The organism is Streptomyces sp. NPDC098789 (assembly GCF_044759975.1).
Taxonomy (GTDB): Bacteria; Actinomycetota; Actinomycetes; order Streptomycetales; family Streptomycetaceae; genus Streptomyces.
In genome coordinates this window covers 168,347-222,970 of record NZ_JBIWAJ010000007.1, presented here as the reverse complement: position 1 = coordinate 222,970, position 54,624 = coordinate 168,347, and the positions used below count along the sequence as shown (strand labels likewise).

Below are 54,624 nucleotides of genomic sequence, written 5' to 3'. Positions count from 1 at the left end.
TTGGCGAGGAAGACCGCCATCAGCGTGCCGGTGCCGATCGCGCCGGCCAGGTACGAACCGAGCGCGCCGACGCCGAGGCTGAAGCCGACCGCGATGGGGGCCATCACGGCGAGCAGGCCGGGCGTGGCGAGCTCGCGCAGCGCGTCCTTGGTGCAGATGTCCACGACGCGCCCGTACTCGGGCTTCTCGGTGTAGTCCATGATCCCGGGGTGCTCGCGGAACTGGCGGCGCACCTCGTAGACCACGGCGCCGGCCGAGCGGGACACCGCGTTGATGGCCAGGCCCGAGAAGAGGAACACGACGGCCGCGCCGAGGATCAGCCCGACGAGGTTGTTGGGCTGCGAGATGTCCAGGCTCAGGCCCATGTCCCCGGCCTTGGCACCGACGTCCTTGACGGCCGTGGCGATCGCGTCGCGGTACGAGCCGAAGAGCGCGGCGGCGGCCAGTACGGCCGTGGCGATCGCGATGCCCTTGGTGATCGCCTTCGTGGTGTTGCCCACCGCGTCCAGGTCGGTCAGGACCCGGGCGCCCGCGCCCTCGACGTCGCCGGACATCTCCGCGATGCCCTGGGCGTTGTCGGAGACCGGGCCGAAGGTGTCCATGGCGACGATGACGCCGACGGTGGTCAGCAGGCCGGTGCCGGCCAGGGCCACCGCGAAGAGCGCCAGCATGATCGAGGTGCCGCCGAGCAGGAAGGCGCCGTAGACACCGAGGCCGATGAGCAGCGCGGTGTAGACGGCGGATTCCAGGCCGATGGAGATGCCGGCGAGGACGACGGTGGCAGCTCCCGTGAGCGAGGACTTGCCGATGTCCTGGACCGGACGGCGGTTGGTCTCGGTGAAGTAGCCCGTGAGCTGCTGGATCAGGGCCGCGAGCACGATGCCGATGGCCACGGAGACGAGCGCGAAGACGCGCGGGTCCCCGGAGTGGCCGGTGATGCCCGCGTCCTCGACGCCGACCAGGTCCTTGAAGCTGGACGGCAGGTAGACGAGGGCCGCGACGCCGACGAGCACCAGCGAGATGACCGCCGAGATGAAGAATCCGCGGTTGATGGCGCTCATGCCGCTGCGGTCGGTGCGACGCGGGGAGACCGCGAAGATGCCGATCATGGCGGTGACGACGCCGATCGCCGGGACGATCAGCGGGAAGGCCAGGCCCAGGTCGCCGAAGGCGGCCTTGCCCAGGATGAGCGCCGCGACGAGCGTGACGGCGTAGGACTCGAAGAGGTCGGCGGCCATGCCGGCGCAGTCCCCGACGTTGTCGCCCACGTTGTCGGCGATGGTCGCGGCATTGCGCGGATCGTCCTCCGGAATGCCCTGTTCGACCTTGCCGACCAGGTCGGCGCCGACGTCGGCGGCCTTGGTGAAGATGCCGCCGCCGACACGCATGAACATCGCGATGAGCGCGGCGCCGAGGCCGAAGCCCTCCAGGACCTTGGGGGCGTCGGCGGCGTAGACGAGCACCACGCAGGAGGCGCCGAGCAGGCCGAGGCCGACGGTGAACATGCCCACCACGCCGCCGGTGCGGAAGGCGATCCGCATGGCCTTGTGGGAGACCTCGGTGAGGTCCTTGGCGGCCTCGCCCTCGGCCGGGGTGGCCTCGCGGGCGGCCGCGGCGACGCGGACGTTGGCGCGGACGGCCAGGCGCATGCCGATGTAGCCGGTGGCGGCCGAGAAGAGCGCGCCGACGAGGAAGAAGGCGGAACGTCCCGCCCGCTGCGTCCAGTTCTCGGCGGGGAGCATGAAGAGCAGGAAGAACACGACGACGGCGAAGATGCCGAGGGTGCGCATCTGCCGCCCCAGGTAGGCGTTGGCGCCTTCCTGGACGGCCGCCGCGATCTCCTTCATCCGGTCGGTTCCCTCGTCGGCGGCGAGGACCTGGCGGACCAGGATCTGCGCGACCACGAGTGCCGCGAGTGCCACCGCGGCGATGACGATCACGATAAGCCGATTGTCATCGGTAAGCACCGCCGCTGCCAGCGGAGCGGTGCCTTCTTGCGCGAGAGGGGTGAAGAGCCCCGTCATTCGTCCTCCTTGACGTGATGAGCCCAAGATGTGGACGGATTGTAGGGAGCGCAACCTGATCAAAACAGTGGGCGGGAATCAGAATTGGCCTGCTCTTGCTCCTCACCAATAGATCGCGTCACGCCAATACCCTCGAAAGTGGTAATGGGGCAAACCCATTGACCGGTCGCGCGGCGTTGCCGGATCACCGGGATTCGATCTAGAAAAACAAAAAAGGCCCTGCTCAGCAGGGCCTTGAAAAAATATCGGAAGATGGGATTAAAGATCTATGGGAGGTCCATGCGGGAAACACGGGCGGACTAGGGGAGTTCGGAGGCTCCGGTCGTCGGCCAGCTCATCCTGATGACACCGCCCGATTCCCCACTGGTCACTTCGACGTCGTCGACGAGCCCACTGATCACCGCGAGGCTCATCTCGTCCTCGCTGTCGGTGGTGTCGGCGTCGTCCACCGCCGCGGCGGAGTCCGGGTCGGCGTCCGCGTCGGCCGAAGAAGGCGTGGCGGTGCCACCGGGCGGCCCGGGGACCTCGTCACCGACCTCGATGGAGAAGACCTTCTCCTCGTCGGTCAGCACGACGCGGACGGGAGCGGTCAGCCCGTTGCCGCGGTGCAGCCCGACGGCGCGCGAACAGGCCTCGCCCACGGCGAGTCTGACCTCGTCGAGGACGGCCTCTTCCACGCCGGCCCGGCGGGCCACGGCGGCCGCGACCAGACGGGCAGTCCGGACGTGTTCGGGTTGAGCGCTGAAGCGGAGTTCAACGGTGGCCATGCGCGTCCCCCTCGGACTACGGGCGTGCCTTGCAGGGGCCCGGGCCGTATGGCCCGGAACCCCCCGCTCCTACTGGCGGGATCCGTCAGTCGGTGGCGTTGACGGCGTCTTCCACCGTGGTGTGGATCGGGAACACCTTGGTGAGACCGGTGATGCGGAAAATCTTGAGGATGCGCTCCTGGTTGCACACCAGGCGCAGCGAGCCCTCGTGCGCGCGGACGCGCTTGAGGCCTCCCACGAGCACACCGAGGCCGGTGGAGTCGAGGAAGTCCACTCGCTCCATATCGACAACCAAGTGGTAGCTGCCGTCGTTCACCAACTCGACCAACTGCTCGCGCAGCTTGGGCGCGGTATACACATCAATCTCGCCACCGACCTCGACGACTGTGCGGTCGCCAACTGTGCGAGTCGACAGGGACAGGTCCACGGATCCTCCAGCACCTTGCTATCGAGCGGCGCCCCCCAGGGGCCTCCTCACCCGAAGGTAGAGGAGGGATTGGCTGCCGCGATGGCATTCAATCACTTACCGGCAGGCGCGCACGACGCCTTGGGACCATTGTCCCGCACACCGGTGACACACTCACTTCGGATGTCCCATACTCCCCGTCCCGGTCGGCCCACGGCAGCCGCGGACTCACGACCCGGCCCCGACACGGTCCTGGACCGCCTGTCACGGGGGCCTTCGCGAGCTGCGCGCATCACCCATACGGAGCACTTGCCCCCTCGGGAGGGCCGTCATGCGGTCTGGCCCGATCGCATCCGAACTGATGTCGTAGCCGCGATCCAGGCAGCGGGCATCGAACACCCGTGGGCACACCAGGCCGCCGCGGCCGAGCTCGCCCTCGACGGCGAATCCGTGATCGTCGCCACCGGTACCGCCTCCGGCAAGTCCCTGGCCTACCTCGCCCCGGTGCTCAGCGCCCTCGCCGACGGCGCCGAGGCGCCCAACGGTCGGGGCGCCACCGCCCTGTACCTCGCCCCCACCAAGGCCCTGGCCGCCGACCAGCGGCGCGCCGTGCGGGAGCTGGCCCGGCCCCTGGGAAACGCGGTCAGGCCCGCCGTCTACGACGGGGACACCCCCGTCGAGGAGCGCGAATGGGTCCGCCAGTACGCCAACTACGTGCTCACCAATCCCGACATGCTGCACCGCGGGATACTCCCGGCCCACCCCCGCTGGTCCTCCTTCCTGCGGGCCCTGCGCTACGTGGTCATCGACGAGAGCCACACCTACCGCGGGGTCTTCGGCTCCCACGTCGCCCAGGTGCTGCGCCGCCTGCGACGGCTGTGCGCCCGTTACGGCTCCGATCCGGTCTTCCTCCTCGCCTCGGCCACCGCCACCGATCCGGCCGCCTCGGCGAGCCGACTGACCGGCACGAACGTGACCGAGATCACGGACGACGCCTCTCCGCGCGGCGAGGTCGTCTTCGCCCTGTGGGAGCCGCCGCTCACCGAGCTGCGGGGCGAGAAGGGCGCCCCGGTGCGCCGCACGGCCACCGCGGAGACCGCCGACCTGCTGACCGACCTGGTCGTCCAGGGGGTCCGTACGGTCGCCTTCGTGCGCTCCCGGCGCGGCGCCGAGCTGATCGCCCTGATCGCCCAGGAGCGCCTCGCCTCCGTCGACCGCTCGCTACCGCCCCGGGTGGCCGCCTACCGGGGCGGCTACCTGCCCGAGGAGCGCCGGGCCCTGGAGCGGGCCCTGCACTCCGGCGAGCTGCTCGGGCTCGCCGCCACGACCGCCCTGGAGCTGGGCGTGGACGTCTCCGGCCTGGACGCCGTCCTGATCACCGGCTACCCGGGCACCCGGGCCTCCCTGTGGCAGCAGGCGGGCCGGGCCGGACGCTCCGGCCACGGCGCCCTGGCGGTCCTGGTCGCCCGGGACGACCCGCTGGACACCTACCTGGTCCACCACCCCGAGGCCCTGTTCCAGCAGCCGGTGGAGGCCACCGTCCTGGACCCCGACAACCCGTACGTCCTCGCCCCCCACCTGTGCGCGGCGGCGGCCGAGCTGCCCCTGACCGAGCCCGACCTGGCCCTCTTCGGCCCGGCCGCCCGCGACCTGCTGCCCCAGCTCGAAGCGGCGAAGCTGCTGCGCCGCCGGGCCACGGCCTGGCACTGGACCCGCCGGGAGCGCGCCTCGGACCTGACCGACATCCGGGGCGGCGGCGGGCGCCCGGTGCAGATCGTCGAGGCCGCCACCGGCCGGCTGCTCGGCACCGTGGACGAGGCGGCCGCCCACACCGCCGTCCACGACGGCGCCGTCCACCTCCACCAGGGCCGCACCTACCTGGTGAAGAACCTGGACCTGGAGGACTCGGTCGCCCTCGTCGAGGAGGCCTCCCCGCCCTTCTCCACCACCGCCCGCGACATCACCTCCATCTCCGTCCTGGACACCGACACCTCGATCCCCTGGGGCCCGGCCACGCTCTGCTTCGGGTCGGTCGAGGTCACCAACCAGGTGGTCTCCTACCTACGGCGCAAACTGATCACCGGCGAGGTGCTCGGCGAGGCCAAGCTCGACCTGCCTCCGCGCACCCTGCGCACCCGGGCCGTGTGGTGGACGGTCACCGAGGACCAGCTCGACGAGGCCCGGATCAATCCGGAGATCCTCGGCGGCGCCCTGCACGCCGCCGAGCACGCCTCCATCGGGCTGCTCCCGCTGTTCGCCACCTGCGACCGCTGGGACATCGGCGGCGTCTCCGTGCCGCTCCACCCGGACACCCTCCTTCCGACGGTCTTCGTCTACGACGGCCACCCCGGCGGTGCCGGGTTCGCGGAGCGGGCCTTCCACACGGCCCGCGCCTGGCTGACCGCGACCCGCGACGCGATCGCCGCCTGCGAGTGCGAGGCCGGCTGCCCGTCCTGCATCCAGTCCCCCAAGTGCGGCAACGGCAACGACCCCCTCCACAAGCGCGGCGCCATCCGCCTCCTCACCCACCTCCTCTCAGCGGCCCCACCGCCGCCCTAGCCAGCCCCAGGCCGAGGTCTGGGCCGAGGTCTGGGCCGAGGTCTGGGCCGAGGTCTGGCCCGGGGCCCGGCCCGGGGGTCCGGCCCGGGGGTCCGGGCGGGGGTCCGCGCGCGAGGTGGACCGCGGGGCGTAAGGGCCGGCCGGGGCGAAGGCCACCCCGAGGCCCATCCGTGGGTCCGACCCCGGGCCCGCGCGTGCGGTGGACCGCGGGGCGTAAGGGCCGGCCGGGGCGAGGGCCGTCACCTGCGCGACCTCGCCCGAGACCGTGCAGGCGGCCATCCGGGCGCCCTGTGCCACCGCCACCCGCAGCGCCGCCGCGCACGCGGCCGCGGGGCCGTGGGTCCAGCTGGCGGCGGCGGCCAGGGCCGCCAGGTCGGCGGCGGCCGCGGCCCGGTGCCGGGCCACCACCGCCTGGCCCAGCAACAGCACGCCCCCGAAGACCGCCACGAGCGCCGTGGCCACCACGGCCGCCCACACCGTGGCCGAACCCCGCTCCCGGCTCACGGCGGCGGCCCCACGCTGTCCTCGGCCAACGCCACCGCCTGGGCCCCCAGCCGCACCGACAGGGCCCGCGGGCCCGGCGCGGGCGCACTCACCCTGACCCGCCACAGGTCACCCGCCCGCTCCAGCTCCACCCGCGCCCCCGCCGGGGCGGCCTCCCGGGCCGCCGCGAGCGCCACCTCGACCGGCTCGGTGCGGGCCGCCACCCGAGCCCCGGCCCGCGCCGCGTCCACGCACCGGATCTGCGCGGCCGCCGCCATCAGCGCCCACACCAGCAGCGCCGCGAAGAGGACCAGGGCCGGGATCACCAAGGACGCCTCCGCCGTCACATATCCCCGGTCACCCATTTCACCGGACCGCCCGCACTCCCCGGACGCACCGTCAGAAAGGCCGCCCCGAAACCGATCAGAAGCTCCGTCAGAAGCCTCGTCAGAAGCACCGCCGGAAGGGACGCCAGAAGGGCCATCGGAACGGTGATCAGAAAGGCGCATCGAGTGCCTTCCCGATGGTCGACTGGAGCGCCGCCGCGACGACGTCACTCGTGACCACCTTGTACAGAACGGCGGCGAACGCACACGCCGCGATCGTGCCCATGGCGTATTCCGAAGTCGACATTCCCGCGTCCCGGCAGCGGCCCCGCAGAGCCGACCGAACACGCACCCACATGATCCTCACGACAACCTCCTGTGAATTTTAGTAACTGATGTGATTTCAGTTGCCCGAGAGCAGACCGGAAGCCATTCCGATCACCACCGGAGCCACCCCTACGGCGAGAAAGGCGGGGAGGAAACACAGCCCGACCGGAGCGGTGATGAGTACCGAGACCCGCTGCGCCCTGGCCCCCGCCCGCCGGGCCCGGTCCTCGCGGACCCGCGCCGCCAGCCGCGACACCTGCTCCGCCGCGGGCGCCCCGGTCCGCGCGGCCCGGTCCAGGTACTCGGCGAGCTCCCGGGCGTCCGGCAGCCGGGCCAACCTCCCCCACGTCCCGCCCGGTTCACCGCCAAGCCGCAGCTCCGCCCCGGCCAGGGCCAAGCACTCGCCCACCGGCCCGCCCAGCGACTCCCCGACCACCTCGGCGGCCTCCACCGGCCCGGCGCCGGCCGCCAGGCACGCGGCCAGCAGGTCCGCGGCGAGGGGCAGCTGACGCGCCGCTTCCCTCAGCTCCTCCCCCTCTCCCGGCGACGCCCGCGCCCGGAGCTGCCACCTGCCCACCCCGAAGGCCGCCGCGCACCCGACCACCCCACCCACCGCCCCGCCGACCAGGACCCAGCCGGCCAGCAGCGCGCCGAGCGGCCCCGCCCACACCCCCGCCACGCCCCTGACCCGGCTCCCGAACCCGGGCCCTCGGCGCACCCGCTCCACCCCGAGGAGCACCGCGATCCTGCGCCGGGCCGCCCGACCGCGGACCCGTGCGCCCAGCACCGCCCCCAGGCACATCACCGCTCCCGCGATACCGAGCGCCGTCCCCAGCCTGTGGACGAAGAGCGGGGAGTGGACGGAGAGCTGGACCGCGACGCCGCCCATCACCGCTCCCCCGCCCGCATCAGCCGCCGGCACCACAGCAACCCGAGCGCCTCCAGGACCCCGCCCACCGCCAGACATCCCAGACCCAGCGGGGTGTGGAGCAGCACCCGCACGGGATCGGCGCCCATCACGGTCCCCATCAGCAGACCGACCAACGGCAACAGCGCGAGCACGACCGCGGTGGACCGCGCCCCCGCCAGCTGGGCCCGCAGCGACTCCTCCTGGTCCCGCTCCGCCCGCAAGGCCCCCTCCAGCCGCTCCAACCCGGCCGCCAGCCCCGCTCCGCCGTCCAGCGACACCCGCCAACAGGCAGCCATCCCGGCGAGCCCCTCCGCGCCCGGCTCCCGGGCCGCCGACCGCAGCGCACCGGCCACGTCCCCGCCGAAGGCCGCCGCGGCCAACAACCCCGCCTCCGCCGCGCCCGGACCTCCCGGTCCGGCCACCGTGCGGCGCATGGCCGCCGTCAGCGCCTGCCCCGGCTGCGCCCCGGAGCGCAGCTCCGCCACGACCGCCCCGCACAGCGCCGCCACCTCCGCGGCCCGCGCGTCCCGGGCCCGGGCCCGCCGACGCGCCCTCAGGAGCCCGCGCACCAGCGGCACCGCCACCGCGCCCGCGACGAGCGGGATCACCGATCGGCCCAGCAGCGCGAGGACCAGCCCGACCAGCAGCGCGCCCCACTCCGGCCGGCGTGCCGCCCGTACCCGCGCCGCGGCGAGCACCCGCTCCCACGGCACCGGCCCACCGGGCACCACCGGTACCGCCCCGGCCAGCAACAGCCGGGCCCGCCGGGGCCCCCGGTCGCCCCCGGCCAACGCCCAGGCCGCCGCCCCGCCGCACAGCGCCGCGGCGAACACCGGAGCCGACACCAGCGACGTCCCCGCGCTCACCGGACCCCTCCCAGCAGCGGGCGCAGCCGCTCCCAGCCGGCCTCCCGGACGAAGCCGCGCGGTCCCCAACGCAGCGCCGGTACCGTCATCACCAGTCCGGCGGGGTCCCGCTCCAGCACGTGCACCTCGGCCACCCGCCGCCGCCCGCCACGGTCCCGGACGAGATGGATCACCAAGGACAGCGCCGACGCCAACTGACTGTGCAGGGCCGCCCGGTCCAGCCCTGCGGCGCTCCCGAGCGCCTCCATCCGGGCCGGGACGTGCGCGGCGGCATTCGCATGGACGGTCCCGCAGCCACCCTCGTGCCCGGTGTTCAACGCGGCCAGCAGGTACGCCACTTCGGGCCCCCGCACCTCACCCACGACCAATCGGTCCGGGCGCATCCGCAGCGCCTGGCGGACCAGGTCCGCCAAGGTGACCAGGCCGGCGCCCTCCTGGTTGGCGGGTCTGGCCTCCAACCGCACCACATGCGGATGGTCGGGACGCAGCTCGGCCGAGTCCTCGGCCAGGACGATCCGCTCACCCGGCCCGACCAGCCCCAGCAAGGCGGAGAGCAGGGTGGTCTTCCCGGTCCCGGTGCCCCCGGAGACCAGGAACGAGAGCCGGGCCTCGACCAGGGCCCGGAGCAGCCGCTGCCCACCCGGCGGCAGCGTCCCCGCGGCCACCAGCTCGTCCAGGGTGAAGGCCCGCGGCCGCACCACCCGAAGCGACAGACAGGCCGACCCCACCGAGACCGGCGGCAGCACCGCATGCAGCCGGGTCCCGTCCGGCAGTCGCGCGTCCACCCAGGGCCGCGCATCGTCGAGCCGGCGCCCCGCTACGGCGGCCAGCCGCTGCGCGAGCCTGCGCACCGCCTCGGCGTCCGTGAAGGTCACGGAGGTCAACTCCAGCCCTCCGCCCCGATCCACCCACACCCGGTCGGGCGCCGCCACCAGGACGTCCGTCACGCCGGGATCGGCCAGCAGCGCCTCCAGCGGTCCCGCGCCGACCAGCTCGCACCGTAGCTCCTCGGCCGCCCCCAGCACTTCCGCGTCCCCCAACAGGCGCCCCTGGGCCCGCAGCGCCGCCGCCACCCGGGCCGGGGTCGGCTCCGCACCGCTCTCCGCGAGCCGCTGGCGCACCGCGTCCAGCAACCCCGCGGTCATCCCGTCACCCCCTGACCGCTGGAGACGGACGCCCGCTCCCAGAAGCCGTCGCAGAACCGCGCCAGCGCGCCCCGGGAGCGCGCCCCGGGCGTCTCCCCCTCGGCCACCCGCCCCGGCAGCCCCACCTCCAGCGGCACCTCCCCGGCCAGCGGCACCCGCAGCAGCTCGGCCACCTCCTCGGCGTCCAGCCCGCCCGGGAGCCTCCCCCGGACCACCACCCGCACGTCCCGGGCCACCATCCGCACCCCGGCCGCCACCCGCCCGGCGGCGGCCACCGCCCGCAGCTCACCCGGCACCACGAGCAGCACCAGGTCCAGCTGGGCCAGCACCTCGGCCACCCCCTCGTCCACCCGGCGCGGCAGGTCGACCACCACCACCCCGCCCCGGCGGCGCGCGGCGGCCACCACGGACCGCATCGCGGCGGGCGGCACCACCACCCGGTCCCCCCGGTCCCAGCTGAGCACCCGCAACGCGTGCAGTTCCGGCAGCGATTCGGCCAGCGCATCACCGCCGACCCGGCCGCGCGAGCCGGCGAAGTCCGGCCAGCGCAGCCCTTCCGCGCCCTCACCCCCGAGCAGCACGTCCATCCCGCCGCCCAGTGGGTCACCGTCGATCAGGAGGGTCCGCTCCCCGGAGGCGGCGGCCCGCACCGCCAGGGCGCAGGCGAGCGTGGACGCCCCGGCGCCGCCGCTCCCGCCGATCACCCCGACCGTGAGCGCGGGCCGTCCGGCGCCCTCCACCACATCGGCGATGCGGTCGACGAGCCGGCCCTCGGCGTCCGGCAGCCACAGGACCTCCTCGGCCCCGATCTCCACGGCCCGCTGCCACACCAGCGGATCGTCCAGGTCCCGGCCGACGAGGAACACCCCGTCCCTGCGGGGCGCCCCGCGCACCCGCCGGGCGGCGTCGTCTCCCACCAGGACGAGCGGCGCGGCCTCCCAGCCGACCCCTGCGGCGCCACCGGGACCCGCTCCACGATCGGCGCGGCCCGCGCCACCACGATCACCCCCGAAGGATCCGGCGCCTCCGACAGCTCCGACGACTTCATCGGCTCCATCGCGCCCCGCGACCCACGCCGTTCCGCTTTGCTCGGGCACCGAGTGCGCCACATGGGGCTCGGCCCCCGCGGCGGCGCACAGCCGCAGCAGGTCGTCGAGCAGCAGCGGGTCCTCCGTGATGATCAGTGGTCGGCCACCGCCACCGAGCGTCCCGGACCGCGGACCACCTCCCCGCCACCCCGGCCGACCACCGGCGGAAGCCGTCCGCGCCGGCCCCGGCCGCGCCCTCGCACCGATCCCGACCCCGCCCCGCCGCCCCCGGCTCCTCGCCCCGGCGACCGGGTCCACCACCTGTGCCACCGACGCACCGGGCGAAGAACCAAACGAAGAGCCGACCGACGTACCGGTCGTCGATCCGGCGAACGATCCAGCCATGATCTCCACCCATTTCTCACCGCAAATCCCGGGTCGTGGACTTCACGCCCGGAATCACCGTGCAGCGGAGAGGGGAAATCAAGTGGATCTTGCTCGAAAACTGTGGACAAGAACTCGCCTGTGAATAACTCCGACACCCACACGGGTGAGTTCAGAGCGCCGCGGAACGACTACGCACCGTCACATGTCTGGGGAGGTATGGGCCTTCGCCACGCAGGCCCACCGAGCGAAGGGGGCCAGAGGAATGATCACTTGGGGCCGAAGGCAGGGACGCGAACCGCGTCCGGACATGCGACGACCCCCGCCGGGGGGGAGAGCGGGGGTCGTCCCCACGGTCCGACTCGGGGGGGGAGGAGCCAGACCGGGTTAGCACGGTCGCGAACGATCCGTGACTTCCATGGTGTACCCGAGAGCCTTCTTAGGCAAACCCACGCGCCACACCTTACGCCGAATGGTGGGCGCATATGCTCGGGGCGTGGAAAACCAGCCCTTGCCGCACTCCTTGCCTCGCACCGCTGCCTTCTTCGACCTGGACAAGACCGTCATTGCGAAGTCCAGCGCCCTGACGTTCGGGAAGTCCTTCTACCAAGGCGGCCTGATCAACAGGCGAGCGGTGCTGCGCACCGCGTACACCCAGTTCATCTTCCTGGCCGGCGGCGCCGACCACGATCAGATGGAGCGGATGCGGGAGTACCTCTCCGCGCTCTGCAAGGGGTGGAACGTGCAGCAGGTCCGGGAGATCGTCGCCGAAGCCCTGCACGACCTCATCGACCCGATCATCTACGACGAGGCCGCCTCGCTCATCGAGGCCCATCACACCGCGGGCCGCGACGTGGTGATCGTGTCCACCTCCGGCGCGGAGGTGGTCGAGCCGATCGGCGCGATGCTCGGCGCCGACCGGGTGGTCGCCACGCGCATGGTGGTCGGCGAGGACGGCTGCTTCACCGGCGAGATCGAGTACTACGCCTACGGACCCACCAAGGCGGAAGCGGTGCGGGAGTTGGCCGAGTCCGAGGGCTACGACCTCGCGCGCTGCTACGCCTACAGCGACTCGGTGACGGACATCCCGATGCTGGAGGCGGTGGGCCACCCGCACGTGGTCAATCCCGATCGGACGTTGCGGCGCGAGGCGATCGCCCGCGAGTGGCCGGTCCTGGTCTTCAACCGCCCGGTCCGGCTCAAGCAGCGACTGCCCGGACTCTCCATGCCCGCCCGGCCCGCGCTGATCGCCGCCGCGGCCGTCGGCGCCGCCGCGGCCACGGCGGGCCTCGTCTGGTACGCCAGCCGCCGCCGGGCGAACGCCCTCGCCGCGGTGACCGGTTCGGCCTGACCCCGCCCCGCACCCGCCCCCACCCCGAACCCGGCCCGCCTCCGAACCCGGCTCCGCCCGGAAACCCGGCCCGCCCGAACCCGCCGAGGTAGGCCCTGACCAGCACGGACACGGCATGTCCGATTCACACCGGTACGCCCAGGAAAGTAAAGAAGTGAGGCTAGGGGTTCCGCTTACCTCGGAAGCGGGGTACAAATGAGTCAACGGCCCGCGAGACCAAAGAACATCCGAGAGGATCATCTTTAACCGCAGTAAGGCCCACGGACCGAGCAGAACGCATGAACGCCGAGCACCCACGCGACGTCGACCCGTCGATTACGGGCCAGCCGCACCAGGTGACGGGCAGAGTTCCCGACCTGATGGGCAATCTTCGAGGACGCTTGGTAACTGGGCGTAAATGCCAGCGGCGACACCAGAGCAAGACGGTGTCGCCGCATCCCTTTGTCGGCCTTCGGGGCGTGCACCCCGAGGACCGCGCGACCTCTTGGACCGTGCGCCCTCAGGCCGCCCCGCGCTGGAGCGCCTCGCACACCGCCGTCGACTCGCGGACACCCAGCTCGACCGCCCGCCCGCAGTGTGCGATCCAGGCGGCCATCCCCTCCGCGGTCCCGGACACGTAGCCCTCGAAGGCCGCCAGGTACGCCGCCGACCCCTGCTCGGCGTGGCCGACCTCCGCGGGGCAGATCGCCTTCGGGTCGAGGCCGCTGTTGATGAGCACGATCCGCTCGGCCGCCCGCGCGACCAGGCCGTTGTGCGAGCCGAACGGCCGCAGGGCCAGCAGCTCTCCGTGCACCACCGCCGCCGTGACCAGGGCCGGCGCCGAACCCCCGCCGATGATCAGGCCGGACAGCCCTTCGAGCCGCCCCGCGACCTCCTGCGCGTCCGGCAACGCAAGCGTCACCAGCGGCTCGTCCACCGGCTCACCGGCCAACCTCGGCCGCCCCACGATGTCACCCGCGTGCGGGAGGGCATCGGAGCCCCGCTCCGACCCCGCCGCCGCGCCCGCCTTGACCTGCCCCACCGCCACCAGGTGCAGCCGCGCGAGCACCCGCATCGGTGACTGCCGCCAGATGCTCAGCAACTGCCCGGCCTCGGCGGTGAGCCGCAGCGCCGCGCCCACGGTCCGCGCCTGCTCCTCCGAGCCGAAGTCACTGCGCCGCCGGACCTCTTCCAGCGCCCAGTCCGCCCCGGACAGCGCGGCGCTGCCGCGCGCGGCGCGCAGTGCGGCCTCCGAGGTGATCTCCCCGGCCCGTCGGCGCATCACCCGGTGCCCGTAGACCCGGTCCACGGCCTTGCGTACGGAGTCCACCGCGTCCGGGACGCCGGGGAGCGACGTCAGGGCGGCCAGCGGGTCAGAAGCGCTACTCATAAGTAGGGAGCCTACGCACTGCCCACCCATAGCACCGACCCCTCCTTGGAGTGGTCTTCTTCACTCACATCGACCACGACGTGCGATCAACTGACTACGCTTGGTGAACATGAAGATCGCTTTCGTGGGAAAGGGCGGCAGCGGCAAGAGCACGCTGTCCTCCCTCTTCATCCGCCACCTCGCAGCCAATGAGGCCCCCGTCGTCGCGGTGGACGCCGACATCAACCAGCACCTGGGCGCCGCGCTCGGCCTCACCGAGGACCAGGCCGCCGCGATGCCCGCCATGGGCGCGCACCTGCCGCTGATCAAGGAGTACCTGCGCGGCTCCAACCCCCGCATCGCCTCCGCCGAGGCAATGATCAAGACCACCCCGCCCGGCACCGGCTCGCGCCTGCTGCGCGTCGCCGAGGACAACCCCGTCTACGACGCGTGCGCCCGTACCGTCACGCTCGACGGCCACGAGGAGGGCGACGTCGAGTACGTCCGACTCATGGCGACCGGGCCGTTCACCGAGTCCGATCTGGGCGTGGCCTGCTACCACTCGAAGGTCGGGGCGGTCGAACTCTGCCTGAACCACCTCGTGGACGGACCCGACGAGTACGTCGTCGTCGACATGACGGCCGGTTCGGACTCCTTCGCCTCCGGCATGTTCACCCGCTTCGACATGACCTTCCTGGTCGCTGAACCGACCCTCAAGGGCGTCTCCGTCTACCGCCAGTACAAGGAGTACGCGCGGGACTTCGGGATCACCCTCAAGGTGGTCGGGAACAAGGTCCAGGGCCAGGACGACGTGGACTTCCTGCGCGCCGAGGTGGGGGACGACCTGCTCGTCACCGTCGGGCACTCCGACTGGGTGCGGTCGATGGAGAAGGGCCGTCCGGCCCCCTTCGACCTGTTGGAAGCGACCAACCGGGTGGCCCTGCAGGTCCTGCAGGACGCGGCCGACGACTCCTACGCCGGACGCGACTGGGCCCGGTACACCGAGCAGATGGTGCACTTCCACCGGAAGAACGCCGAGAGCTGGGGTAACGCGAAGACCGGGGTCGACCTGGCGGACCAGATCGACCCCGACTTCGTGCTGCACGAGCGGCTGGGTCAGCAGCGGACCGGGGTGCCCGGTGGGCCGCTCAGCTCTCCTCTGCCGACTCCGCAGCCGGCTTGACGCCCGCGGGCGCCGCGGGAGCGGAGGGCGGGGTGGCCGGCGGACCCGCCGTCAGGAACTTCGTCCAGCCCTCCTTCGGCGCCTGGCCGACGTCGAGCGTGCGCATCCACTCCAGGGCCTTGGGGTCCTGCGCGTCCAGCCAGTCGGCCAGCTCGCGGAAGGTGACGCAGCGGACGTCCTTCTGCGTGCACATGCCCTTGATGGAGTCCTCCACGGCGCGCATGTAGGTGCCGCCGTTCCAGGACTCGAAGTGGTTGCCGATGATCAACGGCGCCCGGTTGCCGTCGTGGACGCGACCGAAGGCCTTCATCAGTCCGTCGCGCATCTGCTCACCCCAGTAGGCGTGCTGCGAGGGGTCGCCCTGGGTGGTCGTACCGGACTGGTTGACCAGGTAGTTGTAGTCCATGCTGAGCGTCTCGAACGCACGGCCCGGCATCGGCACCAGTTGGAGCGGCAGGTCCCACAGTCCGTCCGTCTTCTTCGGCCAGATCTGCTTGCTGATGCCGCTGGAGTCGTAGCGGAAGCCCATGTCCTTGGCCGCCAGCATGAAGTTCTTCTGGCCTTCGAGGCAGGGCGTCCGGGCGCCGATCAGTTCCTTGTCGTAGTCGAAGGGGAGCGCCTTCTCCTGCTTGAGGGCCGGGGTGTTCGTCTTCCAGGACTTGACGAAGGACTTGGCCTGGTTGATCTCGCTCTTCCACTCCTCCACCGACCAGGTGCCGACGCCGCCCTCGGGACCGCAGAAGTGGCCGTTGAAGTGGGTGCCGATCTCGTTGCCCTCCAGCCAGGCGCCGCGGACCTGCTCGGCGGTGTCCTTGATGCCCTGGAGATCACCGAAACCGATGTCCGAGCGGCCGGACGAGTGCTGGGGAGCGGTGTAGAGGGAACGCTTCTCCTCGGGGAGCATGTACACGCCGCTGAGGAAGTACGTCATCCGGGCGTTGTACTGCTTGCCGACCCCGCGGAAGTGCGAGAAGAGCTTCTGGCTGTCCTCGCCGGCCCCGTCCCAGGAGAAGACCACGAACTGCGGCGGCTTCTCGCCGGGCTTGAGCTTTTCGGCCTTGGCCACATGCGGCTGCGGGCCCGTGTACGAGGTCGAGCCGTCGCCGATCATCCGGAGCACGCTGCCCGGCGCCTCCGGCGCCGCCGCACCCTTCCTGACCTGCCCACCAGCGGAGCCGGTGGGCTTGACGGGCTCCGAGGCACCGCACCCGGTCACCCCCAGGGCCAGTGCCGTGGCGACCAGGCCGCCGGCGATCTTCTTCGTGGCGGCCATCATCCGCCCACCTCATCCCTTGCCCGTTTCGGTGTTCCGCACGTTCCGACCGAAACCTCGCACGCACCCCACCCCGGGATAGGTATGACAAGCCCGACAAAATACTTAATCACCCTTGAGGGTTAATTCGTAGACCATTCAACCCCTATGTCTGGGCATGGCCTTTACTCTCCATTACCATTCATTTACCGAGTGTTGAGACTCCAGCCTTGAGGCACCGGTGTCGAAACACCGGCATTGAGACTCCCGCCGCTTCTCCCCCCGCTCTTCCGCCGCTTCTCCCGCCGCTTCACCCCTGCCCCCAGAGGAGACGGGACATGACCGCCAGCGCCCCCACGCGCTCCCACCAGCACGGTGCCCCGCCGCCGGCGCCGCCCGGGGTTCCGCCCCGGTTCCCGCCCGGCCTCACCGCCGACCTGTCCGCCTCCGCCGCCGTCTTCCTGATCGCCCTGCCCCTCTCCCTGGGCATCGCCCTCGCCACCGGCGCCCCGCTCCAGGCCGGACTCGTGGCCGCGGTGGCGGGCGGGATCGTCGCCGGACGGTTCGGCGGAGCCCCGCTCCAAGTGAGCGGAGCCGCCACCGGACTCACCGTCGTCACGGCCGAGTTGATCCAGCGCTACGGCTGGCGCACCACCTGCGCCATCACCGTGCTCGCGGGACTGTGTCAGGTGGGCCTCGCGCTGCTGCGCACCGCCCGCTCGGCCCTCATGGTCAGCCCGGCCGTCGTCCACGGCATGCTCGCGGGCGTCGGCGTGACGATCGCGATCGCCCAACTCCACATCGTGCTCGGCGGCACCCCGCAGAGCTCCGCCGTGGCCAACGTCCGGGGACTTCCGGCCCAGTTGGCCGACCTCCATCCGGGGGCCCTCGCCGTCAGCGCGCTCACCCTGACCGTGCTGCTCGCCTGGCCGCGGCTGCCCGGCCGGGCCGGACGGGCGCTGCGCAAGGTCCCGGCAGCGCTGGCGGCCGTCGCCTCGGCCACCGCCTTCGCGGCCCTCGGCGGGCTGAGCCTGCCCCGGGTGGATCTGCCCTCCTGGAGCAGCCACGCCCTGCCGGAGCTGCCGGAGGGGCCCGTCCTCGGCATCCTCGCGGCGGTCCTGACCGTCACCCTGGTCGGCAGTGTGGAGTCGCTGCTGTCCGCGGTGGCCACCGACAAGCTGATCGCCTCCGACCGCGCCACGAAGGACCGCCCCGCGCGCGCCGACCTGAACCGCGAGCTGCGCGGCCAGGGCCTGGCGAACATCGTCTCCGGCGCACTGGGCGGCCTGCCCGTCGCCGGCGGGGCCGCCCGCAGCGTGGCCAACGTCAAGTCCGGCGCGGTCAGCCGGAGGTCGTCGATGCTGCACGGCCTCTGGGTGCTGCTCGCGGCCGGGTTGCTCGTGCCCGTACTGGACCTGATCCCGCTCGCCGCGCTGGCCGCGCTCGTGATGGCCGTGGGCGTACAGATGGCGAGCATCGCGCGGCTGCGCAACGTCACCCGGCACCGCGAGTTCGTCGTCTACCTCACGACCATCACGGCCGTGGTGCTCGGGGGCGTGCTCGAAGGCGTGGCCATCGGCATCGCGGTGGCCGTCGCCATCGCCCTGCACCGGCTGGCGCGCACCCGGATCACCCTGGAGGCGCAGCAGGACGGCACGGTCCACCGGGTGTGGGCGCGGGGCCAGTTGACCTTCCTCGCCGTGCCCCGGCTGAGCCGGGTGCTGGGTCAGATCCCGCACCACGGGCACGTCGTGATCGAGCTGGACGGTTCCTTCATCGACCACGCGGCGTACGAGATCCTCCAGGACTGGCAGGACTCCCACCTGGCGCACGGGGGTTCGGTGGAGATCACCGGCCGCTCCGGGGCCCGGATCGGCGAGGCCGACCGCACCCAGCGCGGGGCGCACCACTGCTGCCGCCCCTGGACCCCCTGGCAGAACCACTGCGACCACCGGGCGGAGCCGGAGCCCGCGGGGGCAGCGGCCGCCTCCGCCCCCGAGCGGGCGGAGACCGCCCGGACCGCTCCCGAGCCCCGGCGGCGCGGAGCCGGTCAACTGGCCAACGGGATCGGCGCCTTCCAGCGCGACACCGCACCGCACGTGCGCGACGAGTTGGCCCGCCTGGCGCGCGAGGGCCAGAGCCCTTCGCAGCTCTTCCTGACCTGCGCGGACTCCCGTCTGGTCACCAGCATGATCACGGCCAGCGGCCCGGGCGACCTGTTCACCGTGCGCAACGTCGGCAACCTGGTCCCGCTGCCGGGCGCCGAGTCCACGGACGACTCCGTCGCGGCCGCCATCGAGTACGCGGTGGACGTGCTCCGGGTGGACAGCATCACCGTGTGCGGGCACTCGGGCTGCGGGGCGATGCAGGCGCTGCTCAACGCGACTCCGGGCGCGCCGGTGACCCCGCTGCGCCGCTGGCTGCGGCACGGGCTGCCGAGCCTGGCGCGGATGGGCAGTCGCCACCACCCCTGGGTGCGGATCTCCGGGCGGCTGCCCGCGGACGCCGTGGAGCAGCTCTGCCTGACCAATGTGGTCCAGCAGTTGGAGCACCTGCGGGCGCACGACGCGGTGGCGCGCAGGCTCGCCGAGGGCACCCTGGAGCTGCACGGCATGTACTTCCACGTGGGTGAGGCGCAGGCCTACCTGCTGTCGCCGGGCGAGGACTTCTTCGACTGCCGGGTCTTCGACAGTGTCCTGCCGGACATCAAGGGGGCAAAAGCGGCCAAGCGGGATGCTCCCGCCCTGCCCAGGGCGGCCACGCACGCCTGACCCGATACGCTCCCTCCTCGAACGTCCCCGGTGGCCCCTTTCCGCGATCCGTCGCAGGAAGGGGCCATCGGCGCCTGCTCGCCCAGGGGTCGGTGCACCCGGCCTGCCGTGGTATAGGTCTAAACCAATTTACGGCAAGGTCTTGTCACCTGGGTGTCTGACCTGATGAGCTATGCCTGGGGACACAACGGACACCCTGGGAAAGGGAGATGTCGTGAGCAATGACAGCCTGGCCAACCTGCTCAAGGAGGAGCGGCGGTTCGCACCGCCCGCCGATCTGGCCACCGCCGCCAACGTGGGCGCCGCGGCGTACGAACAGGCCGACGCGGACAGGCTGGGCTTCTGGGCCGAGCAGGCACGTCGTCTGAGCTGGGCCGTGGAGCCCACCGAGACGCTCGACTGGAGCACCCCCCCCTTCGCGAAGTGGTTCGCGGACGGCAAGCTGAACGTCGCCTACAACTGCGTCGACCGGCACGTCGAGGCCGGCAACGGCGACCGGGTCGCCATCCACTTCGAGGGCGAGCCCGGCGACAGCCGCTCGATCACCTACGCCGAGCTCAAGGACGAGGTCTCCCGGGCCGCCAACGCCCTGACCGAGCTGGGCGTGCGCACCGGCGACCGGGTCGCCGTCTACCTGCCGATGATCCCCGAGGCCGTCGTCGCGATGCTCGCGTGCGCCCGGGTCGGCGCCGCCCACTCCGTGGTCTTCGGCGGCTTCTCCGCCGACGCCGTCGCCTCCCGCATCCAGGACGCCGACGCCAAGGTCGTCATCACGGCCGACGGCGGCTACCGCCGCGGCAAGGCCACCGCGCTCAAGCCCGCCATCGACGAAGCCGTGGCCAAGTGTCCGCAGGTCGAGCACGTGCTCGTCGTACGGCGCACCGGCCAGGACACCGCCTTCGCCGAGGGCCGGGACGTCTGGTGGCACGACATCGTCGGCCGCCAGTCCGCCGAGCACACCCCCGAGGCCTTCGACGCGGAGCACCCGCTCTTCATCCTCTACACCTCGGGCACCACGGGGAAGCCGAAGGGCATCCTGCACACCTCGGGCGGCTACCTCACGCAGGCCTCGTACACCCACCACGCCGTCTTCGACCTCAAGCCGGAGACCGACGTCTACTGGTGCACCGCCGACATCGGCTGGGTGACCGGACACTCCTACATCGTCTACGGGCCGCTCGCCAACGGCGCCACCCAGGTGATGTACGAGGGCACCCCGGACACCCCGCACCAGGGGCGCTTCTGGGAGGTCGTGCAGAAGTACGGCGTCACCATCCTCTACACCGCGCCGACGGCCATCCGGACGTTCATGAAGTGGGGCGACGACATCCCCGCGAAGTTCGACCTGTCGAGCCTGCGCGTGCTGGGTTCGGTCGGCGAGCCGATCAACCCCGAGGCCTGGATCTGGTACCGCAAGCACATCGGCGGCGACCGCTGCCCGATCGTCGACACGTGGTGGCAGACCGAGACCGGCGCCATGATGATCTCCCCGCTGCCCGGTGTCACCGAGACCAAGCCCGGCTCGGCCCAGCGCGCACTGCCAGGCATCGGCGCCACCGTCGTGGACGACGAGGGCAACGAGGTCCCCAACGGCGGTGGCGGCTACCTCGTCCTCACCGAGCCGTGGCCCTCGATGCTGCGCACCATCTGGGGCGACGACCAGCGGTTCATCGACACCTACTGGTCCCGCTTCCAGGGCAAGTACTTCGCCGGTGACGGCGCCAAGAAGGACGACGACGGCGACATCTGGCTGCTCGGCCGGGTCGACGACGTGATGCTGGTCTCCGGCCACAACATCTCGACCACCGAGGTCGAATCGGCCCTCGTCTCGCACCCCGCGGTCGCCGAGGCGGCCGTGGTCGGCGCGGCGGACGAGACCACCGGTCAGGCCATCGTGGCCTTCGTCATCCTGCGCGGGAGCGCCTCCGAGAGCGACACCCTGGTCGCGGAACTGCGCAACCACGTGGGCACCACCCTCGGCCCGATCGCCAAGCCGAAGCGCATCCTGCCCGTCCAGGAACTGCCGAAGACCCGCTCCGGCAAGATCATGCGCCGCCTGCTGCGCGACGTGGCGGAGAACCGGGCGGTCGGTGACGTCACCACGCTCGCGGACTCCTCGGTCATGGACCTGATCCAGACCCAGCTGCCCAGCGCGGGCAGCGAGGACTGACGACCGCTCCATAGAAGAGCCGCTCCCTAGAGGAACCGCTCCTTGGAGGAACCGCTCGACCGAAGTGCCGCTCCACCGAAGGGGGCGTCCGGCGCACAACGCGCCGGACGCCCCTTTCGCACTTAAGGTGATGATCGCCGGATACATCCCTTGCGTACCCCCTGTAAAGTATTCAGAGCGTAAATAATTCGTCCACAGGGTGCGCCGGGAAGTCTGGTCGGCAACGTGCTTCGTCATGCCGTCCAACCCACCCGGAGGTCCTCCCGTGGCCGCGCCCCACCCCAGCGACCAGCTCGACGAGCAGCCCCACGGGCAGCGCCACGAGCAGCCCGGCCGCAAGCTCCTCGGCCGGCTCTCCCTGCCCGAGCGCCGGTTCGTGGCCGACGCGCTGCGCACCGAGACCGTCGGCGGCGTCCTGCTGCTGGTGGCCGCCATCGCCGCCCTGATGTGGGCGAACATCCCCGCCCTCGCCGACAGCTACGACAGCGTCCGCGGCTTCCACATAGGTCCCGCCTTCCTCGGCCTGGACCTCTCGCTCCAGCACTGGGCGGCCGACGGCCTTCTGGCCGTCTTCTTCTTCGTGGCCGGCATCGAGCTCAAGCGCGAGCTGGTCGCCGGCGACCTGCGCGACGCCAAGGCGGCCGCGCTGCCGGTGATCGCCGCCGTCTGCGGCATGGCCGTGCCCGCGCTGGTCTACGTACTGGTCACCACCTTCGGCAACGGCTCGACGGACGGGTGGGCGGTCCCCACCGCCACCGACATCGCCTTCGCGCTCGCCGTGCTCGCGGTCATCGGGACCTCCCTGCCGTCCGCCCTGCGCGCCTTCCTGCTGACCCTCGCCGTCGTCGACGACCTGTTCGCCATCCTGATCATCGCGGTGTTCTTCACCAGCGAGATCGACTTCCTGGCCCTCGGCGGCGCGTTCGTCGGCCTCGTCCTCTTCTGGTTCCTGCTGCGCAGGAACGTCCGCGGCTGGTACGTCTACGTCCCGCTCGCCCTGGCCATCTGGGGCCTGATGTACAACAGCGGCGTGCACGCGACCATCGCCGGCGTCGCCATGGGCCTGATGCTCCGGTGCAACCGGAGGGACGGCGAGCAGCACTCCCCCGGCGAGCACATCGAGCACCTGGTACGCCCACTGTCCGCCGGTCTCGCCGTGCCGCTCTTCGCCCTCTTCTCGGCGGGCGTCTCCCTCTCCGACAATGCGATCGCGCAGGTCTTCACCCGGCCCGAGACGCTCGGCGTGGTGCTCGGTCTGGTCGTCGGCAAGACCGTCGGCATCTTCGGCGGCACCTGGTTGGCCGCGCGCTTCACCAAGGCCGAGCTGAACGACGACCTCGCCTGGCCCGACGTCTTCGCGGTCGCCTCGCTGGCGGGCATCGGATTCACCGTCTCCCTGCTGATCGGCGAACTCGCCTTCACCGGCGACCCGACCCTCACCGACGAGGTCAAGGCCGCCGTCCTGATCGGCTCGCTGATCGCCGCCGTCTTCGCGGGCGTGATGCTCAAGCTCCGCAACCGCAAGTACCGGGCCCTGACCGACGCCGAGGAGCGCGACGAGGACCTCGACGGCATCCCGGACATCTACGAGGAGGACAAGCCGGAGTACCACCTGCGGATGGCCAAGATCTACGAGGACAGGGCCGCCGAGCACCGGCGCAGGGCGACCGCGGCCGCGGCCGCCGGCGCCGCCACCGGGGCCGAGGGAGCGGAAGCGGCCACCGCCGGGGCCACCGGGTCCCCCGCCGGAGGCGACCGTCCGGCATGATCTGACTGACGGAGGACAGCCGTCGCCGGCAGACGAATGAGGGAGAGAGCGATGAGCGCAGTGGACCAAGGGGCGCAAGGAGCCGAGCGCACACTCGGCCAGCTGGTCGCCTCGGCCACCGCCGAGATGTCCGCCCTGGTGCACGACGAGATCGCCCTCGCGAAGGCGGAGCTGCGCCAGGACGTCAAGCGCGTGGGCATCGGTGGCACCGCCATCGGTATCGCCGGAGTGCTCGGAATCTTCTCGCTGCCGGTGCTGAGCTTCGCGGCCGCGTACGGGATCCACGCCCTCGGCCTGGGCCTCGCCTGGTCGTTCCTGATCGTCGGCGGAGCGTTCCTGCTGCTCGCGGGCCTGCTCGCGCTGCTCGCCGTGTCGAAGTTCAAGAAGGTCAAGCCGCCGGAGCGCTCCATCGCCTCCGTCAAGCAGACCGCGGCGCTGGTCGGCACCGTCAAGCCGCACCCGCGGCCGGTCAGTGACACCGCGGTGGGTGTGGCACGCTCGTCTTCATGACAGCGCCCACACCGGACCCCAGCAGCACCCCGCCCCCGGCTGCCTCGCCGGTGCGGATCGACGGCCCCTGGACCCACCGGGACGTCGCCGCCAACGGCGCCCGGTTCCACGTCGCCGAGCTGGGCGAGGGGCCGCTGGTCCTGCTGCTGCACGGCTTCCCGCAGTTCTGGTGGACCTGGCGCCACCAGTTGGTGGCGCTCGCCGACGCCGGGTACCGCGCGGTGGCGATGGACCTGCGCGGGGTGGGCGGCAGCGACCGCACCCCGCGCGGTTACGATCCCGCCAACCTCGCGCTGGACGTCACCGGCGTCATCCGCTCGCTCGGCGAGCCCGACGCCGCGCTCGTGGGGCACGACCTGGGCGGGTACCTCGCCTGGACCGCCGCCGTCATGCGGCCCAAGCTGGTGCGCCGGCTCGTCGTCTCCTCGATGCCGCACCCGCGCCGCTGGCGCTCGGCGATGCTGTCCGACTTCGGGCAGACCCGCGCCAGTTCGCACATCTGGGGCTTCCAGCGCCCGTTCGTCCCCGAGCGGCAGCTCGTGGCCGACGGGGGCGCACTGGTCGGCGAGCTGATCCGCGAGTGGTCCGGGCCGCTGCCGCGCGAGGGCGCCGGCGCCGTCGTGGACGACGAGGCGATCGACGCCTACCGGCGCGCGATGTGCATCCCGTCCACCGCGCACTGCTCGATCGAGCCCTACCGCTGGATGATGCGGTCGATGGCCCGGCCGGACGGGCTCCAGTTCAACCGCCGGATGAAGCGGCCGGTGCGCGTGCCCACGCTGCACGTGCACGGCTCGCTCGACCCGGTGATGCGCACGCGCAGCGCCGCCGGTTCCGGGCAGTACGTCGAAGCCCCCTACCGGTGGCGGCTGTTCGACGGTCTCGGACACTTCCCGCACGAGGAGGCGCCGGACCTCTTCTCGACCGAGCTGGTGAACTGGCTGAAGGACCCCGAACCGGACCGCTGACCTCCCGTTCGCCGCCCACCAGCGGTGCCGCGCGGGGCCGTTGACGGGCCGTGGACGGACCGCCGGCGGTGGGACGACCGGAGCGCCGGCGGGACCGCCCCGCCGGAACAGGTGTCCTACGCACGTTCACTTGCCCGCCGCATAGGCCAATTGGCCGACTCCGAAGCGATTACGGACCTTGGGGCACGGGCAGAGGTCGAAGTATGGGCTGGACGCACGACTACGGTGACTCCGCACGCGAACGACGCTCGGCCGCCGCGCCGGGCACCCACGAGAGGGTCGGTCGACAGGGCCACGGCCACGACCCCCGACTCGGAATTCCACTGATCCTGCGCCGCCGGGCCCGCTGGGTCTCGGCCCGCCTGCGCCATCAACGGACGTAGGCGGGTCGCCTAGGGCGTGTTTCGAAAGTCCCTCCCCCAGCTACCGCTGGGAGGTGCCCCCGGGCTCGCGACGCCTGGCACCGCGCCTCGCGGCGTTGCCGGAACGCCCGGTTACGTCCAGTAGGCGGGCATTCCTCCGCCTTGCGATGCACGGCGCCAGACGCCGCGAGCCGCGCCCTTCGGGCGCCCGGCGCCACTTTCGAAACACGCCCTAGCGCGGGGCCCGCTCAGGCGGGACCCGCGGCGCGGGGGCTCACAGGGCGCAGCCCTGGCTGTCGACCCGGCGCTGGGCCGTCCTCCCGTTCCTGATGTCGTCGCGGACCTCGTCCGCCGTCAGGGCGTACCCGGTGTTCGCGTCGTCGAGGGACTTCGCGAAGACGACCCCGTACACCTTGCCGTCGGGCGTCAGGAGCGGGCCGCCGGAGTTGCCCTGGCGGACCGTCGCGTAGAGCGAGTAGACGTCGCGGCGGACGGTGCCGCGGTGATAGATGTCCGGGCCGTTCGCGTTGATCCGACCGCGGACGCGGGCCGGGCGGACGTCGTACGCGCCGTTCTCCGGGAAGCCGGCGACGATCGCGTCGAACCCGCTCGCCGCGTCCTTCTCGGCGAATTCGAGCGGCGGCGCCTTCAGCTTGGGCACGTCCAGGACGGCGATGTCGCGCTCCCAGTCGTAGAGCACGACCTTGCCGTCGTACAGCTTGCCCTCGCCGCCGATCTGCACGGTCGGCTCGCCGACGCCCCCGACGACGTGCGCGTTCGTCATGACCTTGCCGGGCGCGAAGACGAAGCCCGAGCCCTCCAGCACCTTGCTGCAACTGGGCGCGGTGCCGACGACCTTGACGATCGAGCCCTTGGCGCGCTCGACGACGGGGCTGTTGGCCAGCGCGGGGTCCGGCGGCTTCACCGCGGTGATCGGCTCGTTCGAGAACGGGCTGAAGACCTGCGGGAAGCCGTTCTGCGCGAGCACGGAACTGAAGTCCGAGAACCAGGTGTTGGCCTGGTCGGGCAGCACCCGCGAGACGCCGAGGAGCACCTTGGAGCTACGGACCTCCTTGCCCAGCGTGGGCAGCGAGGTCCCGGCCAGCGCGGAGCCGATCAGCCACGCCACCAGCAGCATCGCCAGGACGTTCACCAGGGCGCCGCCGGTCGCATCGACCACCCGGGCCGGTGACCAGGTGATGTAGCGGCGCAGCCGGTTGCCCAGGTGCGTGGTGAAGGCCTGGCCGATCGAGGCGCAGACGATGACGATGACCACCGCGACGACGGCCATGGTGGTGGACACCTTGGCCTTGTCGTCCGTCACCTGGTCCCAGACGAGCGGGAGCAGGGACACGGCGATGAGACCACCGCCGAGGAAGCCGGTCACCGACAGGATGCCGACGACGAAGCCTTGGCGGTAGCCCACGATCGCGAACCACACGGCGGCGACCAGCAACAGGATGTCCAGCACGTTCACGTGGGCCACCGTCTCATGCGCGCCAGTCCAGGGGGACCTTGCGCGAGCGGTCCCACGGCTGCTCCCAGCCGGCGAAATACAGGATCCGGTCGATCACGCCAGCGGTAAAACCCCAGACCAGAGCCGATTCGACCTGGAAGGCGGGGCCTTGGAAGCCGCCGGGATGCACGACGGTGACCCGATTCCCGGGGTCCGTGAGATCCGCCACGGGAACCGTGAAGACGCGGGCGGTCTCCGCGAGGTCCACGGCCCCGACCGGGCTGGGCTCGCGCCACCAGCCGAGGACGGGGGTCACGACGAACTCGCTCACCGGGATGTAGAGCCGGGGCAGCACGCCGAAGAGCTGTACGCCCGCCGGGTCCAGCCCGGTCTCCTCCTCGGCCTCGCGCAGGGCGGCCCGCAGCGGGCCGGTGGTGTGCGGATCGCCGTCCTGGGGGTCGAGGGCGCCGCCGGGGAAGGACGGCTGGCCCGCGTGGGAGCGCAGGGTGCCCGCACGCTCCATCAGCAGCAGCTCGGGGCCGCGGGGGCCCTCGCCGAAGAGGACCAGGACGGCGGACTGGCGGCCCGCGCCGTCCTCGGGGGGCAGGAAGCGGCTCAGCTGCGTCGGCCGGACGGTCCGGGCGGCCGTGACCACGGGGTCGAGCCAGCCGGGCAGCCCGTGCGTGCTCACGTCGACCCCGCTCCCGGCACCGCCGCTCCCCGTGCCGGGCGCGGGCACGGATCCGGCCGGGGGCACGGGTACGGCCGGGGGCACGGGTACGGCCGCGGCCCCCGCTCCGGCCCCGGGTCCGTGCCCGGTGCGGGACCGGGTCCCGGTGGTCACGCTGTCGTCCTGCGTCCCGCGCGTCATAGGCACCCTTGCTCCCTGTACTTCCGACACCGGGACAACGCGGTCCGTGGCCGGATTCGTTCCTCGCTACATCGATGTGGAAGTCGACATGGACGTCGGCATGGACGTCGCCATGGACGTCGGCATAGACGTCGGCATAGACGTCGGCATAGACGTCGACATGGACGTCGGCATGGACCGCTGCCTCACGACCCCGCGCCGAGCGGGGCCGCCGGACGGCCCGGATAGTCGGCGGGCGGGGTCAGCCGCTGACCCGGATGGCCGCCCATCTCGTATTTCAGGAGCAGCTTCGCCTTCTCCGGATCGGTCTCGCCCTCGCCGTACGCCGGGCAGAGCGGCGCGATCGGGCAGGCGCCGCAGGCGGGCTTGCGGGAGTGGCAGATCCGGCGGCCGTGGAAGACGACCCGGTGCGAGAGCATCGTCCACTCGCTCTTCGGGAAGATCGCGCAGATCTCCGCCTCGACCTTCTCCGGGTCCTCCTGCTCGGTCAGCTTCCACCGCCGCACCAGGCGCCCGAAGTGGGTGTCGACGGTGATCCCGGGGACCCCGAAGGCATTGCCGAGGACCACGTTGGCGGTCTTGCGGCCCACCCCGGGCAGGGTGACCAGGTCCTCGATCCGGCCCGGCACCTCCCCGCCGAAGCGGTCCCGCAGCGCGGCGGAGAGGCCGAGCAGCGACCTGGCCTTCGCCCGGAAGAACCCGGTCGGCCGGATGATCTGCTCCAGCTCCTCGGGCGCGGCCTCGGCCATGTCCTCGGGGGTGGGGTAGGCCGCGAAGAGGGCCGGGGTCGTCTGGTTCACCCGCAGGTCGGTGGTCTGCGCGGACAGGACGGTGGCGACGAGCAGCTCGAAGGGGTTGCGGAAGTCCAGCTCCGGGTGGGCGTACGGATAGACCTCGGCCAGTTCGCGGTTGATCCGGCGGGCGCGCCGGACCATGCCGAGGTGGCTCTCCGCCTTCGCCGCCTTCGCCGCCTTCACGGGCCGCACCCCCTTCGCTTCCCCGGCCGCCGTCTTCGCCGTCTTCGCCGTCTTCGCTTCCTTCGCGGCCGTCGCCGTTCCCGCTTTCTTCACCGCGGGTTTCTTGGCCGAAACTTTGCTCTTCGCGGGCGGCGACCCCTCCGGAGCCGACCCGGAAGTGGCATGTTCGCCCACAGCTGAATTACGGGCCGCGGTCACACCCGCGGACCCCTTGGCCTGTGCTCTCACCGGCTTATTGGACACCCGGCCAGCCTAAGGCCGGGCGCTGACACCCGCCCGGACCTCTGGTAACACCACTCCGATTGGCCTCTCGCCGCACAGCACACCCGTATGTCCGGCATCCTTGTGACCTGAGTGACTGATCGCACTGTTTAAGGCGTCCGGCAAAATGGGGGACGAAGGTCCCCTGACGCCGGTCGACATAGGAGAGAGACTCGTGGACGACGTTCTGCGGCGCGCCCCGCTCTTCGCGGCGCTCGATGACGAGCAGGCCGCGGAGCTCCGCGCATCCATGGGCGAGGTGACCCTCGCCCGCGGTGACGCCCTGTTCCACGAGGGCGACCCCGGCGACCGCCTGTATGTGGTGACCGAGGGCAAGGTGAAGCTCCACCGCACCTCGCCCGACGGACGCGAGAACATGCTGGCCGTGCTCGGCCCCGGCGAGCTGATCGGCGAGCTCTCGCTCTTCGATCCCGGCCCGCGCACCGCCACGGCGACCGCGCTGACCGAGGTCAAGCTGCTCGGCCTCGGCCACGGCGACCTCCAGCCCTGGCTCAACGCCCGGCCCGAGGTCGCGACCGCGCTGCTGCGCGCGGTGGCCCGCCGCCTGCGCAAGACCAACGACCAGATGTCCGACCTGGTCTTCTCCGACGTTCCCGGCCGCGTGGCCCGGGCGCTCCTGGACCTGTCGCGCCGCTTCGGCGTGCAGTCCGAAGAGGGCATCCACGTCGTGCACGACCTGACGCAGGAAGAGCTGGCGCAGCTCGTCGGCGCCTCCCGCGAGACCGTGAACAAGGCCCTGGCCGACTTCGCCGGGCGCGGCTGGCTCCGCCTCGAAGCGCGTGCCGTGATCCTGCTCGACGTGGAGCGGCTGGCGAAGCGCTCGCGCTGACGCCGTCCTCCGACCCGCGACACCCGTGAGGGGGTCCCGCCCGCGAGGGCGGGATCCCCTTTCGCGCGTCCCGGCCTCCCCCGGGACCCGGGGGAGGGATGCCACAGTGATCCGCATGGCACACAGAGGGCTGGACTCCGAGGGGTTCATCGAGCGCGAGGGCTCCCTCGGGCGGGTTGCCGCGCCCTTCCGGGACGTGGTCGCCGCCGCGCGGACGCGGATCGCCGAGGCGTACGGGCAGCGGCTGCACAGCGCCTACCTGTACGGGTCCGTGCCGCGCGGCACCGCCCGGCCCGGCCGCTCCGACCTGGACCTGCTGCTCGCCCTGCACCGCGAGCCCACGGGCGAGGACCGGGACACCGCCGAGGTGCTCGCGCGCGGGCTCGACCTGGACTTCGCGCAGACGGACGGCGCCGGCATCCTCCTCCACGGCAAGGAGACGCTGCTCAGCGAGGCGGAGCGGCACGACCTGGGGTGGTTCCTCGCCTGCCTGTGCACCCCGCTGCTCGGTGCGGACCTGGCCGAGCACCTGCCGCGCTACCGTCCGGACGCGCTGCTCGCCCGGGAGACCAACGGTGACCTGGACGACGTACTCGCCACCGCGCGCGAGCGGGCCGCGGCGGCGCGGACGGACGGGGAGCTGCGCAAGCTGAATCGTTTCCTCGCACGACGGCTCGTGCGCACCGGCTTCACCCTGGTCATGCCCCGTTGGGGCGGCTGGACCAGCGACCTGGCCGAGTCCGCGGAGGTCTTCGCCGGCTACTACCCCGGCCGCGCCGCCCAGATGCGGGCGGCCGCCGCCGAGGGCCTCGACCCGGGCACGGACCGGGAGGTCCTGCGGACCCACCTCGACGACCTCGGGCCGTGGCTCGCCGCGGAGTACACCGCTCGGCTGGGCCCCAGGTCGCGGCGCTAGTGCTGTGGCCGGAAAGGTTTGCCGGGTCGCGGTGTCCGGTGCGGTGCATCGCAAGGCGGAGGGCCACGGCTCGTACTGGACGTACTGTCGTGGTCCGACAACACGGCGAGGTGCCGTGCCGGGCGCCGTGACACGGTGAACCTTTCCGGTCACAGCGCTAGCTGGAGTCAGCCGTCCGTTTCCGGGCCGCCCGGGATCAGGCCGTGCTCGCGCAGGTACTCCAGCTGGGCGCGTACGGACCATTCGGCGGCCGGCCACAGCGAGCGGTCCACCTCGGCGTAGACGTGGGCGACGACCTGCTCGGCGGTGGCGAAACCGTTCTCCACCGCCGTCTCGATCTGGGCGAGCCGGTGCGCGCGGTGCGCCAGGTAGAACTCCACCGCGCCCTGAGCGTCCTCCAGGACCGGCCCGTGGCCCGGCAGTACGGTCCGCACCCCGTCGTCGACGGTCAGGGAGCGCAGCCGGCGCAGCGAGTCGAGGTAGTCCCCGAGCCGACCGTCGGGATGCGCGACCAGCGTGGTGCCGCGGCCGAGGACGGTGTCCCCGGTCAGGACGGCCCCGTCGGCCGGGAGGTGGAAGCACAGCGAGTCGCCGGTGTGGCCCGGGGTGGGCACGACCAGCAGCTCCAGACCACCGACCCGGATGACGTCGCCGCCCGCGAGGCCCTCGTCCCCCAGGCGCAGCGCGGGGTCCAGGGCGCGCACCGCGGTGCCGGTCAGCTCAGCGAAACGGCCCGCGCCCTCGGCGTGGTCGGGGTGGCCGTGCGTGAGCAGGGTCAGCGCGATCCGCTTGCCCGCCCGCTCGGCCGTGTCGACCACGTTCCGCAGGTGGCCCTCGTCCAGCGGGCCGGGGTCGATGACCACGGCGAGGTCGGAGTCCGGTTCGGAGAGCAGCCAGGTGTTGGTGCCGTCCAGCGTCATCGCGGAGGGGTTGGGGGCCAGTACGTTCACCGCGCGCGCGGTGGCCGGACCGGAGGTGACGGTCCCGCGCGGCTGGCCCGGCAGTGCGGCGGCGTCGGTCACGGTGTGCCTCCCTGGCGGACCCGCTTGGTGAACTCGTCGTGGCCCGGCCAGCTGAGCACCAGCTCGCCGTCCTCCAGCGTCGCCCGGGCCAGCACCGGGGCCAGGTCCTGCCCCGCGGCCGCCGCGAGCGCCTCGGCGGCGCTCCCGTACGGCTCCAGCGAGCGCAGGGTGGAGATGGTCGGCGGCATCATCAGCAGCTCGCCCCCGTCGTAGCCCGCGGCGGCCTCGCTCGGGCGGATCCACACGGTCCGGTCCGCCTCCGTGGAGGCGTTGCGGGTGCGCTGGCCGGCCGGCAGGGCGGCCACGAAGAACCAGGTGTCGTAGCGGCGCGGCTCGAACTCCGGGGTGATCCAGCGGGCCCAGGCGCCGAGCAGGTCGGAGCGCAGCAGCAGGCCCCGGCGGTCCAGGAACTCGGCGAAGGACAGCTCGCGCGCGACCAGCGCCCGCCGGTCGGCCTCCCAGTCGTCACCGGTGGTGTCGCCGACGACCGTGTCGGGGCTCTCGCCGGCGAGCAGGACCCCGGCCTCCTCGAAGGTCTCGCGGACCGCGCCGCAGACGATGGCCTGGGCGGTCTCGGCGTCCGTGCCCATGCGCGCGGCCCAGGTCGCCAGGGCCGGACCCGCCCAACCGATGCGGTGGTCCTCGTCGCGCGGGTCGACGCCGCCGCCGGGATAGGCGTACGCGCCTCCGGCGAAGGCCATGGAGGCCCGCCGGCGGAGCATGTGCACCGCGGGACCACCGCCGTCCGCCCCGTCGCGCAGCAGCATGACGGTGGCCGCGCGCTTGGGCGCCACGGGGGTCAGCGACCCGTCGGCGAGGGCGCGGATGCGGTCGGGCCACTCGGGCGGGTACCACTGACCGCCGGGGGCGGTGGACTCGCTGGGCGACTGGCCGTGCGGATCATTCGGCATGGCGGGATGCTACGGGTATCCGGCGGGATGTTCGAGGGCCCCCGGTCGCCGCTGCCCGAGGGGCGCGGCGATCGGGGGCCCGGCGAAGGCGACGGCCCTCGGACGGTCCTCAGACCTCGTCGGGGGTCAGCTCGACCAGGATCTCGACCTCGACGGGGGCGTCCAGCGGGAGCACCGCGACGCCGACCGCGCTGCGCGCGTGCACGCCGCGCTCGCCGAGCACCTCGCCCAGCAGCTCGCTCGCGCCGTTCAGCACGCCCGGCTGCCCGGTGAAGTCGGGGGCGGAGGCCACGAAGCCGACGACCTTGACGACGCGCGCGATCCGGTCGAGGTCACCCACGACGGACTTCACGGCGGCCAGGGCGTTCAGCGCGCACACGGCGGCCAGTTCCTTCGCCTGCTCGGGCGAGACCTCCGCACCGACCTTGCCGGTGACCGGCATGCTGCCCTTCACCATCGGGAGCTGGCCCGCGGTGTGGACGTAGACGCCGGAGCGCACGGCCGGCTGGTAGGCGGCCAGCGGCGGGACGACGTCGGGCAGCGTCAGGCCGAGCTCGGCCAGCCTGGCCTCCACGGCGCCGGCGCTCATGCCTTCTCCCGCTTGAGGTAGGCCACGAGCTGCTCGGGGTTGTTCGGTCCGGGCACCACCTGGACCAGCTCCCAGCCGTCCTCGCCCCAGGTGTCCAGGATCTGCTTGGTGGCGTGGACGAGCAGCGGAACGGTCGCGTATTCGAACTTCTTGGTCATGGGAGCGAGCGTAGTGCCTGTCCCGGGACGTGATGCGCGACCCGTCCTGCCCCCGCCGCCCACGGCGGCGGCACCGAGGAATTAGGCTCGGTCGCTGTGAGCAGGCTCCAGGTGATCAGCGGCAAGGGCGGCACCGGAAAGACCACGGTCGCCGCGGCATTCGCGCTCGCCCTCGCACGCGAGGGCGGACGCACGCTTCTGGTGGAGGTGGAGGGCAGGCAGGGGATCGCGCAGCTCTTCGGCGCGGAGGCGCTCCCGTACGAGGAGCGCAAGATCGCCGTCGCACCGGGCGGCGGTGAGGTGTTCGGGCTCGCGATCGACGCGGAGCGGGCCCTGCTGGACTACCTCCAGATGTTCTACAAGCTCGGCTCGGCGGGGCGCGCCCTGAAGAAGCTGGGCGCCATCGACTTCGCGACGACGATCGCGCCGGGCCTGCGGGACGTGCTGCTGACCGGCAAGGCGTGCGAGGCGGTGCGGCGCAAGGACAAGGCGGGACGGTTCGTCTACGACCACGTGGTGATGGACGCGCCGCCGACCGGGCGGATCACCCGGTTCCTGAACGTCAACGACGAGGTGGCGGGGTTGGCCCGCTTCGGTCCGATCCACAATCAGGCGCAGGCCGTCATGAAGGTGCTCAAGTCTCCCGAGACGGCCGTGCACCTGGTGACGCTGCTGGAGGAGATGCCGGTCCAGGAGACCGTGGACGGCATCGCCGAGCTGCGGGCGGTCGGGCTGCCGGTCGGCCGGGTCGTCGTCAACATGATGCGGCCGCACCACCTGGACGAGGGAACCCTGCGGGCGGCCGCCGGCGACCGCCGCGCCGAGCTGGCGCGGTCCCTGTCCCGGGCGGGCCTGGGCGGCGCGCACCGCGGGGGCCTGGCGGAGCGGCTGCTGGACCCGCTGCTGGAGCAGGCCGCGGAGCACGCGGGCCGAGTGGAGCTGGAGCGGGAGCAGCGGGCGGTCCTGGAAGGGCTCGACGTGGCGACGTACGAACTCCCGCAGCTCGGCGCGGGGATGGACCTGGCCGGGCTGTACGAGCTGGCGACGGAACTCCGCAAGCAGGTGGGGACCGAATGAGCGAGAAGCTGGGGAGCACGGCGACCATGGGCCTGGACACTCCGCCGCGACTGGCGGTCGACGCACTGCTCGACGACGCGAACACGCGGATCATCGTGTGCTGCGGCTCCGGCGGCGTCGGCAAGACCACCACGGCCGCGGCGCTGGGCGTGCGCGCGGCGGAACGCGGGCGCACGGTGGTCGTCCTGACCATCGACCCGGCCCGCCGGCTGGCCCAGTCGCTGGGCATCGACTCCCTCGACAACACCCCGCGGCGGGTCGCCGGGGTGGGCGGGGCCGGGGACGCGCAGGGGGCCGAGGGGGCACAGGGCTCCGGCGGCGAACTGCACGCCATGATGCTGGACATGAAGCGGACCTTCGACGAGATCGTCGAGGGGCACGCGGACGGCGAGCGGGCCCAGGCGATCCTGGAGAACCCCTTCTACCAGTCCCTGTCGGCCGGCTTCGCGGGCACGCAGGAGTACATGGCGATGGAGAAGCTCGGGCAGCTGCGCGCCCGGGACGACTGGGACCTGATCATCGTCGACACCCCGCCGAGCCGCTCCGCGCTGGACTTCCTGGACGCACCGAAGCGGCTGGGGTCCTTCCTGGACGGGAAGTTCATCCGGGTGCTGATGGCTCCGGCGAAGGTCGGCGGCCGGGCCGGGATGAAGTTCCTCAATATCGGTATGTCGATGATGACCGGCACGTTGAGCAAGCTGATGGGCGCCTCGCTGCTGAAGGACGTACAGACCTTCGTGGCCGCGATGGACACGATGTTCGGCGGCTTCCGGACCCGCGCGGACGCGACGTACCGGCTGCTGCAGGCCCCCGGTACGGCCTTCCTCGTGGTCGCGGCGCCCGAAGCGGACGCGGTGCGCGAGGCGGCGTACTTCGTGGAGCGGCTGGCCGCGGAACGGATGCCGCTGGCCGGGCTGGTCCTGAACCGGGTACACGGCAGCGGGGCCGACCAGCTGTCCGCGGAGCGGGCGTTGGCCGCCGCAGAGAATCTTGAAGAGGGCGGCATTGTCGATCAGGAGTCCGGGAAAGCTGGACATCGTGGCTCCGCCGAGGACGGCTCCCCCGCCCCCACCGGCCCCGCCCCGAGCAACGGCACGGCTCCGCACGACTTGACGGCCGGCACGTCCACGGCCGGAACACCGACGGCCGACACATCCACGGCCGGCACGCCCACGGCCGAGCAGATCGAGACCGAGCAGATCGAGACCGAGACCGAGCAGATCGCGGCCGACGGAACGACCACGGACGAGATCAGCGCGGACGAGATCACCGCGGGTCTGCTGCGCCTGCACGCCGAGCGCATGCAGGTGATCGCGCGCGAACGACGCACACGTGATCGCTTCACCTCGCTCCACCCGGAGGTGGCGGTGGCCGAAGTGGCCGCCCTGCCCGGCGATGTACACGACCTCGCCGGGCTACGGGCCATCGGAGAGCGGCTCGCGGCCGGGGTACCGGCCGGAGCGTAGACGGGCCGCGCGGGGGTCTACCCGGCTGCCGCGTACGTCTCGAACCGAAGATCGACCTCCGCATCGACATCCACGGTGAGGATGCCCGTACTGCGCTCGTACTCCGTACGAGCGGTTTCGAGCAGCCGTCGCCACGAGGTGACGGTGGGGCGCCTGCGCAACAATGCGCGACGCTCCCGCTCGGTCATTCCGCCCCACACGCCGAACTCGACGCGATTGTCGAGCGCATCGGCCAGGCATTCGGTCCGCACCGGACATCCGGTGCACACCGCCTTGGCCCTGTTCTGTGCCGCTCCTTGAACGAACAGTTCATCCGGATCGGTAGTGCGGCAGGCTGCCTGCGCACTCCAGTCGGTAACCCAGCCCATCCCGGCGCCGTCCTCTCCCGAATCGAGGCTCCCCCACGGCGGTAGCGGCATATTCACCGCTGCCAGTTGAGGACGTTACGGAAGGCGGGCACAGTGCAACACCCCCGTCGGGCCCAATCTTGAATGGTCCGAACGGACTATGGGTAAGCGGCAGATCACCCGACGGAGTGATCGGACGACATGCCCGACCATTCCGGCAATTCGGGTGAATCGACGGTGAACCCCCAGTGGCAGGCGCGAGATTCGGACAAGAGTTCACCCCTTTCGGGAAGGGTGAAAACCACGCCGCAGGGTTGATGTCGCGCCACACTGCTGTGACAGTTGTTGCCAGCTTAGGCCAAGGCATTCGCATGTGTCCGGCGAATGAGAACGTAGGCTGCCCCTCATGGGAAAGAAGCGCTCAAGCGGAGGGCTCTCGGGGAGCCAACAGGCCGCCAGGTTCCTGGGGGTGTCCGTTCTCTCCGGAGTCGTGCTCGCCGGCATCGCGATCCCCGGCGCGGGTGCGCTGGGCCTCGCGGCCAAGGGCACGGTCGAAGGATTCGACGAGATCCCGGCCAATCTCAAGACACCGCCGCTGAGCCAACGCACCACGATTCTGGACTCCGAGGGTGGCTTGATCGCCACCGTCTATTCGCGCGACCGCCAGGTCGTCCCGCTGACCGCGATCTCGCCGTACATGCAGAAGGCGATCGTCGCGATCGAGGACTCCCGCTTCTACGAACACGGCGCGGTGGACCTCAAGGGCATCCTGCGCGCCGTGAACCGCAATGCGCAGGAGGGCGGCGCCGCACAGGGCGCCTCCACGCTGACGCAGCAGTACGTGAAGAACGTCTTCGTCGAAGAGGCCGGTGACGACGAGTCGAAGGTGCGCGAGGCGCAGGAGAAGAGCCTCGGCCGCAAGATCCGCGAGTTGAAGTACTCGATCCAGGTCGAGGAGGAACTCGGGAAGAGGAAGATCCTCGAGAACTACCTCAACATCACGTACTTCGGCCAGCAGGCCTACGGAATCGAGTCGGCGGCGCAGCGCTACTTCAGCAAGCCCGCCAAGGACCTGACCCTGGACGAGGCCGCGCTGCTCGCGGGCATCGTCCAGTCGCCGAGCCGGTTCGACCCGGTCAACGACTCCGCGGAGTCGATGAAGCGCCGCAACGTCGTCCTCCAGCGGATGGCCGACATGAAGGACGTCTCGCAGGCGGAGGCGGACGCGGCGAAGGCCAAGCCCGTCACCCTGAAGGTCACCCGCCCCAAGAACGGCTGCATCACCTCCGTCAAGGGCGCCGGCTTCTTCTGCGACTACGTGCGCAACACCTTCCTGACCGACCCGGTCTTCGGCAAGACCCGGGAGGAGCGGGCGAAGGTCTGGAACCAGGGCGGCCTGACCGTGCGCACCACTCTGGATCCGCAGTCGCAGGAGTCGACCAACGCCTCGATCAAGGAGCACGTCTACGCGGACGACTCGATCTCGACGGCCGTGACCATGGTCCAGCCGGGCACCGGGCGGGTCCTGGCGATGGGCCAGTCGAAGCCGTACGGCTTCGGTAAGAACGAGACGCAGATCAACTACTCCGTGGACAAGCGGATGGGCGGCTCCAACTTCGGCTTCCAGACGGGCTCGACCTTCAAGCCGTTCATCGCGGCGGCGGCCCTGGAGCGCGGGACGCAGCCGACCAAGGTGTACCCGGCGCCGTACGAGGTCGACTACCCGAGCCCGATCGCGCGCTGCGACGGCACGAACTACGTCAACCAGCGCGACCCGAAGACCAGGAAGTACGAGAAGGCGCAGAACGAGACCGAGGACGAGTTCGGTCCGTACGCGCTGAAGACGGCGATGGAGAAGTCCATCAACACGTACTTCGTCCAGATGATCGGCGACGTCGGGCTCTGCCCGGTCACCGAGATGACGCAGAAGCTGAGCGTCGTCCCGGCCAGCGGCGAGAAGCTGCCCGAGTCCCCGTCCATCGCGCTCGGCTCCGCCGAGATGTCCCCGCTGACGATGGCCAACGCTTACGCCGCCTTCGCCAACCGCGGCGTCTACTGCACCCCGATCGCGATCGAGGCGATCACCGACTCGCACAACAAGGCGCTCCAGGTGCCGAAGACCAAGTGCGACCAGGCGATGTCGGAGTCCACCGCCGACACCATCAACACCCTGCTGCGCGGAGTGGTCGACTCCGGTACCGGTGAGAAGGCCGGTCTGACCGACCGCGACAGCGCGGGCAAGACGGGTACCACCGACAACCGCTACAACGCCTGGTTCGTCGGCTACACCCCGAACATGTCCGGCGCGGTGTGGGTCGGCTCGGGCGGCGCGAAGAAGATCTCGATGGAGGACATCACCATCGGCGGGCAGTTCTACCCGAAGGTCTTCGGTGGTGGCCTGCCCGGTCCGATCTGGAAGGACGCCGTCTCGGGCGCCCTGTCCGGCCGCGAGTCCCCGACCTTCACCACGGTCAGCATCCCGGAGCCCTCGACCCCTTCGGGCGGCAGCCGCGGCAACGCGAACCCGCCGACCCAGAACCGCCCCGGCAAGCCGGGCAAGCCGGGTAAGCCGGGCGGCGACGGCAAGCCGGGTGACGGCTCGCCGGGCGGGCAGACGATCGCGGGCGCGACCACCGGCGACCCGGGCACCGGTACGCCGGGCATCCCCAACCCCGGTATCAGCATCCCGGCGGGCATCCTGGGCGAGCCGACGGGCCGCCGCCCCTAGGTACATCGGAACGGGCACGCATGAAGGAGGGGCCCCGGTCGCGAGAACGCGACCGGGGCCCCTCCTTCATCTCGTCAGTGCGTCACGTCGTCAGGAGAGGAGCTTCTTGACGACGGCGGCGACGCGCCCGCCCTCCGCCAGCCCGGCGACCTTCGGGTTCACGATCTTCATGACGGCGCCCATCGCGCGCGGCCCCTCGGCACCGGCCGCCTTGGCCTCCTCGACGGCCGACGCCACGATCGCATCCAGTTCGTCGTCGCCGAGCTGCTTGGGCAGGTAGGCGTCGAGCAGCTCGCCCTCGGCGAGCTCGCGCGCGGCCTGCTCGGTGCGACCACCCTGCGCGAAGGCCTCGGCGGCTTCGCGGCGCTTCTTCGCCTCCTTGGCGATCACCTTGAGGACGTCGTCGTCGGAGAGCTCGCGCGCTTCCTTGCCCGCGACCTCCTCCTTGGTGATGGCGGTGAGGGTCAGTCGCAGCGTGGACGAGCGGAGTTCGTCGCGCGCCTTGATGGCAGTGGTGAGGTCTTCCCTGAGCGTGGCCTTGAGCGTGGTCATGGGTCGAGTCTGCCAGGTGCGGGGGCGCCGGCGCCCGTCGGTTTTCCCGGTCTGCCATCGCGGTCTGCGACGATGGGCCCATGCACGCGCGTTACGGAATCCCCCTGAAGGTCACCGCCGGCATCGCCGCGGCCGGAGTCGCCGGAGTGGCCTACGCCGCCGGTTTCGAAGCACGGTCCTTCCGGCTGCGCCGGGTGACCGTCCCGGTCCTTCCCCGGGGGATGCGCCCCTTGCGGGTCCTCCAGGTGTCGGACATCCACATGGTGGGCGGGCAGGCCAAGAAGCGCGCCTGGCTCCAGTCCCTGGCGGGGCTGCGACCCGACTTCGTGGTCAACACCGGCGACAACCTCTCGGACACCGAGGGGGTGCCGGAGGTGCTCGACGCGCTCGGCCCGCTGATGGAGTTCCCGGGCGCGTACGTCTTCGGCTCGAACGACTACTACGGGCCGCGGCTGCGCAATCCGGGGCGCTACCTGATCGAGAAGGTCCAGGGCAAGCACGGGCTGAACGGCAACAAGCCGGTGGTCGGCGCCGTCCACAACCCGTGGGAGGACCTGCGGGACGCCTTCGACGCGGCGGGCTGGCTGAACCTGACCAACACCCGGGCGCGGATGAAGCTGGACGGGCTGGAGCTGGCCTTCACCGGTCTGGACGACCCGCACATCAAGCGGGACCGCTACGAGCGGGTCGCCGGTGGCCCGGAGGCGGACGCCGACTTCTCGCTCGCCGTCGTGCACGCCCCGTACCTGCGCGCGCTGGAGGCCTTCACCGCGGACGGCTACCCGCTGATCCTCGCGGGGCACACGCACGGCGGGCAGCTGTGCGTCCCCTTCTACGGGGCCCTGGTCACCAACTGCGACCTGGACGCCAAGCGGGTGAAGGGGCTCTCCACGCACGAGAGCGGCGGGCACCGCTCGTACCTGCACGTCTCGGCGGGCTGCGGCACCAACCGGTTCACCCCGGTCCGCTTCGCCTGCCCGCCGGAGGCGACGCTGCTCACCCTGACGGCCGCGTCCTGACCACATGATCGCCACGGCCCTCTTCCGCGCCCTGATCGCCCTCGCCGCGGCCGTGGGCGTGGTGATCGAGTGCGCCTACGGCAGTGTTCCCGTCGTGCTGAGCTTCTTCACCATCTGGACGAACATCCTGGTGGCGGTGGTCTTCGGCCTCTCGGCGGTGCGCACCTGGCAGCGCCGCCCGGAGCCCGGCCCGCTGTGGCGGGGCGGGGTGCTGCTCTTCATCCTGATCACCGGGCTGGTCTTCCACCTGGTGCTGGACAATCCGTCGAGCCCCTTCAACGTGGTCGAGGACCTCGACCGGCTCACCGGCGCCCGGGCCGTCGCCAACCAACTGCTGCACACGCTCACCCCGATCGGCGCGGCCCTGGACTTCCTGGTGCTCACGACCCCGCGCGCCCTGCGCCCGCGGCACGCGGCGCAGTGGCTGGCGTTCCCCTTCGCCTACCTCGCGTTCGCCCTGGTCCGCGGCGCCCTGCTGGCGCCGGGCACGAAGACCCGGTACACCTACCCCTTCCTCGACGTGGCCCAGTACGGCTACGCCCGGGTCGCCGTGAACGGGCTCGTCCTCGGCCTCGCCTTCTACGCCCTGGGGCTGGCCCTGGTCACGGCCGACCGCTTCCGCCCACCCCTGCTGGCGCCCCGTGAAAACCGGATTTCGTCTCCGGGCGGCGGTCCGCTAAAGTAATCGATGTCGCCAGGGCAGCAGCGCTGCAAGGGTGGACATCGGGGTGTAGCGCAGCTTGGCAGCGCGCTTCGTTCGGGACGAAGAGGTCGTGGGTTCAAATCCCGCCACCCCGACAGCTGAAACACCAGGTCCGGGTGCTACTCACACGAGTAGCACCCGGACCTGTTTTCGTGTGCGTGCCTATCTGTGTGACTACGGTTTCGGATCTCGCGTGAAGATGTCGTCCATGACGACCGCGCCGGTCTGGATCACGGGGCGGATCTGCTTCCGGTAGACCTCCTCCGTGACCGCCGTACCCGAGTGGCCGACCAGTCGCGAGATCTCTTCGAGCGGGACGCCGCTGTCCGAGAGTAGCGAGACGAAGCTGTGCCGCAGCTCCCGCGGGGTCCATTCCTTCGCCTCCACTCCCCCGGCGCTGTCGATGGCCTGCCGGAAGGCCCGCCGGACGTTGGTGGAGTCCAGCGCCGTGCCGACGGCGGAAGAGAAGACGAGCCCGTTCTCCACCCAGTCGTCGCCGGCCGCCAGGCGGTCCCACCCCTGGTCCTCGAACTGCTGCCAGAGCGCGTCCACGCAGCGGGCGGGCAGCGCGATGGTCCGACGGGACTTCCTGGTCTTGGTGTCCCCACCCGTTCGGACGGACCTCCACACCGCGATGTGGGCCGGCACCGGCGGGGTCGCCCGCGTGTCCTCCTTCAGGAACACGTGGTCCCAGGTGAGCGCCCGCAGCTCCTCCGTACGGGCTCCGGTCAGCAGGGCCAGCACGATGTACGCGTGCGCCGACGTACCCGCTGCGGCCTTGAGCACCGCTTCCGCCTGGGCGAGGGTGAGCGCCTTCGACGGGCGCCCCGGCTGGCCGGTCGGAACGGCGCACAGCTCGACGATGTTCCGCTTCACCTTGTCCCGGACCATGGCCCGCTTGACCGAGCGGTTCAGGCAGGAGTGCACGGCCTGGAGGGTCCGGGTGCTCAGGGTCGTGGCCTTCTGGGCGAGCCACCTGTCCACGTCCTCACCGCTCAGCTCACGGAGCTTGCGCGCGCCCAGGGCGGGGATGACGTGGTTCCGACTGAGTGAGGTGCAGGTGTTCACGGTGCCCGTGTCGCGTCCGGCCAGCCCGTACATCAGCCAGTCGTTGACGGCGTTCTCCACCGTGTAGTTGGTGGGCGCGATGGCGAGGCCGTCCTCGTGGTCCCGCAGGACCTCCTTGAGCTTCGCCTTCGCCTCGGTCTTGGTCCTGCCGCTGCCGCGCTTCACGAGCCGCTTCCCGCTCGGGTCGTAGCCGAGACTGACGGACGCGATCCAGCGTTGGCGCTTCTCGTCCCAGTGCAGGCCGCCGTCTCCGCGGCTCCGGCGGGCGGTCATCGGGCCGCACCCGCTTCGTGCTCCAGGAGGGCCACGTAGTCGGTGATGGCGGAGGCCGGGACGAGGCGGGTGCGCCCCTCCTTGACCGTCCGCAGGCGGCCCGTGCGGATCAGGTCGTAGATGACCGTCCGGCTCATCCGCAACACCTTCGTGGCCTCGGCGACCCGGTAGAGCGCCGGAGCCGAGATCTCGCCTCCGTGATGGCTCAGGACGGTCATCGTTCCCCCTCGTGTGCTGCGGTCAGGTCGGCGAGTGCCTCGCGGGCGGTACGGCGGTTGAGCTGGATGCCGTGGGCGATGGTGGCGGCGAGGACGGATTCGCCGGGGGTGTGGCCGTGGCCGGCGTACTGCCAGGAGCCGAGGACGCGGACGGTGTCCGGCTCGGCGTCGGTGAAGCCGCGGGCTTCGCGTTCCTCGGCGGCGCGGTAGTCGGCGCGGGTCTGGCGCAGTGCTCCGAGGGTGGTGGAGTAGTGGCGGGACTTGGTGGAGAAGTGGCCGCGGAAGCCGAGCATGTGGGACCAGGCGGCGAGGCGGCGGTCCGGATAGAGCGGGTCCAGGTCGAGGCAGGCCTCGATGAGTCGGCGGGTGTGGTCGGGGACGTCGAGGAGGACCAGGGCCTCGCGGTTGCCGATGCGGCGGTCGAGGGTGCCGGTGTTCTCGGCGGCCTTGGTGGCGTACTTCGCGACGTAGGAGGCCACGGCCTGTTCGGTGATGTCGGAGCCGTCGCCGAAGGCCTTGACGGGGCGGACGTCGAGTTGGGTACCCCAGCGGAAGGTGCGGGCGGGCTGGTCTGCGGCGGCCGTGACCGTGATCGAGGTGTACGAGTGCGCGACGGCGGCCCGGATCGAGCGGTCGAGGAGTTCCGTGCTGGCCCAGGTGGGCGGCGGGGAGGCAGGGCCGGTGGGTCCGTCGATGCGGATCACGGTGTGGAAGTGGATGGCGCCGCGCTTCTGGAACTCGGCGACCTTGCCGAAGGAGATCCGTGCCGCTTCTTTCAGCTCGCGTTGGGTCAGACCGGCGGAGGCGGCGATCTCGCGGCGCAGGCGGGTGGTGAAGCGCTGCCAGAGCTGGCCGGCGTGGTTGTTGAAGAGGACGGCGGCGGCGTAGTCGTAGGTGGTGGGGTCGAGGGCGGTACCGAGTTCGGGCGCGTCCTGCTGATGGTGCTGGCCGCAACGGCAGGGGCGACTGGCGGGGCGGTTGTGGACCGGGCCGAAGGAGGGGGCGGTGAGGGTGGCGAAGACGCGGGGGTGTTCACGGACGGTGGCGGGGATGTCGCGGCGGTCGTCGCCCGCGAGCCCGGCCCGGATCAGGTGGTAGGTATCGCCGGAGTACGTCCAGGCGCAGGCAGGGCAGCGGGAGGCACGGCGGTTGCCGCACGCGATGCGGAGGCGTGCGCCGGGTTCGTCGGCGGTGGAGTAGCGGTGCAGGATCTCGCCGGAGGTCTTGTCCTTGGCGAGGGTCCAGCCGGTGATGTGGATCGGGTCGGAGCAGCCGCCGGTGCGGCGGACCTGGTCCTCCCAGCGGCTGTATCCGGGAGCCCCGGCCACCCTCAGCACGTCGCCGAGGAGGGCGGGGTCCAGGCCGAGCTGGCCCGGGGCCTGGCTCATGATGGTGGTTCCTTCCGGTTCTTCGGATCGGGCAGGAGCACGGCGCCGGGACGGCGGAAACTTGGCGGTTGAGGCCGTCCCGGGGCCGGTCAGCGGCGCGTGAACTCCTGGCGCAGGGCGCGGACGAGGAACAGCAGGACGACGGCGGTGACGGCCAGCGCGACGGCGGTGACCGCGACGGCCAGGAGCAGCGAGACGGCGACCGAGGCCAGCGCGAGGACGCCGGCGATCGCGCCGATGACGAGGACGACAGCGGTGCCGGGCGACTGCTGGACCAGGCCGGCGAAGGCACTCGGGGACTTCGGGGACTTCCTGGACACGGGGGCCGGGCCGCCGTGCTCCGCGTGCTCGACGGGGACCGGGGTCGGGACCGGCGCCGGGTAGATGGTCGCCGGGGTGTGGACGTAGGTGTCGGGCTGGGGGTACTTGGGCTTGAACATCGGCGTTCTCCTTCTGGGGCGGGTTACTTGTGGATCGCGGTATCGATGGCCGGGGCGAGGAAGCTGTCCGCGAGGAGGAAGCCGCCGAGGAGGATCACGGCGACGAGCCACCAGGGCGGGCGGATGAGCTTGATCCCGAGGGCGCCGACGACGATGAGGGCGAGCCAGAGCGGGACGTCCATGGCGGGCGCCTTTCAGTTCAGTTGACGCGGCAGCGGTGGGAGCGGGCGGCGAGCTGGGCGGCGGTCGAGGAGCTGTAGTCCGAGGACCAGCCGCAGCCATCGGTCGTGCAGACGGCGGCGTCCTTGGTACGGCCGCGCCGGTCGCGGTAGGCGCCGATCTGGACGGGGCCGATCTTCATGAGCGAGCGGAAGTTGATCCGGGTGGGCATGGGGACTCCTGTCAGGCGAGCTGTTGGGATTCGAGTTGGGATGTGAGTCGGGCGGCGATGGCCTCTGCCAGCGCGGCCGGGACGCCGAGGCGGACGCGCAACGTGTCGACGTCGATGTCCGCGCCGGTGCGGATGCGGTGGTCGGCGGCAAGTTTCTGCGCGTGGGCGACGAGGGCGGGCGGGGCGGTGACGGTGGGTTCTGCGCCCCGCTCGGCAGGAGGAAGAGGTGCGGGGTCGGGGGTGGGCTCCGGCGCGCTGGGCGACGTAGGCCGGTGGACCAGGAGCGTGCCGCCGAGGAAGGCGAGCGCGGGCCAGCCGGCGACGAGGATGCGGAGCCAGTCCGGGACGTCGCCGAGGTCGAGCAGGCCGGCGGTGGCGACGTTCGCACCGAGCGAGGCGGTGAGGGCGACGGCGAACCAGGACCAGGCCGAGCGCGCGGGCTCCCCCGCGTCCCGCAGGGCGCGGAGGCGGTGCCAGGCGGCGACGAGGAGCAGGTCGACGCTGATCGGGTAGGCCCAGGCTTTCCAGCCGTCCTGTCCGGCGGCTTCGGCGAGGTCGTGGAGGTGGGCGAAGGACAGGGCGCCGGCGATGACGGCTTGGACGAGGACGGCGTCCGGGCGGACCAGACGGGGCATGGTCGTCACCTCCTTTCGGGTCCTTTCGGGCTTTCGGGCATGGGGTGGGTAGGGACCTGGCGCGATGAGGCCGCGCCGACCGGGGTGGGCCAGGTGCTTAGAAGGCACTTGCTCCAGCGGCCCGCGGCTGGACCTTGCCGACGAGGACGCGGGCCGGAGGTTCGGGCCGGAAGGCGTCCAGTTCGGGGATCTGCGGGGTGCGGTGGGCGTGTGCGTTGCAGACGTTCACGGCCTGGCGGAGCGTGGTGTGCGGGGCCCGGATGCGGGACCAGCCGCCGGAGGAGTCACCGGCCACGGCGGTGCCGGGGCGGTCCTTGTCGATCTGGACGGCGGCGAGGACAGCGTCCGGGGAGATGTCCCCGAAGGCCATGTTCGCCGAGGTCTCGTCGTTCACGCGGTGCGCGGTACGGCCGGTGAGCTGGGCGCGGAGCATGGTGATGCCCTTGCCGAGTTCGGAGCCGAAGCGTTGGCCGCAGATCTCCAGATGGATGCCGGCGGCCCGACCGAGCTGGGCGAGGCGGACCAGGTCGGTGACGATCCGGTCCCGCCGGGCCTCCTCAGCCTTGTTGGCGGCGAGGGCGAGCTCCGCGACTTCGTCCACCAGGACCACGACGGGTACGGGGCGCAGGTGGGCGGGCAGGTCCCAGATGTCGGCAGTGATCTCCGCGTCCGGCAGGGCGACGCTGATGCGTTGTTCGGCCCGGATGAGTTGGTAGACGCGTTCCATGTACTGGACGAGCGCGGTCAGGAGTTCGGCCGCGGCGGCCGGGTTGTCGGCGAGGGCGGTGAAGCGGCGTGCCAGCGGGAAGAGTTCGACGCCGTTCTTGCAGTCGATCCCGACGAGCGCGACGTTCTGCGGAGCGAGGCCGGCGACCAGGGTGCGCTGGTAGACGGACTTGCCGGACTTCGTGGCGCCGACGTTCAGGGCGTGCGGGACCTGTCGGTAGTCGCGGTGGTGGACTTCCCCGTCCTCGCGCAGAGCCACGGGAACCCGGAGCGTCTCGGGGTGCGGGGTGATCGGCATGCGTACCCGCCTGAGCACGTCGTATCCGGTCATCCGCAGCTCGACGACACCGGAGCGGATCTCGCGGGAGACGACGTTATGGAGGGCGAAGGAGTGCCGGAGCCGGTCCGAGGAGGCGGTGAAGTCGAAGGCGTCCTGTCCGGGGCGGAGTTTGAGGCGTAGGACCAAGCCCGTGGCGGTGGGCCTCAGCCGCAGGATCCGGGGCGAACGGGCTTCAGGAACGGGGCGGTCGGCGATCCGGGCGAGGGCGAGCCGCCATCGGGAGGGCGGGACGGTGAGTCCACAGGCGTCCATCACCGAGCGGTACCGGATCAGGACGCGGACCGTGGCGAAGGTGACCCCGAAGGTCATCCAGTACCAGGTGGGCCGCAGCCAGCGCAGGACCAGCGCGAGCACGAGCACGAGCAGGACCGCCAGCAGCGTGCCCCATAAGGCGTTCATCGTCAGCCCGCCTTGGCCAGCGAGGTGACGGCGACGGCGCGGAAGCTGAGTCCGTGCCGCTCTGACCGTTGAACTCGTTCTCCCACGGCCGGGCGACGAGGCCGGTCAGCGCGACGGGGGTGCCCGTGGCCAGGTCACCGGAGATGTCGGGCTCCGCCACGGTGACGGACACGACCTCGGCGTTGCCGTTCATCACGAACAGCACGTCGACCGTCATGAGGCTGTTGCCGCTCTCGGTGTCGACGGCGACCTGACCGGTCTTCTTGTCGCGCATCTTGAACTGCGGGGGCTGGGCGACCATCAGGGTCGCGCCGGTGGTGTCGACAGGGATCTGACGCACGAAAGATCACTCCTATGCAGAGGTAGAACTCCTGCACTCATGTACAGGAGTCACATGAAGAAGAGTGCCCCACTCCTATACATGAGTCAACCCGCCGCGAAGAGAAACTCGCGGCGGGCTGTGGAGAGTTGAGCGGGCGTCAGTCGCGCGCGGGGATCCGGTACTCGAAGACGAACTGGTCAGCGGCCATGAGCGTGTCGCAGACCTCCACCACGCGACCTTCCTCGGTGACGGCGTCGCGGAGGAGGTGCACCACGGGGGCGCCGGGGGTCAGCGACAGTTCGGTCGCTTCGGCCTTTGCCGCGGGCCGGGCCTGGAGCGTCTCCACGTACTCGGCGAAGACGTGACCGTGATCCTCCAGGCGTGCGTAGATGCCGCCGGGGCCGGGGTTCTCCGAGAACAGCTCCGGGATGTCCTTGACGACGTCCCACGGCAGGTACGACGTCGCCGTCTCCACCGGAGTCCCGTCACGGAAGTACAGCCGGCGCCGCGCCAGGACCTGAGTCCCCGCGGTCACCCCGAGCCGCTCCGCGATCCCCTCCGGCGCCTCCATGGGCCCGATGAACAACACGCTCACCTTGGCCTCGGCCCCGGACTGCGCGGACTCCGCGAGGTACGCCGCCCTGCCCTCCTGCCGGTGCGTGCGCCGGAAACGGTCGGAAGACCGGTGCCGCACGGCGGGCCGGGCCTTCACGATCGAACCCTTGCCGTGCCGGGTCTCCACGAGCCCGCTGGCCCGCACCTCCACCATGGCCTTGCGGATCGTCCCGCCGGCGACGCCGTAGCGCTCCACCAGCTCGGACTCACTCGGCACCATGTCGCCTGCCTTCAGCACGCCGGCCCGGATCTGCTGGACAAGGTCGTCGGCGATCTGCACGTAGCGCGGCACGGCCCCTCGGCCACCTCCCACTGCGGTTCCCATAGTCCTTCTCTTCCTCCTATGCTCCTGTACATGAGTACGGGTTCCCCGCAGGCCAAGTCAACGCCACTGCACTCCGTGTCCGTAGCCGGGGCAGTGCTCCGCGAGGACGGCCGGCTCCTGGCGATCCGCCGAGCGGACAACGGGACTTGGGAACTGCCGGGCGGAGTCCTCGAACTCACCGAGTCCCCGGAGGCCGGCGTCCGCCGCGAGGTCCTGGAGGAGACAGGCATCGAGATCGAGGTGGACGAACTCACCGGGGTCTACAAGAACACCACGCGCGGCATCGTCGCCCTGGTCTTCCGCTGCAAGCCGTCGGGCGGCTCGGAACGCACCTCGGAGGAATCCACCGCGGTCGCGTGGCTCACCCCGGAGGAGGTCTCGGCCCAGATGTCCGAGGTCTACGCGATCCGCCTCCTGGACGCCCTGGACGACTCGGGCCCCCACGTCCGCAGCCACGACGGCCGCCAGCTCCGCACGGAATGACGCGCGAGGAAGCGATCCACCTCGTCCAACAGATCCTGGACGGCACCCTCACCACCGAGTCCGAAGTCGACGCGGCCCTGGAGTCCCTCCACGTGGGCCTGCGGTGCCCGCACATCGCGAACTACATCTACTGGGACTTCGACCCCGACTTGACCGCGGAGAAGGTCGTCAACCGAGCCTTGTCGTACGAGCCGATCGCCCTCTGACGCCGGACGGCGCGGTAAGACTTTCCCTACTTCATCGAGCCTTGTCGTACGAGCCGATCGCCCTCTGACGCCGGACGGCGCGGTAAGACTTTCCCTACTTCATCAAGGCACCCGCCGCGCACGCGCGGCGCGCGCGGCCCGTCACCCGGGCCTGCGCTCCTGTCTCCGCCCCGCTCCAACCCGGCCGCCGACCGCACGCCTACGGCTCGGGTTGATGGGTAGCGGATGCGCGCCTACAGACACGGCAACCGTCACATGGCATGCGTGGCCAGGAGCGCCGCCGACTGCGGCCGAGACCGGGTGCCAAAAGACGGCCAGCAGCGAGGGAGGGGTGGCCTCTTGCCCGCGGTCGATCGGCTGCCGGGCCTGAGCCGGGCCGGGCGCCGTGCCCCCGCCGTCACTGATGAAGGGCGCGTGAGGCGAGCGCACCGCCGGGAATGGGCGGGCGGTGAGCAGCTGCTGCCGCGATGTGGCGCAGGCCGGTGTGGTCGCTCCGCATCGGCTCCGGCCTCGTTGTGGCTGATGAGCGCGTCGTTCAATCGTCTACCGGCAGTTCACTGGATCATTGATCTTGCTCACCCGCCCAAAAGGGAAACCGACCAAAGCCCATCCAATCGGCCTCAGCTCGAACTACCGAGGCAGGCACAAGGAACTAGAGTGCATGCCCTCTCGTTCCGTCGCAGGGCGCAGGCGGGCCCTCAGTCATGGCCGTCATCGCGTGATCGGCGCCCAACTGCAGGTCAGCGTCACCAATCGCCAGTTGTTCGATATCTAGCAAGAGCGCGACTGGTAACATGTCACAAGGGCAACACGCTCCGTTACGGCCATGGAAATGACCAGAGCGACGCTGAGGCCTGCCACCGCTCGGACCTTGAGTCTCGGACATGTCGGCAGGAGCGGGGATTCATGGAGTGCGGGTGCTATCGAAACCGCACCTGGGGTAGTGCCGCGGCCTATCAAGACCGAACGCCCGGCCAGCCCGAACCCGGTAGGCAGTCTCTCGCAAGCGGAGGGCGAAAGGTCGGAAGTGCTCTACGACATCAATGGCGTTGTCATTGACGCAACTGACGAGCTGCTAACCCTCTTCCACTACACGGATGAGGCGGGACAGCGCGGGATCCTGGACTCCAAGTCCCTGAGATCTTCACTCCGCAGCAACAACCCAAATGATGCACGTTACGGCGATGGCGCATACCTGAGTGATATCCAGCCCGGCACGCGCCCTCAGAGCAGCCTTTCGCAGGTATTCGTCAACATGCCTTTCCACGGAAAGCGCTTCACCCATTACGTCGAGATTGATATTTCCAACCTTGCTGTCACCCAAGGGCGTCCACACGTGTTCGTCGTTCTTGGAACTGCTCCGCTCAACCTTGACGGGCGAATCAAGGACTGGGGAGTGAACTGAAATGCGCTACCTCAAGCTAGTCTGGCACCACGACTCTACAGATGATCCGCAGGTGATCTGGACTGAGATCAATGACAACAACATCGAAATCAGAAAGATTGAATACTACGAAGACGGCCGCCTTGGCCTAGCGGGGGCAGGGCGATCCGATGGGAGCACCGAGCTCGGCCTCTGGGCCGTGCCACCCATTGAAGAAATCAAGAGATCTCCAGAATTCTCGCCCACAGAAATTTCACCTGCCGAGTTCGAAAGTGAATGGCGGCATGCTGTGAGCCAGAAAGAACGCCGCCCAGGCTCGGTAAGGCGCCCGAGAGGGAGAGGTACCCGATCAAAAATCAGGGTACGAAGCACAACGGGAAGCCTCAGCAGGTTCCTAGAAATCTCCGCTACCACCACTGAGTGGGAAATTAGAACTAACCGCGGAAAGAAGGTTGCCGCAGCTTCGACGCGCGAAAAGGCCGTGAAGTTGGCACAGGAAATCTTGCTCTCCACCAAAAAGAAGAGCTCATCCGGAAGTCGAATTCAGGACCCATCCAAAGTTCCCACAAGGAACACAGAAAGGCAACCAAAGAAATAGCCGCTTAATCCAAAAAGAACATGGTAACCTGAAACCTGCGTTGCACATAACTGACGCCAGGCTTATTCGTACGCCTGCACTTTTCCGCACTCCCACGGAAAAAGCGACATTCTCTAAGCTCAGAGTTCACTGCCGCCGCTTCGGGTAACGAGCAGGACCATGGCGACTGAAGCGAGCAGAACATCGGCACGGCGCTTGGTTGCGCGAAGGCATGAGGTGGCGCGGCTATCCGGACGGCAGCCGTGGTGGGAGTTACTCCAGCAGATGAGCAGTGGACGCGTGGGCCGGGAACGAGCCACCAGCCGCGCCGGCGTTGGACACTCCGCGGCAGGACACCGTCCCGCCACTGCGGGCCAATTGGCGTCAGCAAGCTGCGAAACTGGACGAGGAGTTCGCATTCAGCGATGGCTACCAGGTCTGCAAAGTTTACCGACTCGCTTGGGTTGAGGTGTCGTACACCTTCCCGGAATATCAGTGTTGCGGCCTGGCCTCTGCCAGTATCACCGTCCTGCGGATCGAGCACCCCGGCGTTGCTCGGCATGCCCTCGGCGCGTATCGCGGAGTCCAAGTCGTTCTGGCCGAGCGTCGGAATTGACATAGCAGTCGCGTACGGACAACAGTGCCCGTCATGCCCTCACGTCCGCCGCAAGTGACTTTACGGCTCCCACGATGTGCGGCCTATTCATGAACGAAGGCCGTTCCGCAGAACTCACCTGAGTACCGGACCTGCTGGAATTCGTGGGGCACACGGGGCCTCGGGAGCCGTGTGCGCTAATGGGAGAGCGGCCCCGCGGAAATTCCGGGGCCGCTCTGTCGTGTGAAGAAGGATGAAGTCAGCCGAGGGGTACCGGCAGTCGTGAGGTTCGTTCGCCCTGGGCCCCTTGGGCGGGGTGTAGAAGGCGGTGGCCGCGGCTGGTTGCTACACGGACCGTGGCTCGGAGGGCTGTGGCCAGCTCTAAGGCCACGAGGTGAACTTCGTGCGGATCCGTCTCCGGGTCGGTGAGTACTTCGAAGACGTGGTCGAGGAGTTCGGAAGCTGACCTGAGCTGTGCCTCCTCGATCATGTCGGCCAGGCGGGAGAGGAAGCCGGCGCTGTTGTCGGTGCTCAGGAAGCACGTTTTGTCGTCGGGGCCCGACCAGGGGAGGAGGCGCAGTTCGTTGGTTGAGGTCATCGCTTCTCGCTCCTCTCTTCGGTCATAGCTTGGGTGGTGAAGAGCGCGTTCGCTCTATCGCCCGGGAGTAGCAGGAGCGCTGCCTCAACTACGCGCCCGGTGGTGTCGGTGGCCACGCGGGTGAGGGAGAGGACTGCCAGGGATGTGCTGATGCGTAGGGCAGTTGCTTCCTCCTGGGTCGGGAGGCGTGCGCTGACCTTCTCTTGGACTTCGGCCAGCGGCGGGCGGAGTTTGGCTAGGGACAGGGCCACCTTCTTGGGCGAGGTCAGCCCTCGGGTCAGGTCGGGTGGGACCAGGTCGCTGGGGACGTAGACGCGGGCCAGGCTGTGCGGCACCTTGCCTTCGTGGGCGACGAGGAGGATTTCCGTCAGGGGGCTGTGGGGCGGCACGTTCAGCAGGGCGGTGAGGTGGTCGTCCGACCAGAGGTTCGTGGCGCGGGCGGTTACGCGTAAGGGCTTGGAGAGGGCGGTGCAGGCGGTCACTGTGCCTGTGCCCCCGAGGTAGGTGATGGGGTGGCGGTGGTGGCGGACGAAGTTTCCAAGGCCGTGGATCTTCTCCACCAGGCCCTCGCCCTGGAGTCGCGCGAGGGCGGTTCGTAGCGTCGGGGTACTGACCGTGTAGCGGACGGCAAGTTGGGTTTCGGACGGGAGGCGTTCGCCGGCCTTGAACGTGCCCGTCGTGATCTGGTGCCGGAGGTCATCGGCGATGGAGTCGCGGAGGGAGGCCATGGGTTGGGTCACCACTTCCTCGTCAGCCGGAGGGCGGTGAGCCGGCTTCGGGCGTGCATCGTGAGGACTTCGCCCGACTCGAACTGGAGGCGCTTCGCACCGGCGCGGAGCTGGACGAGGTCGGCCACGCGGCACGGTCGGCCGCCGACTTGGATGACGTCGCCGCGGCGCACGTCGGCCGATGTGATCTCGATGTGGGCGGCGTGCGAGCCGTTGTGGGTTCGTCCCTTCACTGGTTCACCTGCTGCGGTTGGGGCTGGGTGCCCGGCTCGTGGCACGGGCAGTCGCAGGCCTCGTAGGTCACGGGGATGCCGATCGGTGCCGTGGTGGGGGACGAATAGGCGCACTCGTGGTGCGTACCGATCGCGCACACGCTGGACCGGTAGGTGGTTCGGGCGTGCGTGGCATAGGAAAGTGCGGGGAGTTGCAGCCCACTGGCGGGGGCGGCGGCGGTGCCCTTACGGTTGAACACGCTGATCAGCTCCTATTGCTGATGGCCAGGTCCCCGGACATCGCCCGTCGCGGGGACCACTTTGCCTACGGCCGCCCACAGGGTGCGGCCGGTCAAGCTGCTGGCGAGGAGACCGAATCGGTCGGCCTCTGCCACCACTTCGAGGACCGCGCGCCACGTCTCGGCGGGCAGCGCCTCCGGTACCTCCACTTCGATCGACGTGTGGGTGGTGTGCCGCTCCACTCGTGTGGTCAGGCCCAGGGCCGACAGCCGGGCGGCGAGGTCCTCGGCCCTTGCTTCCGAAGCAGGCACAGAGGACCTCCGTCGCCGATCAATCACGTTGAGTAAAGCTAGTTAACTAGATTAGAGCTAGTGGACTAGATTTTCCATATGCCTGAGCAGCCGCCTTATCTCCGCATCGCCGACGTGCTGCGGCAGCGGATCGCGGAGCACGAGTGGACCGTCGGCGACCGGCTGCCCTCGCGCGCCCAGATCGCCGGGGAGTGCGGCGTCGGCGAGAACGTGGTCCGCCGAGCGCAGGAACTCCTGATCTCGCAGGGCGTCCTGGAAGGGCGAGCGGGTTCGGGTACGTATGTCGCCGAGCCCCGTCGGCGTGTGCGGGTGGTCCGGTCCTCTGCGCGCGAGCAGCCCAGCGGATCGCCGTTCCGGGCCGACATGCAGGCGCTGGGCAAGCAGGGGCATTGGGAGAGCCGGACCGAAGCGAAGGTGCCGGCGCCGGCCGAGATCGCGACCCGGCTGGGGATGGCGGCGGGTGACCTGTGTGTCCGTACCGTCTACGAGTTCCTCGCCGATGGGCGGCCCGTGCAGCTGTCCACGAGCTGGGAGCCGTACGAGCTCACGGCGGGCACCCTCGTCGTGCTTCCCGAGGGCGGGCCGCACGCCGGGGTCGGCGTGGTGAACCGCATGGCCGAGATCGGTATCACCGTCAGCCATGCCGTCGAGCAGCCGGAGCCGCGACACGCCACCGCCGAGGAGGCCTCGCTCCTCGGAGTCCCCAAGGCTGCTCTCGTCACGCACATCCGGCGGACGTACTACAGCGACGAGGGGCGGCCCGTGGAGACCGCGGACATCATCGTCCCCGCCTCACTGTGCGAGGTCGTCTACGAGATTCCCGTCAACCGGTAGACCGTCAACCTCCGCCCTGCTCTTCTGGAAGCCGGTTGCAGCACCCACCGCAACCCCAGTACTTTCCCGCGTACATACGCAGAGGGCTGGAGGCGGCTGGCATGTCCGGATACGGGCGCTCAGCAGACGAGTGGGACCTGATGGTGCAAACGGGGAGGGACTTTCTTGTGGAGCGAGCAAAGCTCCGCAAGATCACCTCGTACACCGAACTCAACGCCACGTTGGCCCGGCGGACCGGCTGCAAATCCTTCGATTTCGAACGCGCCGATGAGCGAGCCGCCATGGGACAGCTGCTGGGGCTGATCGTGGAGCTGGATCAGCAGATCACCCCCTCGGAACCACCTGTCATGATTTCTGCGCTCGTGAACTACCTGAGCGCCAACGACGCAGGCCCCGGCTTCTATCAGCTGGCCAAGGACATCGGTCTCCTCCCTCTGAGTGCGTCGAAGGACGAGAAGGACACCTTCTGGATCAAGCAGGTCAGCCGACTCCACGAACGCTAGGC

57 protein-coding genes, 1 tRNA gene and 1 pseudogene (1 of these 59 running past the window's edge) are annotated in these 54,624 nt (G+C 70.9%); 23 read left to right on the top strand and 36 right to left on the bottom strand.

Annotation, left to right across the window (positions count from 1 at the left end; all coding sequences use genetic code 11):
- From ACIQWR_RS17430 to bldG, 3 genes are all read right to left on the bottom strand, one after another.
- Positions 1-2,024: the 5' portion of a sodium-translocating pyrophosphatase gene (locus ACIQWR_RS17430; RefSeq protein ID WP_399265018.1), read on the bottom strand. The gene continues 379 nt to the left of window position 1, outside the view; 2,024 of the gene's 2,403 nt are visible here — the first part of the coding sequence; its start codon is at positions 2,022-2,024; its stop codon lies off the left edge, out of view.
- A gap of 299 nt (positions 2,025-2,323) precedes the next feature.
- Positions 2,324-2,791 carry an ATP-binding protein gene (locus tag ACIQWR_RS17425; RefSeq protein ID WP_404009891.1) on the bottom strand — a complete coding sequence of 156 codons (468 nt, stop codon included), beginning with the start codon at positions 2,789-2,791 and terminating at the stop codon, positions 2,324-2,326.
- Between the two features lie 85 nt (positions 2,792-2,876).
- Positions 2,877-3,218: an anti-sigma factor antagonist BldG gene (gene bldG / locus ACIQWR_RS17420; RefSeq protein WP_008743037.1), complete on the bottom strand. Its 342-nt coding sequence runs from the start codon at positions 3,216-3,218 to the stop codon at positions 2,877-2,879.
- Positions 3,219-3,299: 81 nt separating this feature from the next.
- On the opposite strand from bldG, the gene ACIQWR_RS17415 reads away from it, so the two are divergent.
- Complete coding sequence (locus ACIQWR_RS17415; RefSeq protein ID WP_404009888.1) at positions 3,300-5,756, top strand: DEAD/DEAH box helicase; 2,457 nt, start codon at positions 3,300-3,302, stop codon at positions 5,754-5,756.
- Here ACIQWR_RS17415 and ACIQWR_RS17410 read toward each other — a convergent pair.
- The 7 genes from ACIQWR_RS17410 to ssd all read right to left on the bottom strand — a co-directional run bounded on the left by ACIQWR_RS17410 (position 5,733) and on the right by ssd (position 10,997).
- Positions 5,733-6,260: an Rv3654c family TadE-like protein gene (locus tag ACIQWR_RS17410; protein ID WP_404009886.1), complete on the bottom strand. Its 528-nt coding sequence runs from the start codon at positions 6,258-6,260 to the stop codon at positions 5,733-5,735. The two genes, ACIQWR_RS17415 and ACIQWR_RS17410, sit on opposite strands and share 24 nt — an antisense overlap.
- A complete protein-coding gene (locus ACIQWR_RS17405; RefSeq protein ID WP_404010139.1) occupies positions 6,257-6,565 on the bottom strand; it encodes a TadE family type IV pilus minor pilin in 309 nt (102 codons plus the stop codon). The genes ACIQWR_RS17410 and ACIQWR_RS17405 overlap by 4 nt, the downstream gene beginning before the upstream one ends.
- A gap of 169 nt (positions 6,566-6,734) precedes the next feature.
- Positions 6,735-6,923: a DUF4244 domain-containing protein gene (locus tag ACIQWR_RS17400; RefSeq protein ID WP_404010136.1), complete on the bottom strand. Its 189-nt coding sequence runs from the start codon at positions 6,921-6,923 to the stop codon at positions 6,735-6,737.
- A gap of 45 nt (positions 6,924-6,968) precedes the next feature.
- Positions 6,969-7,781, bottom strand: coding sequence for a type II secretion system F family protein (locus tag ACIQWR_RS17395; RefSeq protein WP_404009883.1), 813 nt, complete (start codon positions 7,779-7,781; stop codon positions 6,969-6,971).
- Complete coding sequence (locus ACIQWR_RS17390) at positions 7,781-8,668, bottom strand: type II secretion system F family protein (protein ID WP_404009880.1); 888 nt, start codon at positions 8,666-8,668, stop codon at positions 7,781-7,783. The genes ACIQWR_RS17395 and ACIQWR_RS17390 overlap by 1 nt, the downstream gene beginning before the upstream one ends.
- On the bottom strand, positions 8,665-9,813 hold the full coding sequence (locus ACIQWR_RS17385) for a TadA family conjugal transfer-associated ATPase (RefSeq protein ID WP_404009877.1): 1,149 nt from the start codon (positions 9,811-9,813) through the stop codon (positions 8,665-8,667). The genes ACIQWR_RS17390 and ACIQWR_RS17385 overlap by 4 nt, the downstream gene beginning before the upstream one ends.
- A complete protein-coding gene (ssd, locus tag ACIQWR_RS17380) occupies positions 9,810-10,997 on the bottom strand; it encodes a septum site-determining protein Ssd (protein ID WP_404010134.1) in 1,188 nt (395 codons plus the stop codon). Before ssd ends, ACIQWR_RS17385 begins: the two co-directional genes overlap by 4 nt.
- 700 nt (positions 10,998-11,697) lie before the next feature.
- Here ssd and ACIQWR_RS17375 point away from each other — a divergent pair.
- Positions 11,698-12,576 (top strand): HAD-IB family hydrolase, encoded by an 879-nt coding sequence (locus ACIQWR_RS17375; RefSeq protein ID WP_354380695.1) that lies wholly within the window; start codon positions 11,698-11,700, stop codon positions 12,574-12,576.
- Between the two features lie 499 nt (positions 12,577-13,075).
- On the opposite strand, the gene ACIQWR_RS17370 is transcribed toward ACIQWR_RS17375, so the two are convergent.
- Positions 13,076-13,945 (bottom strand): oxidoreductase, encoded by an 870-nt coding sequence (locus ACIQWR_RS17370; RefSeq protein WP_404009875.1) that lies wholly within the window; start codon positions 13,943-13,945, stop codon positions 13,076-13,078.
- Between the two features lie 109 nt (positions 13,946-14,054).
- Between ACIQWR_RS17370 and ACIQWR_RS17365 the strand changes: the two genes are divergently transcribed.
- Complete coding sequence (locus ACIQWR_RS17365; RefSeq protein WP_404009872.1) at positions 14,055-15,107, top strand: ATP-binding protein; 1,053 nt, start codon at positions 14,055-14,057, stop codon at positions 15,105-15,107.
- On the opposite strand, the gene ACIQWR_RS17360 is transcribed toward ACIQWR_RS17365, so the two are convergent.
- The gene (locus ACIQWR_RS17360) at positions 15,073-16,383 is read right to left on the bottom strand and encodes a hypothetical protein (protein ID WP_404009870.1); all 1,311 of its coding nucleotides are present in this window, start codon (positions 16,381-16,383) and stop codon (positions 15,073-15,075) included. The two genes, ACIQWR_RS17365 and ACIQWR_RS17360, sit on opposite strands and share 35 nt — an antisense overlap.
- A gap of 314 nt (positions 16,384-16,697) precedes the next feature.
- Between ACIQWR_RS17360 and ACIQWR_RS17355 the strand changes: the two genes are divergently transcribed.
- The 6 genes from ACIQWR_RS17355 (at position 16,698) to ACIQWR_RS17330 (ending at position 24,929) form a co-directional block, all read left to right on the top strand.
- Complete coding sequence (locus ACIQWR_RS17355; protein ID WP_404009867.1) at positions 16,698-19,130, top strand: SulP family inorganic anion transporter; 2,433 nt, start codon at positions 16,698-16,700, stop codon at positions 19,128-19,130.
- 172 nt (positions 19,131-19,302) lie between these two features.
- Positions 19,303-21,300 carry an acetate--CoA ligase gene (acs, locus tag ACIQWR_RS17350; RefSeq protein ID WP_404009865.1) on the top strand — a complete coding sequence of 666 codons (1,998 nt, stop codon included), beginning with the start codon at positions 19,303-19,305 and terminating at the stop codon, positions 21,298-21,300.
- Between the two features lie 235 nt (positions 21,301-21,535).
- Positions 21,536-23,068 carry a Na+/H+ antiporter NhaA gene (gene nhaA / locus ACIQWR_RS17345; RefSeq protein WP_404009862.1) on the top strand — a complete coding sequence of 511 codons (1,533 nt, stop codon included), beginning with the start codon at positions 21,536-21,538 and terminating at the stop codon, positions 23,066-23,068.
- A 51-nt stretch (positions 23,069-23,119) separates the two neighbouring features.
- Entirely contained in the window at positions 23,120-23,578 is a 459-nt protein-coding gene (locus ACIQWR_RS17340; RefSeq protein ID WP_354380702.1) for a phage holin family protein, read from the top strand.
- Positions 23,575-24,546, top strand: a complete 972-nt coding sequence (locus tag ACIQWR_RS17335) for an alpha/beta fold hydrolase (protein WP_399265043.1) — start codon at positions 23,575-23,577, stop codon at positions 24,544-24,546. The genes ACIQWR_RS17340 and ACIQWR_RS17335 overlap by 4 nt, the downstream gene beginning before the upstream one ends.
- Before the next feature lie 203 nt (positions 24,547-24,749).
- Complete coding sequence (locus ACIQWR_RS17330; protein ID WP_399265045.1) at positions 24,750-24,929, top strand: hypothetical protein; 180 nt, start codon at positions 24,750-24,752, stop codon at positions 24,927-24,929.
- Positions 24,930-25,182: 253 nt separating this feature from the next.
- On the opposite strand, the gene ACIQWR_RS17325 is transcribed toward ACIQWR_RS17330, so the two are convergent.
- From ACIQWR_RS17325 to nth, 3 genes are all read right to left on the bottom strand, one after another.
- Positions 25,183-26,385: a MarP family serine protease gene (locus ACIQWR_RS17325; protein WP_404009858.1), complete on the bottom strand. Its 1,203-nt coding sequence runs from the start codon at positions 26,383-26,385 to the stop codon at positions 25,183-25,185.
- Between the two features lie 13 nt (positions 26,386-26,398).
- Complete coding sequence (locus tag ACIQWR_RS17320; protein ID WP_404009855.1) at positions 26,399-27,235, bottom strand: NUDIX hydrolase; 837 nt, start codon at positions 27,233-27,235, stop codon at positions 26,399-26,401.
- A gap of 185 nt (positions 27,236-27,420) precedes the next feature.
- Entirely contained in the window at positions 27,421-28,221 is an 801-nt protein-coding gene (gene nth, locus ACIQWR_RS17315) for an endonuclease III (protein WP_404010131.1), read from the bottom strand.
- A gap of 427 nt (positions 28,222-28,648) precedes the next feature.
- Between nth and ACIQWR_RS17310 the strand changes: the two genes are divergently transcribed.
- Both ACIQWR_RS17310 and ACIQWR_RS17305 read left to right on the top strand, forming a co-directional pair.
- A complete protein-coding gene (locus ACIQWR_RS17310) occupies positions 28,649-29,323 on the top strand; it encodes a Crp/Fnr family transcriptional regulator (protein WP_003981529.1) in 675 nt (224 codons plus the stop codon).
- A gap of 115 nt (positions 29,324-29,438) precedes the next feature.
- On the top strand, positions 29,439-30,239 hold the full coding sequence (locus ACIQWR_RS17305; RefSeq protein WP_404009852.1) for a nucleotidyltransferase domain-containing protein: 801 nt from the start codon (positions 29,439-29,441) through the stop codon (positions 30,237-30,239).
- 167 nt (positions 30,240-30,406) lie between these two features.
- On the opposite strand, the gene ACIQWR_RS17300 is transcribed toward ACIQWR_RS17305, so the two are convergent.
- The 4 genes from ACIQWR_RS17300 to ACIQWR_RS17285 all read right to left on the bottom strand — a co-directional run bounded on the left by ACIQWR_RS17300 (position 30,407) and on the right by ACIQWR_RS17285 (position 32,919).
- Positions 30,407-31,261 (bottom strand): MBL fold metallo-hydrolase, encoded by an 855-nt coding sequence (locus tag ACIQWR_RS17300; RefSeq protein WP_404009849.1) that lies wholly within the window; start codon positions 31,259-31,261, stop codon positions 30,407-30,409.
- Complete coding sequence (locus tag ACIQWR_RS17295; RefSeq protein WP_404009847.1) at positions 31,258-32,172, bottom strand: NUDIX hydrolase; 915 nt, start codon at positions 32,170-32,172, stop codon at positions 31,258-31,260. The genes ACIQWR_RS17300 and ACIQWR_RS17295 overlap by 4 nt, the downstream gene beginning before the upstream one ends.
- 109 nt (positions 32,173-32,281) lie before the next feature.
- The gene (locus ACIQWR_RS17290; protein WP_404009844.1) at positions 32,282-32,761 is read right to left on the bottom strand and encodes a RidA family protein; all 480 of its coding nucleotides are present in this window, start codon (positions 32,759-32,761) and stop codon (positions 32,282-32,284) included.
- Positions 32,758-32,919 carry a DUF4177 domain-containing protein gene (locus ACIQWR_RS17285; RefSeq protein ID WP_007264966.1) on the bottom strand — a complete coding sequence of 54 codons (162 nt, stop codon included), beginning with the start codon at positions 32,917-32,919 and terminating at the stop codon, positions 32,758-32,760. The genes ACIQWR_RS17290 and ACIQWR_RS17285 overlap by 4 nt, the downstream gene beginning before the upstream one ends.
- Positions 32,920-33,015: 96 nt before the next feature.
- Between ACIQWR_RS17285 and ACIQWR_RS17280 the strand changes: the two genes are divergently transcribed.
- Positions 33,016-33,996, top strand: a complete 981-nt coding sequence (locus tag ACIQWR_RS17280) for an ArsA-related P-loop ATPase (RefSeq protein WP_404009841.1) — start codon at positions 33,016-33,018, stop codon at positions 33,994-33,996.
- Positions 33,993-35,462: an ArsA family ATPase gene (locus ACIQWR_RS17275; protein WP_404009839.1), complete on the top strand. Its 1,470-nt coding sequence runs from the start codon at positions 33,993-33,995 to the stop codon at positions 35,460-35,462. Before ACIQWR_RS17280 ends, ACIQWR_RS17275 begins: the two co-directional genes overlap by 4 nt.
- A 17-nt stretch (positions 35,463-35,479) precedes the next feature.
- Here ACIQWR_RS17275 and ACIQWR_RS17270 read toward each other — a convergent pair whose 3' ends face one another.
- On the bottom strand, positions 35,480-35,830 hold the full coding sequence (locus ACIQWR_RS17270) for a WhiB family transcriptional regulator (protein ID WP_330331229.1): 351 nt from the start codon (positions 35,828-35,830) through the stop codon (positions 35,480-35,482).
- Between the two features lie 385 nt (positions 35,831-36,215).
- Between ACIQWR_RS17270 and ACIQWR_RS17265 the strand changes: the two genes are divergently transcribed.
- Positions 36,216-38,537, top strand: a complete 2,322-nt coding sequence (locus ACIQWR_RS17265) for a transglycosylase domain-containing protein (protein WP_404009836.1) — start codon at positions 36,216-36,218, stop codon at positions 38,535-38,537.
- Between the two features lie 90 nt (positions 38,538-38,627).
- Here the strand turns inward: ACIQWR_RS17265 and ACIQWR_RS17260 are convergent, their stop codons facing one another.
- Positions 38,628-39,089: a GatB/YqeY domain-containing protein gene (locus ACIQWR_RS17260; RefSeq protein WP_404009833.1), complete on the bottom strand. Its 462-nt coding sequence runs from the start codon at positions 39,087-39,089 to the stop codon at positions 38,628-38,630.
- Positions 39,090-39,169: 80 nt separating this feature from the next.
- Between ACIQWR_RS17260 and ACIQWR_RS17255 the strand changes: the two genes are divergently transcribed.
- From ACIQWR_RS17255 to ACIQWR_RS17245, 3 genes are all read left to right on the top strand, one after another.
- Complete coding sequence (locus ACIQWR_RS17255; RefSeq protein ID WP_404009830.1) at positions 39,170-40,108, top strand: metallophosphoesterase; 939 nt, start codon at positions 39,170-39,172, stop codon at positions 40,106-40,108.
- 4 nt (positions 40,109-40,112) lie between these two features.
- Entirely contained in the window at positions 40,113-40,793 is a 681-nt protein-coding gene (locus ACIQWR_RS17250; protein ID WP_404009827.1) for a Pr6Pr family membrane protein, read from the top strand.
- 39 nt (positions 40,794-40,832) lie between these two features.
- Positions 40,833-40,906 (top strand) — tRNA-Pro (locus ACIQWR_RS17245).
- A 79-nt stretch (positions 40,907-40,985) separates the two neighbouring features.
- Here ACIQWR_RS17245 and xerC read toward each other — a convergent pair.
- From xerC to ACIQWR_RS17195, 10 genes and pseudogenes are all read right to left on the bottom strand, one after another.
- The gene (xerC, locus tag ACIQWR_RS17240) at positions 40,986-42,152 is read right to left on the bottom strand and encodes a tyrosine recombinase XerC (protein WP_404009824.1); all 1,167 of its coding nucleotides are present in this window, start codon (positions 42,150-42,152) and stop codon (positions 40,986-40,988) included.
- On the bottom strand, positions 42,149-42,370 hold the full coding sequence (locus ACIQWR_RS17235; protein WP_404009821.1) for a helix-turn-helix domain-containing protein: 222 nt from the start codon (positions 42,368-42,370) through the stop codon (positions 42,149-42,151). The genes xerC and ACIQWR_RS17235 overlap by 4 nt, the downstream gene beginning before the upstream one ends.
- Positions 42,367-43,758, bottom strand: a complete 1,392-nt coding sequence (repSA, locus tag ACIQWR_RS17230) for a replication initiator protein RepSA (protein ID WP_404009819.1) — start codon at positions 43,756-43,758, stop codon at positions 42,367-42,369. The genes ACIQWR_RS17235 and repSA overlap by 4 nt, the downstream gene beginning before the upstream one ends.
- Before the next feature lie 89 nt (positions 43,759-43,847).
- Positions 43,848-44,198, bottom strand: a complete 351-nt coding sequence (locus ACIQWR_RS17225) for a SpdD protein (protein ID WP_404009816.1) — start codon at positions 44,196-44,198, stop codon at positions 43,848-43,850.
- Positions 44,199-44,221: 23 nt separating this feature from the next.
- Positions 44,222-44,380 carry a hypothetical protein gene (locus ACIQWR_RS17220; protein WP_328776124.1) on the bottom strand — a complete coding sequence of 53 codons (159 nt, stop codon included), beginning with the start codon at positions 44,378-44,380 and terminating at the stop codon, positions 44,222-44,224.
- A 17-nt stretch (positions 44,381-44,397) separates the two neighbouring features.
- Positions 44,398-44,589, bottom strand: a complete 192-nt coding sequence (locus tag ACIQWR_RS17215; protein ID WP_404009814.1) for a mobile element transfer protein — start codon at positions 44,587-44,589, stop codon at positions 44,398-44,400.
- 11 nt (positions 44,590-44,600) lie between these two features.
- Positions 44,601-45,224, bottom strand: coding sequence for a DUF2637 domain-containing protein (locus ACIQWR_RS17210; protein WP_404009811.1), 624 nt, complete (start codon positions 45,222-45,224; stop codon positions 44,601-44,603).
- A gap of 97 nt (positions 45,225-45,321) precedes the next feature.
- On the bottom strand, positions 45,322-46,689 hold the full coding sequence (locus ACIQWR_RS17205; protein WP_404009808.1) for an FtsK/SpoIIIE domain-containing protein: 1,368 nt from the start codon (positions 46,687-46,689) through the stop codon (positions 45,322-45,324).
- 2 nt (positions 46,690-46,691) lie between these two features.
- Positions 46,692-47,029, bottom strand: a pseudogene (locus tag ACIQWR_RS17200) (hypothetical protein).
- Positions 47,030-47,168: 139 nt separating this feature from the next.
- Entirely contained in the window at positions 47,169-47,951 is a 783-nt protein-coding gene (locus ACIQWR_RS17195) for a GntR family transcriptional regulator (protein WP_359232124.1), read from the bottom strand.
- A gap of 18 nt (positions 47,952-47,969) precedes the next feature.
- Here ACIQWR_RS17195 and ACIQWR_RS17190 point away from each other — a divergent pair, with 18 nt between their 5' ends.
- The 4 genes from ACIQWR_RS17190 (at position 47,970) to ACIQWR_RS17175 (ending at position 50,622) form a co-directional block, all read left to right on the top strand.
- Positions 47,970-48,434: an NUDIX hydrolase gene (locus tag ACIQWR_RS17190; protein WP_404009804.1), complete on the top strand. Its 465-nt coding sequence runs from the start codon at positions 47,970-47,972 to the stop codon at positions 48,432-48,434.
- Positions 48,431-48,640, top strand: a complete 210-nt coding sequence (locus tag ACIQWR_RS17185) for an e9imm peptide (protein WP_404009802.1) — start codon at positions 48,431-48,433, stop codon at positions 48,638-48,640. Before ACIQWR_RS17190 ends, ACIQWR_RS17185 begins: the two co-directional genes overlap by 4 nt.
- Before the next feature lie 1,027 nt (positions 48,641-49,667).
- Complete coding sequence (locus tag ACIQWR_RS17180) at positions 49,668-50,045, top strand: HYD1 signature containing ADP-ribosyltransferase family protein (protein ID WP_404009800.1); 378 nt, start codon at positions 49,668-49,670, stop codon at positions 50,043-50,045.
- A gap of 1 nt (position 50,046) precedes the next feature.
- Complete coding sequence (locus ACIQWR_RS17175) at positions 50,047-50,622, top strand: DUF6881 domain-containing protein (protein ID WP_404009797.1); 576 nt, start codon at positions 50,047-50,049, stop codon at positions 50,620-50,622.
- Between the two features lie 833 nt (positions 50,623-51,455).
- Here the strand turns inward: ACIQWR_RS17175 and ACIQWR_RS17170 are convergent.
- Genes ACIQWR_RS17170 through ACIQWR_RS17150 form a run of 5 tightly spaced genes read right to left on the bottom strand, consistent with a single transcriptional unit; the run spans position 51,456 to position 53,285 of the window.
- On the bottom strand, positions 51,456-51,794 hold the full coding sequence (locus tag ACIQWR_RS17170; protein WP_404009795.1) for a hypothetical protein: 339 nt from the start codon (positions 51,792-51,794) through the stop codon (positions 51,456-51,458).
- Positions 51,791-52,522, bottom strand: coding sequence for a GntR family transcriptional regulator (locus ACIQWR_RS17165; RefSeq protein WP_404009792.1), 732 nt, complete (start codon positions 52,520-52,522; stop codon positions 51,791-51,793). Before ACIQWR_RS17165 ends, ACIQWR_RS17170 begins: the two co-directional genes overlap by 4 nt.
- 8 nt (positions 52,523-52,530) lie before the next feature.
- Entirely contained in the window at positions 52,531-52,755 is a 225-nt protein-coding gene (locus ACIQWR_RS17160) for a hypothetical protein (RefSeq protein WP_404009789.1), read from the bottom strand.
- Positions 52,752-52,994 carry a hypothetical protein gene (locus tag ACIQWR_RS17155; protein ID WP_404009787.1) on the bottom strand — a complete coding sequence of 81 codons (243 nt, stop codon included), beginning with the start codon at positions 52,992-52,994 and terminating at the stop codon, positions 52,752-52,754. The genes ACIQWR_RS17160 and ACIQWR_RS17155 overlap by 4 nt, the downstream gene beginning before the upstream one ends.
- A 12-nt stretch (positions 52,995-53,006) precedes the next feature.
- Positions 53,007-53,285, bottom strand: coding sequence for a hypothetical protein (locus ACIQWR_RS17150; protein ID WP_404009784.1), 279 nt, complete (start codon positions 53,283-53,285; stop codon positions 53,007-53,009).
- 78 nt (positions 53,286-53,363) lie between these two features.
- Here ACIQWR_RS17150 and ACIQWR_RS17145 point away from each other — a divergent pair, with 78 nt between their 5' ends.
- Both ACIQWR_RS17145 and ACIQWR_RS17140 read left to right on the top strand, forming a co-directional pair.
- On the top strand, positions 53,364-54,119 hold the full coding sequence (locus ACIQWR_RS17145) for a GntR family transcriptional regulator (protein ID WP_404009782.1): 756 nt from the start codon (positions 53,364-53,366) through the stop codon (positions 54,117-54,119).
- Between the two features lie 101 nt (positions 54,120-54,220).
- Entirely contained in the window at positions 54,221-54,622 is a 402-nt protein-coding gene (locus ACIQWR_RS17140; RefSeq protein ID WP_404009779.1) for a hypothetical protein, read from the top strand.
- The last annotated feature ends 2 nt before the right edge of the window (positions 54,623-54,624 follow it).

What these genes read in the sequence shown, in the direction of transcription:
- ACIQWR_RS17425 (WP_404009891.1), bottom strand. Translation starts at nt 2,791, where the DNA reads ATGGCCACCGTTGAACTCCGCTTCAGCGCTCAACCCGAACACGTCCGG.
- ACIQWR_RS17415 (WP_404009888.1), top strand. Translation starts at nt 3,300, where the DNA reads ATGGCATTCAATCACTTACCGGCAGGCGCGCACGACGCCTTGGGACCA.
- ACIQWR_RS17400 (WP_404010136.1), bottom strand. Translation starts at nt 6,923, where the DNA reads ATGTGGGTGCGTGTTCGGTCGGCTCTGCGGGGCCGCTGCCGGGACGCG.
- ACIQWR_RS17395 (WP_404009883.1), bottom strand. Translation starts at nt 7,781, where the DNA reads ATGGGCGGCGTCGCGGTCCAGCTCTCCGTCCACTCCCCGCTCTTCGTC.
- ACIQWR_RS17385 (WP_404009877.1), bottom strand. Translation starts at nt 9,813, where the DNA reads ATGACCGCGGGGTTGCTGGACGCGGTGCGCCAGCGGCTCGCGGAGAGC.
- ACIQWR_RS17375 (WP_354380695.1), top strand. Translation starts at nt 11,698, where the DNA reads ATGGTGGGCGCATATGCTCGGGGCGTGGAAAACCAGCCCTTGCCGCAC.
- ACIQWR_RS17370 (WP_404009875.1), bottom strand. Translation starts at nt 13,945, where the DNA reads ATGAGTAGCGCTTCTGACCCGCTGGCCGCCCTGACGTCGCTCCCCGGC.
- ACIQWR_RS17365 (WP_404009872.1), top strand. Translation starts at nt 14,055, where the DNA reads ATGAAGATCGCTTTCGTGGGAAAGGGCGGCAGCGGCAAGAGCACGCTG.
- ACIQWR_RS17360 (WP_404009870.1), bottom strand. Translation starts at nt 16,383, where the DNA reads ATGATGGCCGCCACGAAGAAGATCGCCGGCGGCCTGGTCGCCACGGCA.
- ACIQWR_RS17355 (WP_404009867.1), top strand. Translation starts at nt 16,698, where the DNA reads ATGACCGCCAGCGCCCCCACGCGCTCCCACCAGCACGGTGCCCCGCCG.
- acs (WP_404009865.1), top strand. Translation starts at nt 19,303, where the DNA reads ATGCCTGGGGACACAACGGACACCCTGGGAAAGGGAGATGTCGTGAGC.
- nhaA (WP_404009862.1), top strand. Translation starts at nt 21,536, where the DNA reads ATGCCGTCCAACCCACCCGGAGGTCCTCCCGTGGCCGCGCCCCACCCC.
- ACIQWR_RS17340 (WP_354380702.1), top strand. Translation starts at nt 23,120, where the DNA reads ATGAGCGCAGTGGACCAAGGGGCGCAAGGAGCCGAGCGCACACTCGGC.
- ACIQWR_RS17335 (WP_399265043.1), top strand. Translation starts at nt 23,575, where the DNA reads ATGACAGCGCCCACACCGGACCCCAGCAGCACCCCGCCCCCGGCTGCC.
- ACIQWR_RS17330 (WP_399265045.1), top strand. Translation starts at nt 24,750, where the DNA reads ATGGGCTGGACGCACGACTACGGTGACTCCGCACGCGAACGACGCTCG.
- ACIQWR_RS17320 (WP_404009855.1), bottom strand. Translation starts at nt 27,235, where the DNA reads ATGACGCGCGGGACGCAGGACGACAGCGTGACCACCGGGACCCGGTCC.
- ACIQWR_RS17305 (WP_404009852.1), top strand. Translation starts at nt 29,439, where the DNA reads ATGGCACACAGAGGGCTGGACTCCGAGGGGTTCATCGAGCGCGAGGGC.
- ACIQWR_RS17295 (WP_404009847.1), bottom strand. Translation starts at nt 32,172, where the DNA reads ATGCCGAATGATCCGCACGGCCAGTCGCCCAGCGAGTCCACCGCCCCC.
- ACIQWR_RS17290 (WP_404009844.1), bottom strand. Translation starts at nt 32,761, where the DNA reads ATGAGCGCCGGCGCCGTGGAGGCCAGGCTGGCCGAGCTCGGCCTGACG.
- ACIQWR_RS17285 (WP_007264966.1), bottom strand. Translation starts at nt 32,919, where the DNA reads ATGACCAAGAAGTTCGAATACGCGACCGTTCCGCTGCTCGTCCACGCC.
- ACIQWR_RS17275 (WP_404009839.1), top strand. Translation starts at nt 33,993, where the DNA reads ATGAGCGAGAAGCTGGGGAGCACGGCGACCATGGGCCTGGACACTCCG.
- ACIQWR_RS17270 (WP_330331229.1), bottom strand. Translation starts at nt 35,830, where the DNA reads ATGGGCTGGGTTACCGACTGGAGTGCGCAGGCAGCCTGCCGCACTACC.
- ACIQWR_RS17265 (WP_404009836.1), top strand. Translation starts at nt 36,216, where the DNA reads ATGGGAAAGAAGCGCTCAAGCGGAGGGCTCTCGGGGAGCCAACAGGCC.
- ACIQWR_RS17260 (WP_404009833.1), bottom strand. Translation starts at nt 39,089, where the DNA reads ATGACCACGCTCAAGGCCACGCTCAGGGAAGACCTCACCACTGCCATC.
- ACIQWR_RS17255 (WP_404009830.1), top strand. Translation starts at nt 39,170, where the DNA reads ATGCACGCGCGTTACGGAATCCCCCTGAAGGTCACCGCCGGCATCGCC.
- ACIQWR_RS17250 (WP_404009827.1), top strand. Translation starts at nt 40,113, where the DNA reads ATGATCGCCACGGCCCTCTTCCGCGCCCTGATCGCCCTCGCCGCGGCC.
- xerC (WP_404009824.1), bottom strand. Translation starts at nt 42,152, where the DNA reads ATGACCGCCCGCCGGAGCCGCGGAGACGGCGGCCTGCACTGGGACGAG.
- ACIQWR_RS17235 (WP_404009821.1), bottom strand. Translation starts at nt 42,370, where the DNA reads ATGACCGTCCTGAGCCATCACGGAGGCGAGATCTCGGCTCCGGCGCTC.
- repSA (WP_404009819.1), bottom strand. Translation starts at nt 43,758, where the DNA reads ATGAGCCAGGCCCCGGGCCAGCTCGGCCTGGACCCCGCCCTCCTCGGC.
- ACIQWR_RS17225 (WP_404009816.1), bottom strand. Translation starts at nt 44,198, where the DNA reads ATGTTCAAGCCCAAGTACCCCCAGCCCGACACCTACGTCCACACCCCG.
- ACIQWR_RS17220 (WP_328776124.1), bottom strand. Translation starts at nt 44,380, where the DNA reads ATGGACGTCCCGCTCTGGCTCGCCCTCATCGTCGTCGGCGCCCTCGGG.
- ACIQWR_RS17215 (WP_404009814.1), bottom strand. Translation starts at nt 44,589, where the DNA reads ATGCCCACCCGGATCAACTTCCGCTCGCTCATGAAGATCGGCCCCGTC.
- ACIQWR_RS17210 (WP_404009811.1), bottom strand. Translation starts at nt 45,224, where the DNA reads ATGCCCCGTCTGGTCCGCCCGGACGCCGTCCTCGTCCAAGCCGTCATC.
- ACIQWR_RS17205 (WP_404009808.1), bottom strand. Translation starts at nt 46,689, where the DNA reads ATGAACGCCTTATGGGGCACGCTGCTGGCGGTCCTGCTCGTGCTCGTG.
- ACIQWR_RS17195 (WP_359232124.1), bottom strand. Translation starts at nt 47,951, where the DNA reads ATGGGAACCGCAGTGGGAGGTGGCCGAGGGGCCGTGCCGCGCTACGTG.
- ACIQWR_RS17190 (WP_404009804.1), top strand. Translation starts at nt 47,970, where the DNA reads ATGCTCCTGTACATGAGTACGGGTTCCCCGCAGGCCAAGTCAACGCCA.
- ACIQWR_RS17185 (WP_404009802.1), top strand. Translation starts at nt 48,431, where the DNA reads ATGACGCGCGAGGAAGCGATCCACCTCGTCCAACAGATCCTGGACGGC.
- ACIQWR_RS17175 (WP_404009797.1), top strand. Translation starts at nt 50,047, where the DNA reads ATGCGCTACCTCAAGCTAGTCTGGCACCACGACTCTACAGATGATCCG.
- ACIQWR_RS17170 (WP_404009795.1), bottom strand. Translation starts at nt 51,794, where the DNA reads ATGACCTCAACCAACGAACTGCGCCTCCTCCCCTGGTCGGGCCCCGAC.
- ACIQWR_RS17165 (WP_404009792.1), bottom strand. Translation starts at nt 52,522, where the DNA reads ATGGCCTCCCTCCGCGACTCCATCGCCGATGACCTCCGGCACCAGATC.
- ACIQWR_RS17145 (WP_404009782.1), top strand. Translation starts at nt 53,364, where the DNA reads ATGCCTGAGCAGCCGCCTTATCTCCGCATCGCCGACGTGCTGCGGCAG.
- ACIQWR_RS17140 (WP_404009779.1), top strand. Translation starts at nt 54,221, where the DNA reads ATGTCCGGATACGGGCGCTCAGCAGACGAGTGGGACCTGATGGTGCAA.